Raw genomic sequence first — 51,889 nt, 5'->3', positions numbered from 1 at the left:
ACGGGGTGTGAGCGGGGGCGGGCGAGGGTCCGCGCCGGCGCCGCCGCCCGCGGCGCCTTTGCTGGTGGAGTCTGCGCAACCGAGCGGGAGCAAGCTCCCTCGCCACAACAGCCCGATCATGCCCGATCCTCTGTCAGCGTCCGCCCACCACCATATGCGTGAACGGCTCGACATACGCCTGCAACGTCACCAGCCCGCCCACCAGGATCGCCAAGACCACCGAGTGGAAAAACACGTAGCGCAGGATTTCGCCTTCGTGGCCGTACCAACGTGTCGCGGTGGAGGCGACCACGATCGACTGGGCGTCGACCATTTTGCCCATCACCCCACCAGAACTGTTGGCCGCGGCCATCAGCACCGGGCTAATGCCCAACTGTTCCGCCGTCACCCGTTGCAACCCGCCGAACAACACGTTGGACGCCGTGTCCGAACCGGTCAGCGCCACGCCGAGCCAGCCCAGCAGGGTGCCGAACATCGGATAGAAAATGCCCGTGGCGGCGAAAGCCAGGCCCATGGTCGCGTCCAGGCCTGAATAACGCGTGAGGAACCCCAGCGCCAACATCGCCACGATGGTGATCAGCGAGTAGCGCACCACCCACAGCGTGCGCAGGTAGTGGCGCACCAGTTGCGGGATGGAGTAGCCCATCAGCAAGCCACCGAGAATCGCCGCCAGGAAGATGCCGCTGCCCGTGGCGGTGAACCAGTTGAACTTGTAGACCGCTTCCTCGGTTTTCGGCTGCGGGACCACGGGCGGGACTTTTTCGATCTGCTGGTGGATGGTGCCGAAGGTCACCAGTGGCGAGAAGATCGGGTGGGCCTCGCGCATCGGCTTGCCTTGGGGGTCGAGCTTGGCCGATTGGGTTTGCGGGTCCAGTGCCGGGCGGGTGTCGAACAGATTCTTGAAGCCCTGGGTGCCCCAGGCGAAGACGAATACCGTGAGGATGATCCAGGGCATCCAGGCACGCAGCACGGCGGGGCGATTGTCACTGCCGAAAGCGCCGGTGGTGACCGGTTGCTGCTGCTCGCTCGCGTCGATCTTCGAGTCATCGTGGCGCCCCGTCAACGCCGCGGACGTATGCACCGTGGCTGGCTTCCAGACCTTGAGGAAACCGGTGAGGCAGGCCATGGAAATCAACGCGGCGATGACATCCACCAGCATCGGCCCGTGGTAGGTGGACACCAGGAACTGCGGGATGGCGAAGCTGACGCCGGCCACCAGGATCGCCGGCCAGACCTCCAGCATCTTGCGCCACCCGGCGAAGGCCCAGATCAACCAGAACGGCACCAGCACCGAGAAGAACGGCAACTGCCGCCCGACCATCATCGACAATTCCATGTCATCCAGCCCGGTGACTTTGGCCAGGGTGATGATGGGCGTGCCGAGGGCGCCGAACGCCACCGGCGCGGTGTTGGCGATCAGTGCCAGGCCCGAGGCGGCCAAGGGGGAAAACCCCAGCCCGATCAGGATCGCGCCGGTCACCGCCACCGGCGTGCCGAAGCCCGCCGCGCCTTCGAAGAACGCGCCAAAACAAAAGGCGATCAGCAGCAATTGCAGGCGCCGGTCGTCGGTGATGCGCGCGAGGGAGTCCTGCAGGACCTTGAACGAGCCGTTTTCGGTGGTCAGCCGGTGCAGGAAAATGATGTTGAGGACAATCCAGCCGATGGGCAGCAGGCCGTTGGCCGCGCCATACAACGCCGCCGAACCGGCCATGTCGGCGGGCATGCCGAAGGCGAAAATCGCGATCAGCAAGGCCGAGGCCAGGGCGTACAACGCCGCCAGGTGCGCCTTGACATGAAAGAACGCCAGGGACGCCAGCATCACCACCACCGGAACCGCCGCCAGGAGCGTCGACAGCACCGCATTACCGAAGGGATCGTAGACTTGTTGCCAGACCATGTTCCACCTCTGCTTTTTATTGTTGGAAGTGCAGGCCCCGGGGGGATTGGCAGAGAAGTATAGGCGGGGATTTGTTAAGCGATTGCCAGGCTAACCCCTGTGGCGAGGGAGCTTGCTCCCGCTGGGTGGCGAAGCCGCCCCAAGAATTTGTGCTGAAACAATGAACCTGGGCCTGCTGCGCAGTCCAGCGGGAGCAAGCTCCCTCGCCACAAAAGCGGGTTCGCGCTGGCCTCTGGGCGCTGTTCCTCAGAGGCCAGTTTCAAGGGGTGGATTGGCTAGCGTGCTTCGACGTTATCCAGCGCACGGTTCGCCAGCATTGCGCTCAGTTCGATCAATTGCTGGATACCCAGGGCAATGTGGCGTCTTGAGCCTTTCAGGTCGAAGGCCAGGTCACTGACCATGGCATTGGCCGAGGCCAGGTTTTCGCTGAGGTTGGCGAGCAGGGTTTCGGTGTCGATGCCGGGGGCAACGGTGAACAGCTGGCCGGGATCGGCTTCGGGTTTGCTGGGTTTGGGCTTGAGGTAGGAGTCGAGGATGCGGTCGGCGGCTTTGTCGAATGCTTTTGAATTGGATGGATCGGTGTCCGGTGGGTTGGGCGTTACTTTGAACATAGTTGAGGCTCATGTGGAAGTTTGACGGAGCCATCACCCTCGCTACCAAACGAAGGGTGGCGGCCATACGCAGGTTGGTAGACCGGTCCACATGAACACCGGCGCGCCCGAGGGCGCCCTACGCATGGCCACCATTGAATGCAAATGCTGAAACGCGCCTGCAAAAAAGTGAGCCGTGAGTCATGTAGAGGCCGGGCTACCAAACCCGATCGCTGATTTATCAGCGACGGGGAAACGATAAAGCCCGGCTCACAGGCGCACAAGCCGGCGGATTCTGGCGTAGTTGTAGGTAACGGCGCAAGACAACGTAGCCCGAACCCGAACGTTCCTACATCTGAATAAACGCAGGCTTGTTTGGAGCGGAAATAAGGCCAACAACACAACCCTTGTGGCGAGGGAGCTTGCTCCCGCTGGACGGCGCAGCAGGCCCACGTTTTTTTGCTCAATGCAGAAATTTTGGGGCGGCTTCGCCACCCAGCGCGAGCAAGCTCCCTCGCCACAAAAGCGCTGACTCAGGCCAACAGAGCGGTGTGCTCGTTAGCCCTTCGCCGCCATCGCCGTCACTTCCACCTTCATCCCCTCGACCGCCAACGATGCCACGCCCACGGCGGCGCGAACCGGCCAGGGTTTGGCGAAGAAGCGTTTGTAGACCTCGTTGAACGCGGCGCGATCGGCCATGTCGGTCAGGTAGATGGTCAGGTGCAACTCCCGGTCCATGGAACTGCCGGCACCCTCCAAGGCGGTCTTGAGGGCTTGCAGTGTGCATTCGCTCTGCAGCGTGATGTCGCCCAGTTCCAGGCTGCCGTCGGCGCGGGTGGGGATTTGCGTGGAAACCAGCAGGCCGCCGAAGCCGGCGACGTCGGAGGAAATCGAATCGGCATCCGGATCTGGAATAAACGTGATGTCTGGGTTGCTCATGCAAAGCCTCATGCAGGAAAGAAAAAGGACCGCCGCAGTTTACCGTCCATTGCCGCGCCGTTCCTGCATTCCTTTAGCCGTGCGTTTCCGGGCCATGGTTTTGCACCAGCGCCTGGATGTAGGCCTCCAGCGTCGTGGTGCCGTGCAGGGCCGCGTCGTCGCCCACCTCGAAGCCGCTGTCGAGGCTGACGGCGCTCATGCACGTATAGGATTGCGCCGCAACGGGGCTGAAGCCGAGGCTCCGGAAATGGCTTTCCCATTGGTCCCTGGGTATCACCTGTACCTCGACCGGCCGGCCGAGCGCCTGGGAAAACGCCTGTGCCACATCATTGGGCGAATACAGGCGAGGCCCTTGCACATGACGCACGCCAACGTCGTCAATCGGCGAAAGCAAGCGCGCGGCGGCGACCTCGCCCAAGTCCCGGGGCGCCACCATGGGAAACGCCAGGTCGGCGGGGAACAGCGTGGGCAGCTTGCCGGTCTCGCGGACGGTCTCGAGCAGGTTGTCCCAGTTACTCATGTAGTAAGCCCCGCGATTGATCGCCGCAGGGATCTGCTGGTTGCGCACGCCTTCTTCCAGTTCCCACAAGACGCTGAGATCGCCAATGCGCTCACCGGGCTGGGCGCCGGAGGTGGATTGCACGACGATTTTCTCCAGGCCCGAGCCGTCAAGGGCCGCGAGGAGGGTGGCGACCGTGCGCCGTTCCACCGCGTCGGTATCGGTACTGGGCGCGGCGGGCGGGTTGAGAATGAACGCCCTGCGCCCGAGCCGAAAGGCGGCACGCAATGACTCGACATTTTCAGCATCGGCTTCGACGATTTGAGCGCCCCTGGCGTGCCATTCAGCGGCGTGGCTGGCATCGCGGGTCATGACCATCACGGCATGCCCTGGCGCCAGCAAGGCCCGGGCCGTGGCCGATCCACCGTGGCCGGTGGCGCCCATGATCACGTACATGGCTTCATCTCCTGGAATCAAAGGCCGCCCTGGGCCGGACGTTGGATGGTTTGCCCCGGTTCAAGGGGCGGTTGCGTGCCGTTCAAGCGTGCGACCAGTTGTTGTGCCTGTTCCCATCCCAGATCGGGCTCCAGCCAGTCGAGAGCGTCGTCGGCGCTGAAGGCCAGGACTCGTTGTTGCTGGTTGGCGATGTCGCCATAGGTCACCAGGGCCAAGCCGTCACAACCAAACGAGGTCTCGCTGGCCTGGGCCAAGGCGGCCAGGAAGATCGGCGCCGATTGCCGAGTGGTCAGGTAGGCGAGGCGTGGCGCCTGTGACGGCGAGGCGGGTGCTTGCGACTCATACCAGCCCTCCACGGCGACCAGTACGCGGCCTTCATGCTTGATGGGATCGAAGACCTTGGAACGCATGACCAGGTGCAAGGGCAGGTGCGTCAGCGGGGGCATGGTTCCCACCGACCAGATCGGCGACCAGCCCCAGCGAACCTTAATGCATTCCAAGTGCCCGCCGCGACGGCGAATGGCGCTGACCTGCATATTGGGCTTGACCAGGCTGTGCCGCTCCTGAGCCTTGGGCGGCGTTGTCTCGTACTGGTCCAGGGGCGTGACGGATGTACCGAAACGGCTGCCGGAGGTGTCTCGCTGGGCGAAATACGCCAGGGAATCTTTTGAAGAAACGTGTTGAACCAGACCGTCACACATAGCGAAAACTCCGGCAGTGAAACGCAAAGAAGCCTTGATGTACCCGCCGTTCAAACCGTGGTTGCCGTGGCTTTCAGCGGTGTCATGTAGGTCCGAACCCGTGGCGAAATGCTTGGTTCGAAAATCCTCGCGGCGGGGAGACGAGCGGGCAATTGGGGTGGATGCACTGACGCCATCGCGAGCAAGCTCGCTCCCACAGTGGAGTTGTGGTGGGTCAGGATTTTCAGCTACACCGCCGAGCCCCTGTGGGAGCGAGCCTGCTCGCGATAGCGGTGGATCAGCTTGCATCAATGCTGAATGTGCTGGCGCCTTCGCGAGCAAGCTCGCTCCCACAATGGAGTTGTGGTGGGTCAGGATTCTCAGCTACACCGCCAAGCCCCTGTGGGAGCGAGCTTGCTCGCGATAGCGGTGTGTCAGCTTGCGGGGAGGTTGGCTGTGCTGGCGCCTTCGCGAGCAAGCTCGCTCCCACGGCGTTGTGCATGGATGAAGTCTATAAACGCCCTCAACGGCGAAGGCAAGTAGCGCCGCCCAGGGTAGTAGAGGAACGGCCCGGTAAAGCGCTGCCACCAGGGTTCGAGCACCGGTTCGAGGGCGCCGCTGTCCAGGTGGGGCCGTAGCCAGTCCTCGAACAGGTGGACAATGCCCAGCCCATCCACCGCCGCCTGCACCGCCAGGTCCATGGCGCCGCCGATGCGCACAATCAACGGGCCGCTCGGGTCGACGCTCACGGTTTCGCCGTCACGTTCGTATTCCCACAAGGGCAGGGCGCCGCTGGGAAACTTGCCCGTCAGGCAGGCGTGCCCCAGCAGGTCCCGTGGATGTTCGGGGCGGCCCCGGGCGTCGAGGTACGCCGGGGCCGCGGCCGTGGCGAAGCGCTGGAACCGTGGGCCGAGGGGGATGGCGATCATGTCTTGCTCCAGGCGTTCGTCGTAGCGAATCCCCGCGTCACAGCCAGCGGCCAGCATGTCGACGAAACTCTCTTCGGTGACCACTTCCAGGCGGATGTCGGGATAGCTTTTCAGGAACGGCGTGATAATCGCCGGCAACACCAGCCGGGCGGCGCTGACGGGCACGTTCAGCCTGAGGGTGCCCGATGGCCGGTCGCGAAAATCGTTGACCACGTCCATCGCCGCCTCGACTTCGCCCAGGGCCGGCACGATGCGTTCCATCAACCGGGCGCCGGCCTCGGTCGGCACCACGCTGCGGGTGGTGCGGTTGAGCAGGCGCACGCCGAGCCGGCTTTCCATCCGCCGTACGGCATCGCTGAGGCTCGACGCGGACTTGCCGCTCAACCGCGCGCCTTCACGAAAGCCCTTCGCATTGACCACCGCCACGAAGGCCAGCAAGTCTTGAATATCCGTCGCCATTGTTCTCTCCACCGTACAACCCGTGCTGATTGCACCTGATTATCACGGGAATGGTCAACGCCTATAGTCGGCCCACTCACATCGATCCGAGGGCTACGAGATGAACATTGCAGACAAGGCGGGCAACTTTTTATTGGGTGAGCGCACGGTCAATCGCATGGGCTATGGCGCGATGCAGTTGGCGGGGCCCCAGGTCTTCGGCCCGCCGAAAGATCCGGCCGCCGCCGTCGCCGTGCTGTGCGAAGCGTTGGCGAGTGGGGTCAACCACGTCGACACCGCCGATTTCTATGGGCCCCATGTCACCAACCGGTTGATCCGTGAAGCGCTGCACCCTTACGCCCAGGACTTGGTCATCGTGACCAAGGTCGGTGCCGTGCGCGGTAACGACGCGTCCTGGAACCCGGCCCACAGCCCCGCCGAATTGACCCGTGCGGTCCACGATAATCTGCGCAACCTCGACGTGGAGGTCCTGGACGTGGTCAACCTGCGGGTGTGGGGCGACCTGCATTCGCCCACCGAAGACTCCATCGAGGCATCCTTCACGGCACTGGCCGAGCTGCAGCGCCAAGGCCTGATCCGCCACTTGGGCCTGAGCAACGTCACAGCCGCACAGGTCAGGGAAGCCCAGGGCATTGCCGAGGTGGTCTGCGTGCAGAACCACTACAACCTGACCCATCGCGACGACGAACAACTCATCGCCGACCTGGGCCGGCAGGGCATCGCCTACGTGCCATTCTTCCCGCTGGGTGGGTTTACGCCACTGCAATCGGAAACCCTGTCCAGCGTGGCGGCGCGCTTGCAGGCGTCACCGCTGTGCGTGGCCCTGGCGTGGTTGCTGCAACGTGCGCCGAATATCCTGTTGATTCCCGGCACATCGTCCGTGGCGCACCTGCGGGAAAACCTCTCGGCGAGTGAGCTGACGATTCCTGCGCAACTGCTCGCCGAGCTGGATGCAATCTAGGCCGCCTGGAACACCAGCGTCTCGCCATCCTCCGGTATCAACAACCGGCTTGCGACACCGGCCAGTGCGGCGGCGTCGGCCAAGGCCTTGCGGGTCGTCGGGCAATGGCTGATCGCTTCCAGGTGATTGGCCACCACGGTCCCACGGCTCAGACGGATGAATTCCAGCGTCTCGTCGATGCCCATGATGATGTCGCCGCCGATATCGAACCGTGCCCCGCCTGCCGGCACCACGCTGACCTGCGGCTGGTGGCGCAAGACGAATTCGCGCACGGTGGGGGTGAGCACGGTGTCGCCGGTGAGGTAGACACTCGGTTCGCCGGGCAACTCGATCAGGTAGCCGACGCCGTGTTCCATCAACTTGCCCACCAGGCCCAGCCCATGGGTGCATCTCACGGAGCGAATGGTGCCGCCCAGGAAGGGGTTGGGGTGGTCATGTGCCTGGGCAAGTGGCTGGACGTTCAAGCCACGCTTGGCCAGGTACGGGGCGTCATGGGGTGTGCAGATGACCGGGATCTGTCTTTCCCTCAGCCAACGCTTGGCCGCGCGATCCAGATGATCGAAATGGCCTTTCTGGCAGTGGGTGATCAGGCAGTGCGTGACCGTCTCCAGGTCCTTCGCTGTTGATGCCGGAAGCGCTACCAGCGGATTGCGCTGGTTGGCACCAAACAGTCGAAGCGGTGGAAGCGTGCCCTTGTCCGCCAGCATCGGGTCGACGAGCACGCGATAGGGGCCGAATTCAAGAAGGATCGTGGCGTTACGGATCTGCTGGATGTTCATGAGGCGTTCCTATTGAGCGAGCGCTTCATGGTGCCGATCCGGCCCGGTGTGCATAATGGCCGGATCTGACATCTTTGATTCGTTTCATGCCATGACTCAAAAACTCCGAATCGGTCTGCTCCTGTTTCCCGGCTGCATGCCCGCCGGCCTGTTCGCCTTTGCCGATCTGCTGCACGCCGCCAACCGCAGGCGAGGGCGGGCGCTGTTCGAGGCACGCTACATCGCGTTGCAGGCCGGGCCGGTGCTGTGCGCCCATGGCGTGACCCTGCACGCGGAAGCGGCCCTGGAAAACGCCGGGCTGGATGCGGTCCTGGTTCCCGGTTTCTGGGCCGAATCGGCCGAGCAGGTGAATGCCGTCCTGACCGAGCAGACAGCCCTATTGAGCGCGTTGTCGAAGCAAGCCCGAGCACTGCAGCTCTGGGCCTATTGCACCGGAGTCTGCCTGCTAGCCGCCAGCGGCCGCTTGGACGGGCAGGGCGCGACGGTGACCTGGTGGCTGGCGCAAGCGATGCAACAGCAATACCGAAAGGTACATTGGCAAAGCGAGCAGAACTGCGTGTTCAACGCGCGCACGGCGACGGCGTCCGGGGTGAACGGCTACCTGCCCATCGCCGAACAACTCATCGAGCGCAGCGTCAGCAGTGATGTGCTGCGCGACATCACCCGGCTCATGGTGCTACCGCGCCCGGCCATTCCCCATGCGGCGTTCCAGGGCAGCACGCTGATCGAGCAACCCAGCGGATGGTTGCGGCAGTTGCATGGGTTGATCGAGCAGACGCCGGCCGAGGGGATTACCGTGCAGGCCCTGGCAAGCGCGCTGGCGGTGTCCGAGCGCACCTTGGCGCGCAAGGTCAGCCGTGAAACGGGGCAGGCTGTCGCGGCCTACGCCCGGCGTATCAAGTTGAACCAGGTCAGCGAACGCCTGACGTTGACCTCGCTGCCCCTGGCCAGCATCGGTGCCGAGCTGGGTTTCAGCAGCAGCTCCAACTTGCAGCGCATGTTCAAGGCGCTGACCGGGCTGACGCCGATGGCATACCGGCGCAAGTTCGGGCGTGTGTGACGTCGGTCAGCCCGGCGTCTTGTCGGTTTCGTTGCGATGGTGTTCCGGCCAGTTGTCCACGGGGTGGGCACGGTCTTCGTTGAACATCTCCGTGAGCAGCGCGTTGGCGCGGCGGTAGGCGTCATGTCGGAACTTGAGGTCGTCTTCCGGCTGGGCGACGATTTCCTCCAGCATCTTGAGGTTCAATCGGCGGAATTGATCCGCTCGCTCACGCGCTTCGTAAGCCCCGACGCCCATGCGCTCCAGCGCACTGCGACCTAAGGACAGCGCGCTCTCGAAGGGCGCCCGCTCGGCCGCCTCCACGCCCCTCTGCCGCAGGATGATGCGGTGGCCCATGTCCCGCGCCCGCACGATCACCTGCAATGCCGGGAAGTGCTCCTGGGCCAGTCGGGTCAGCGTCAGGTTGTCTTCCTGGTTGTCGATGGCGTTGATCATGACCGCCGCTTGGGCCGCGCCGGCTGCGTGCAGCAAGTCGAGGCGCGTGGCATCGCCATAAAAGACTTTCACGCCGAATATGCGCAGCGTCTCGATGTTGTCAGGGTCGTGATCCAGAACCACCACATCGACGCCACAGGACATCAACAGGCGTCCGGCGATCTGCCCGAAGCGGCCGAAGCCGGCAATGATCACGCGGGGATTCTGCTGGTCGACGAGGTCGGATTCGCGCTTGTTTTTCTGGGTGATGGACTCGAAGCGATCCAGCAGCAGGATCAGCAGAGGCGTCAGGCACATGGACAACGCCACCGCCAGGGTCAGGCTCTTGCCCCATTGGTCGGTCAGGATCCCGGCCAGTGTTGCGGCACCGAACACCACGAAGGCGAATTCGCTGCCCTGGCCCAGCAACACCGCTTGCCAGGAGCGCTGGCCGGCAGGGACATTCAAGAAGCGGCTGGTGGTCTTGATCACCAGCAATTTGATCAGGATGAAGCCCAGGGTCAGGGTGATGACTTTCAGCGGTGCGTTGATCAACGTGCCGAAATCGATCGACATGCCGACACCGATGAAAAACAGCCCCAGCAGCAGGCCCTTGAACGGCTCGATGTCGCTCTCCAGGGCATGGCGGTATTCGGAACTTGCCAGCAGCACGCCGGCGAGGAATGCGCCCATGGCCATCGACAAGCCGGCTTCCTCCAGCAGGAAGCCGAAGCCGAACACCAGGAAAAGTGCGCCGGCACTGAAAATCTCGCGCAAGCCTGAGCGTGCGGCGAAGCGCAGCAGCGGTCGCGTCACGTAGCGCCCCAGCAGCACGACGATGGCGATGGCGGCGACGATTTTGCCAATCGACAGCAACAATGCGGTGCCCGATGGCGTGTCGCCGTGGGCCGACAACAATGGAATCATCGCCACCAGGGGAATGGCCGCGATGTCCTGGAACAGCAGCACGGCAAAACTGCTGCGGCCGACGGCGGTGGCGGTCAGGTTGCGTTCGCTCATGGCCTGCATGGCGATGGCCGTGGAGGACAGGCTCAGGGTCAGGCCGACCAGCAGTGCCGCCGTCCAGTTCAGGCCCAGGGCCGCGCAGAACGTTGCGATCGCGCCGCCGCAGGCCAGCATCTGCAAGGCGCCGCCGCCGAAGACCATCCGGCGCAGGGCCCAGAGCCGCTTGGGATCGAGCTCAAGGCCGATGATGAACAGCATCAGCACCACGCCGATTTCAGCGAACTCCAGGATCGCCTTTACATCGGTAATCAGCTTCAGCCCCCACGGGCCGATGATGCACCCGGCCAGCAGGTAACCCAGCACCGGGCCCAGGCCGAACCGAACGGCAATCGGTACGATCAGCGTCGCCGAGGCCAGGTAGATCAGCATTTCAATCAGGCTGTGCGTCTCCATCTCAATCTTCCTTCCAGGCGGCCAGGCGTTCGCCGTAATGTTCGATTTGGGCGCGTTGGGCCTCGGAGTCGGCGGCATACGCACCATGCACCGCAACGGGTTCCAGCCAGCGCATGCCGCAATAAATGGCCGTGGCGTGGAGGGGTTGGGCCAACGCTGCAAAACCTGGGTAGGCGCCGATCTGGAAATGATCCTGTTCGCCACCCGTGGGCACGGCCCACAGCAACCGCTTGTCCTTGAGCGCCGTGGCGCCTTTGCCATAGGCCCAGCCGTGGGTGAAGACTTTGTCGATCCACAGTTTCAGCAGCGGCGGGGTGCTGTACCAGTACATCGGGTGCTGGAGGACGACCAGCTCCGCTTGCTCCACGGCATGTTGTTCCGCCTCAACGTCGATATCGAAGTTGGGATAAAGCGCATACAGCGAACGTATGACCACGTCCGGATTGCTGGATACCCGCTTGAGCATCTGCTGGTTGACCCGCGATTTGTCGGGGTAGGGGTGCGCATAAATGATAAGAATCATCGGTGAATTCCTTGGTTTGGCTCCGTCGATTCTTGTCTGTCGAGGAGGCTTGCTCCCGCTAGGGGTGCGCTGTAGGAGCTGCCGAGTGAAGCGAGGCTGCGATCTTTCCCCAGACACTTGAATCTCAAGCGAAAAATCAAAAGATCGCAGCCTCGCTTCGCTCGGCAGTTCCTACAGTGAGCGCGAGCCGAGCGAAACAAATACTGAGCTGAGCGGTACAAACAAGAGCGCCTTCCCAGGCAGGATCCAGGCCGGAAAGGCCCGACATCCTACCGAGGAAGGCGCTGATTGTTTAGCGCGGATCGATACATTGGGACACTTCAGCCAAGCGGCAGCGAGACCCTGGCCTCCAACCCGCCACCCTTGCGGTTCCTCAGGGTCAGCGTCCCGCCATGCTCCAGCACGGTCGCCCGGGCCGCCGACAGGCCCAGCCCGACGCCGCCGGTGTGCTTGTTGCGCGAGCCTTCGATGCGAAAGAACGGCGTGAAGACCTGCTCAAGGTGTCGGGCATCAATGCCCGGCCCACGGTCGAGGATGCGAATGTCCACCCGGTGGGCGTCGGCTTGGAGCCGAACCGTCGGCTCGCCGCCATACTTGATCGCGTTGTCGATCAGGTTGACCAAGGCGCGCTTGATGCCGATGGGCCGGCCGACGTACACGAAGCGCTGGGCGCCTTCGAATGCGACCTCGGTGCCGGCGTCCTTGAGGTCATCGACGATGGTGTGCAGCAGTTCGGCCAGGTCGAACGCGGTGGCATGTTCCAGCCGGGCATCGTCGCGGAAAAACTCCAGGGCGGAATTGACCATCGCCTGCATTTCATCCACGTCCCGGAACAGGCGCGATTGCTGCTCGGCATCCTCGATGAACTCCCCGCGCAGGCGCATGCGGGTCAACGGTGCGCGCAAGTCATGGGAGATGGCCGCGAGCATCTGCGTGCGGTCCTGCAGGAAGTGCTTGAGCTGGGCCTGCATGGCGTTGAACGCGAGGATCGCCTGGCGGATTTCGTGGGGGCCGATCACCGGAATCGGCGGCGCCTGGTGGTCGACGCCAAAGCGCCGCGCACCTTCGGCAAAGCGTTCCAGCCGTGCGGCCAAGTGCCGGGTGGCGATCAGCGCGACGATAAACGTCGAGAGCAGGATCAGCGCGATGATGATCAGGTTGCGCGCCCATTCTCCCAGCCCCCAACTGCGCGACGGCACGGAGAAAATCACCCAGGAATGGTCGGCCAGCTCGATGATCACCGCGTAGCGCGCATCCGCTTGGTGGGCCGGCCAGTCGGCCGGTTCGTAGGCTTCGATCCTGGCGTCCGGTCGGCCCAATTGCTGGCGCAGGAGCGCCGAACCTTCGCTGAATTCTGGGTCATCGATCAGCGGTAGCCGGGCCTCCTCATGGCGTTGTAGCCATTGCGTGTTGAATGCCGGGTTGCTCGCGGCCTTGGCAATCGCCGCCCGTTGTTCGGGGGCGACGGAGTCGATGCTGCGGGTGATGGTGGCGGCCCTGTCCATCAGGCCGGGTTCCATCAGGGGAGGGCGCGCCCAGGCACCGGCCAGCAGGCTGAACAGTTCGTTGAGGGCGAGCAGGGGCAGCATGGCGATCATGGTGGTCAGGGCGATCCACCGCGCCACCGTGTCCCTTGGTCGATGAATGCCCGGGCGCGAGCGCTTCATCGCTTCACCACATGGGGGCTGAACAGATAGCCGCTGTTGCGCACGGTGCGAATCATCGAGGCGCCGGGGATGTCGGTTTCCAACTTGCGTCGCAGGCGGCTGACCTGGACGTCGATGCTGCGATCGAACGCCTCGAAGGTTTCGCCACGAGCCAGGTCCAGCAACTGCTGGCGCGTCAGCACCCGGCGCGGGTGTTCGGCAAACACCAGCAGCAATTCGAACTCGCCGCTGGACAGCGGGATCATGACCTTGTCCGGTGAGCGCAATTCGCGGCGGGTGACGTCCAGCTGCCAGTTTTCGAATTCCAGGATTGGCCGGGATGAGTCGTTCAACGTGGCCCTGGCTTCACCGGTGCGCCGCAGCACGGCACGCACCCGGGCCAACAATTCCCGGGCGTCGAACGGCTTGGTCAGGTAATCGTCCGCTCCCAGCTCCAGGCCGACGACGCGGTCGCTCAATTCACCCATGGCGGTGAGCATGATGATGCCGACCGTGTGCTCGGCCCGCAGCCGTTGGCACAGCACCAGGCCGTTGTCCCCCGGCAACATGACGTCGAGGATGATCAGGTCCGGCACCTGGCGTTCCACCGCTTGCCACAGGGCATTGCCGTCGGCGGCCACGTCCACGCTATAGCCATGTTGTTCGAGGAATTTGCGCAAGAGGGCGAGGACTTCGAGGTCATCGTCCACCAGTAGTAAATGGCTCACGGTGGGCACGCAGGGTAATGAATACAGGGGGAATACTAGGGTCAATCCAGGGCCTGCGTCATATATTTCAACCCGGAAACAAAGTTGCCGGCGGGCAATATTGTGGAAATCTGCGGGCAAAAAAACGGCGGCAGGATGGCCCTGATGTCGGTCAGTTGAACAGCCAGCCAACGCCGTACCCGTGGCGAGGGAGCTTGCTCCCGCTTGAGTGCGAAGCGCTCACCGCTTTTTAGGGCCGCTTCGCGCCCCAGCGGGAGCATGCCCCCTCGCCACAGAGGGTGGTGTTTGGCTTTTTGACCGGCCTACGCAGCATCCCAATCCTCGCCGAGATCACCCCGTATGCCGATCACCCAGCCCGTTCCGTTGTTCGTTCGCTCCACCGTCGTGGTTGTAGTGGCGGCACTCGCCAGTGGTTGCTCCAGCACGCCGGCCGCAATACCAGGCTCGTGTGAAAGCGCGACCTACACCGTTTACGATCCCGCCGAACCCGTCAACCGTGGCATCTTCGCCTTCAACCGAACCGTGGATGACTACGCACTGGCACCGGTGGCCCGTGGTTATCGCAAGCTGCCGGAGATGTTCCAGGCCGGCGTGCACAACTTCGTGGCGAACTTCGGCGAGCCCAAGGTGTTCATCAACGACCTGCTGCAAGGCAACGCCCAGCGCTCGGTCAACACGCTTGGCCGTTTCGTCATCAACTCCACGGCGGGCATCGTCGGGCTGATCGACGTGTCGGGCAAGCTGGGCATCGAGCGCCACAAGGCCGATTTCGGCCAGACCTTCGGCGGCTGGAATCTCGCCCCGGGGCCCATCCTGGAACTGCCACTGCTGGGCAGCGCCAACCTGCGGGATGCGACGGGCAAAGTCCTGAGTTTTGCCGTCGACCCGTTCGGCGACAACAGCAGCACGGTCGAGACCCTGGGCACGATCAACACCGTCGGCGGCCTTGTCGATGGCCGTGCCGAGGCATTGCCAACCACCGATCAATTGCAGACCGAAGCGGACTACTACGCGGCCCTTCGCGATGCCACGGCGCAGCGGCGTGCCGATCTTGTCGCCCAGGGCAAGTTGGGGGCGGTGGTGGAGGACAATCCGCAATGCCAGGAGGGAGGGGCCGCTGATGAGTAACGAGGCGCTGGTCTTGCATCGGCGAATGCGTTTGCTCCAGCCGGATGCATTGCATTGCCGTGAGGTGGAACTGCGGTTGGCCGAAGACGGTAGCCACGTGCTGCTCAACCATTATGTCGAGCTGTATCGCCATCAACGGGTCGGTTGGTGCGCCCTGCGGCAGCATCGGGTGCCGTTGGCGGCGATAGTGCGCTGGATGATCGATAACGGCGAACAGATGAGGGGCTAGTGGCAATTTGCTGCTTAATACAGCGGCATTTTGGGGAGCAAATGCCGTGAAACATTTATACATAATTAAGGATTAATAATGGTTGTACGACGTCGTATCTAATATGTTCGACTGTGGCCGTTTCTCACAAAAAAAATAAACGGAGATCCACCCATGACGAGCATTCCTACCGCTGAGGGACAAGCTGCGGCGCCCGTGCAAGGCCGTTTCGTACGCCTGCTGAAGCTTCTCGGCCCCGGCATCATCGCCGTTCTTTCCTGGCTGGGCGCCGGCGATCTCATCACATCATCCGTTGCTGGCGCGAACTACGGCTACGCGATGATGTGGGTGCTGGCGGTCTCTCTGCTGCTGCGCTACCTGATCGTCAACATCATCGCGCGCTTCCAGCTCTGCAATAACCAGGGCATGACCATCCTGCAGGGGTATGCCCAGCTCAATCCGTTTTTCGCCTGGTTCCTGCTGGTGTATGCGCTGCTCATGGGGCATCTGATGAATGCCTACATGATCAAGGGGGCCGGTGAGGCCCTGGCCATGCTGCTCAAGATTGACTACCCGCTGCTGTGTTCGGTGGCGGTGGTATTGGCGGTGTGGATGCTCGTCGGGCGCAATATCTATTCGATGATCGAAGGCGTGATGAAAGGGCTGCTGGCGAGCATGACGCTGGCGTTCCTGGCGCTGGCGGTGATGTCCGGCCCGGATGTCGCCGGCATCGTCAAAGGCACTATCGGCTTCAGCATTCCGCCCGATGAAGGCGTGCATGGCGCGCTGTTGGTGGCCGTCTCGGTGATCGGCGCAGTGGCCGGTTCCATCGCTAACTTCGTTCATCCGTATGTGATGCGCCAGAAGGGCTGGGTAGGACCCGAACACAAGCGTATCCAGCGCAACGACCTGCTGTTTGCGGTGTTTGTCGGGATCATCATCAACCTGGCCATCTGGATCGTCGGCGCGGAAATCCTGCGACCCAACGGCATCGAGGTCAAAACCCTGGGCGACCTGGGCAAGGCCCTGGAAATATTCTTTGGTCCGATCGGTTGGTACGTATTCTTCGTGGGTGTGTTTGCCACGCTGTTCGCCAGCATTTCCGGCAAGACCACGGCGTTCCCGATGCTCCTCACCGACGCCTTCCAGCATGTGCGCCCCGAGCGCCGGGAGCGTTACGGCAAAGAGTTCCACCGTGACCCGATGCACAAATGGTTCATGCTGTTCATTCTGGTGACGCCACTGATCTGGTCGCTGCCGGGCATGCCGGATTTCGTCACGCTGACCATCGGCGTCAACGCGCTGAACATCATCGGCTTGCCAGTGATTTCTTTGGGCCTTTTGATTATGTCCAACCAGAAGTCCTTGCTGGGCAAGGAGTACCGCAACAACCTGTTCGAGAACATCGCGCTGCTCTTTGCCACAGGCCTGGCATTGTGGGTTGCGTTCCAGTTGGGGGTCGATCTGTTTACCTGAGGCCCGGCCATCTGCAACGTTCGGGGGGACTGCTAGACTTTATCGTCCAGTCCCTTTCGGAGAAGCGGAATGAACAATAAAAACAGGATCTGCCTCTGGTACGACGGCAACGCCGAGGAAGCTGCGCAGTTCTACGCAAAAACCTTTCCCGACAGCGCGGTGAACGCTGTCTACCATGCCCCAAGTGATTATCCATCGGGCAAGGAGGGCGATGTGATCACCGTCGATTTCACGGTGATCGGCATCCCCTGCATCGGTCTCAACGGCGGGCCGGTGTTCAAGCACAGCGAGGCCTTTTCATTCCAGATTGCCACGGAAGACCAGGCCGAAACGGACCGTTTGTGGAACGCCATCATCGACAACGGCGGCCAGGCAAGCGCCTGTGGCTGGTGCAAGGACAAATGGGGTTTGTCGTGGCAGATCAGCCCGCGGGTGTTGCTTGAGGCGGTCGGCAGTCCTGACAAAGCCGTGGCCAAGCGGGCCTTCGAAGCGATGATGACCATGACCAAGATCGACATTGCCGCGATTGAAGCGGCGGTGAAAGGCTAGCTGTCGAATCATCACCATTATTTTCTTGTGGGAGCGGGCTTGCTCGCGAAGGCGGTGGGTCAGTCAACCTCAATGCTGACTGGTCCGACGCCTTCGCGAGCAAGCCCGCTCCCACAGTTGTGTTGTGGTGTCTTCGATTTCTCGGCCTGCCCACATCCCCTGTGGGAGCGAGCCTGCTCGCGATGACGGCGGCACAGCCAACACCATGCAAGCTGACCTACAGGGTAGCCTCAGGCACCCTGGCAATCACCTTGATCTCAAACTGAAAACCATACAACCACGTCACCCCCACCGCCGTCAGTGTCGGATGCGGTGCATTGCCCCAGAATTCGGGCACGACGCTCCAGACCCGTTCGAAGATCGACTCGGGGTCGACCATGAACACTGTCACGTCCACCACATCGTCAAAGCTGCAATCGGCCGCGGCGAGGATCGCCTTCAGGTTGTTGAACGCCAGCCGGACCTGAGCCTCCAGGTCGGGCTCTGGCGAACCGTCGGCGGTGCTGCCGACTTGCCCGGAGACGAACAGGAAACCATTGGAACGAATCGCCGGCGAATAGCGATTGCGCTCATACAGTGCCTGGCGTCCAGGCGGAAAAACCACATCACGCTGTGTCATGAATACCTCCTTCAAAAAGTGGTTCCAAACGATGAACTCACTCTAGGGGCTTGTATCCGGGCGATAAACGAGCAACCTTGGTGTTCACTGTTTGTTAATCCCAAACAATCGAACCATGCCGGGGCAGAAATGGACCGTTTTGATGCGATGCAAGCGTTCGTGCGAGTCGTGGAGGCGGGCAGCTTTACCAAGGCGGCAGAAACCCTGCACATGAGCAAGACCACCGTGACCCAACTGGTGCAGCAGCTCGAGGCACGGTTGCGGGTCAAGCTGCTCAACCGCACCACACGCAAGGTCAATGTCACCGCCGACGGCGCGGCTTATTACGAGCGGGTGATCCGCTTGCTGGCCGACATGGATGATGCCGAGACCAGCGTGGCCGGCGCCCAGGCGTTACCTCGCGGGCGACTGCGGGTGGACGTGCCGAGTCCGCTGGCGGCGTTGATCCTGATACCAGCCTTGCCGGCGTTCTACGCGCGATACCCGGACATCCAGATCGACATGGGCGTCAGCGATCGCATCGTCGACATGCTTGATGAAAACGTCGATTGCGTGGTGCGCGGCGGTGAGTTGCGGGATCAGTCGCTGATCGCCCGACGCGTTGGCGACCTGGCCCTTGGCGTCTTCGCCGCCCCGAGTTACCTGGCACGGTTTGGCCCGCCCGCGCACCCGCGCGAACTGGAAGGTTCGCACCATCGCACCGTCGGTTTCCTGTGGGCTCGCACCGGCAAATCCTTGCCCTACGCCATGCGCCGCGACAGTGAGCTGCTTCACGTCAAAGGGCGCTATGCGTTGGCCATCGACGACGGCAACGCCTACCTCGCGGCCGGGCTGGCGGGGCTGGGCGTGCTCTGGCTGCCCGAGTACATGTCCCGCCGTCACCAGGCGCAAGGGGAATTGGTGCCGCTGTTCGAAGACTGGCAGCTGGACCCGATGCCGCTTTATCTGGCCTATCCCCCGAACCGGCATATCAGCGCCAAGTTGCGGGTGTTCATCGATTGGGTCGTGGAGCTGATGGCGCAGCATGCGCCTATTATTGATCGATCTGTTTCGTGAAATTTGGCTGTCCAGTTGTAGAGGAGATACACCATGGACCGATTCACCGGCGGTTGCCTGTGCGGCAATGTTCGACTTGAAGCCTTGGGGCGCCCGTATCGTGTCGGCCTTTGTCACTGCCTCGATTGCCGCAAGCATCACGGGGCACTGTTCTACGCGGCTGCGGTGTTTCCTCAGGACGCGGTGACGGTCGAGGGTGAAACGCGGGATTACGCCGGCCGATTTTTCTGTCCATGCTGTGGCTCGTCGCTGTTTGCCCGCTCGGGCGACGAGATCGAAGTGCACCTGGGGACCCTGGACGCACCCGATCAACTGATGCCCACCTACGAAAGCTGGACCGTGCGCCGTGAGTCCTGGTTGCCGGCGTTTGCGCTTACCCGATGTTATGAGCAGGATCGTGAGGGTACGGGGCGGTCTGAGGAATAGAGGCAATGTGTTCCACCGCTATCGCGAGCAAGCTCGCTCCCACAGTTTGGTCGGTGGTGTGCTCAATGCCGGATTCACAACCAAACCCCTGTGGGAGCGAGCTTGCTCGCGATAGCGGTAGGCCAGTCAACTTCAATGCTGACTGATCCGACGCCTTCGCGAGCAAGCCCGCCCCCACAAGGAATCTGCGCTTTTATTCCTTGAGGAACGTCAGCAGATCCTGGCTCAACCGGTCCTTGTGGGTTTCGGTCAAGCCGTGCGGTGCGCCAGGGTAGACGATCAGTCGAGCGCCTTTGATCAGCGCCGCCGAGGCCCGGCCTGCTGCGTCGATCGGCACGATCTGATCGTCATCGCCATGGATGACCAACGTCGGCACGTCGAACTTCTTCAAATCGCCGCGGAAATCTGTCGCCGAGAACGCCGCGATCGAGTCGTAGGTATTCTTGCTGCCACCCTGCATACCCTGCACCCAGAACGAGTGGATCAGCCCCTGGGACGGCTTGGCGCCCTTGCGGTTGTAGCCGTAGAACGGGCCCGAGGCGATGTCCAGGTACAGCTGCGAGCGGTGCTCCAAGGATGCCTTGCGCAGGCCGTCGAACACTTCGATAGGCAAGCCACCAGGGTTGGTTTCTGTCTTGAGCATCAGCGGTGGCACCGAAGAAACCAGCACGGCTTTTTTCACCCGGGCGGTACCGTGGCGACCGATATACCGCGCCACTTCACCGCCCCCCGTCGAGAAGCCCACCAGCGTCACGTTCTTGAGGTCCAGTGCTTCAATCACCGCCGCCAGGTCGTCGGCGTAGTGGTCCATGTCGTTGCCTTCCCAAGGCTGGCGGGAGCGACCGTGACCGCGACGGTCGTGGGCAATCACCCGATAGCCTTTCGAGGCGAGGAACATCATCTGGCCTTCCCAGCTGTCGGAGTCCAGCGGCCAGCCGTGGCTGAACGTCACGACCTGGCCATCACGCGGGCCCCAGGCCTTGTAGTACAGCTGCACGCCATCCTGGGTGGTGATGTAGCTGGCGGACTGGACCACGCTGCCGACAGCGGATGCGCTGGCAGCGGCCTGGACCGGCGACGCGGCTTCGGCGTTGAGGGTGGCCAAGGCCAGGGTCGCGACAGCCAGGGTGCGGTTGAAGGTGTTCATCGTGTCTCTCTCCATAAGGTCGGTTTGATCTGCGGCGATCGTCATCGATCGCGTTGGTGGGCAGATTAGAGAGAGAGGCCGATGACGAGAACGGCGTGGGCATCGATAGCAACTATGGGAAAATCGGATAGCTGCGGTGCGCTTCGGTTGCCGTGACTCGTTCGTGGCGAGGGAGCTTGCTCCCGCTGGGTGGCGCAGCCGCCCCAAACGGAGCGACGCGAGTCTTCCTGGTGTATTTCATTGGCCGATGTGCGACGGCTGCGCCGCCGAGCGGGAGCAAGCTCCCTCGCCACAATGTATTGTTCACGCGCCCTGAAATCGCCCTCAACCAAACGAAGGCATCGGCCCCAACGAATTAATGATCCACACGACCACCGCTACGGCCGCCAGCACCGCGACCACGATGCTGATAAGCACCCATTTAAGAATTTTCAGCCCTTTCGACGGAGCCCCCGGCGCGAGGGGCTCCACCGGGAACGTCATCTCCCCGGCGCATCGCGGGCAAACAGCGGTGTCGTCAAGGAGGAGGTACCCGCAGTGTTCGCAGTTTGTCATGTCGTCACTTCAAGGCTCAAAGGAGGGTAGCCCTCTATGGGCTTGTAAAAGCGGCCAAAAACACCGGGCGCCAGTCGCTTAATATTTGTAGACGATGCCCAGCCTGCCCATGATCTCCAGGGCAGTGACCAGGCCCAGGCCATTCATGGGCAGGCAGGCGAAGGCTTGGTATTCATCGAAGTGCGTGCCGATGGCCAGCAACTTCAAATCATGGGTTTCCAGCTGCCCATTGAAGTAGTGCAGGAGCGCGCGTTCCCAATCGTCGGCGCGGTTGACCGCCTCGATGGTTTTACGCTCGGGCGTCGGAATTTCAATGTCCAGCTGCCGCAATGGGGCCAAGGCATTGACCGCATCGTCGCCGCAGGACGACCATTCCTTCCATTCGAACCCGGCCAATTGATTGGTCTCGGTGAGCGCTGACTCGACTTGCGTCCAGGCCCAATCCCACTGCCCGGTAGGCGCCGGCAGGTTCTGAATAAGTGCTTGCGCGTGAGCCTCGTCGAACAGGCTATCGAACAGGTCAGCCAGGGTATCGGCCAGATCGGGCTGCGGCCCTTGCCCCTGGGTGTCCAGGTCGTGGCTCAAGCGCTGCCACAGGCTGCCCAGCTCGTCCCAATCCTCGTCATCCATGTCATCCTCGATCACCTGGGCCTTATGGCCGCGCAGGTAATTGTCCAGCCGCGTCTTGCGCACACGCACGCTGCCTTCGGCAAGATCGACATCATAGCTGCGGTAATCCAGGTAGTTGGTCTGGAACACGATGCGGTCTGGAAACACTTCATGGGCAAGGCTTTCCTCCACATCGAAATACGCCGCGCCTTCGAAATCGCCATGGGCGCTGATGATGCGTTGCAACGACAGGGGATCGATTGGGTTCATGTGGGCTGGGTCACAAGGAGGAGGGCGAAAGGGAGCCGCCGTGCACGTTGGCCGATATCCGGTTCGCGCTGATCCTACACCAAGCGCCAGTGGCTGCTAAGGGGCGGAATGTGGACTGCGTCAACTGCCGGGCAAGTGTTTGGGTCTATGCTTACCTTGCCTTCGTGAATCAGGCCCACCCATGCACGAACACCGAACGGTCCACAGGGAGTACGCGTGAGACATTCGATACCGGCTGCAGCGTTGTTTTGCCTATTGCTCGGCACGGTTGCCAGGGCTGAGCAGTATCAAATCGTCACCGAAGAATGGGCGCCGTACAACTACCAGGAAAACAACCGGCTCACCGGCATGACCACCGAAATCGTCCGGGCCATCATGGCGCTGACCGGAGATGATTTCGAGGTGCTGCTGCAGCCCAGCATGCGCACCAGCCAGATACTCAAGCACCGCCCCAAGACCATCATGTACTCCATGTTTCGCACGCCGGACCGCGAATCGCAGTTCAAATGGGTCGGGCCGATCGTGGAAGAGTCCATCCACCCTTATCAATTGGCCAATACACCGCCGCTGGACACCCTGGAACAACTCCTTAACGCCCCGCAGATCACCACGCGCCACGCCGGCCTGGTACCTCAGATGCTGCAGTCACTGGGCTTCAACAACCTGGACAAAAGCGCCACCGAAAGCAAGCTGCTCTACCGCATGCTGCTTGCCGGTCGCACCCAGATCATTGTCGGCGACACTGACGCCGGCGTGGCTTATTACAGTCGTCAACTGGATATCGCCCCGGGCACCCTGCGACGGATCCCTATCGAACTGTATCGCTCATCGCTGTACATCGCTTTCAGTCCCGACAGTGAGGATGAAGTGGTGGCGGCGTGGGCTAGAGCGCTGGAGCAGTTGCGGCGTTCGGGGGAGTTGGCGCGGATTCAGCGGCGGTATGAGGGGGCTGGAGGACAATGAACGCGCGGAACCGGCGAAAGCCGGTCCGCAAGCCTTCACTCATTCACGCTCTGCAGCAATCAGGCCGGCCAGCGCCGGTGAAACGACGATTGCCGACCTGTTGCGTTGCATGAGCCAGCAGCAACGACAGTGGGGTTAACGGAACGTCCAGTGGGTAGCTGGTTTACCTACGGGCTCTGGTCCAAAACGATTATCAGGCTTGATTTTTTTTTGAAAAATATCGTACATGTCACTCAGCATCGACTTACTTCCGTAATATGAGTGTCCTATGAAGCTGAAGCTCGTATCAGCATTGGAGGCATCGAGGGTGTCTACTCCCTTCAATAACGCGAGGTTTGCACCAGAGTCGCCTAGCCTGGGTGAAGCTATATCATGGTAAGCGCTCTATTTGCTGAATGTACATTCTACGAGCGTGTTAACAAATGCCGCTTTGTTTGCCACTTTCCTGGTTCGAATCGCGTCTTGATATAAAAGTGCGTCCTCGGTTGACAACCCCGTGCACCGCCCTAATAGATCGTCAGCCTGGATAGCTACCATGGACGTGTCTGAAGGAAGTGTCACTTTGCTTTCATCAAACCACATTGAAGCTAAGTTCAGGGTGGCAAGCTTTCTTTCCTGGGAGTCTGGCAGGCTGTCCTTGATTGTTTTAAGGGTGTGTACAGCGCGGCCGCGAATCTCGGTGCTTTCTAAACTATTCCTGATTTCCTGCATTTTTTCTGCAGTCAATTGATTGTTTAAAAGGCTTGGTCCAGTTGCCGCGATACTTGATTTCAGTGCGGAAAAAATTATCTGCTGAGCATCATTATTTACCGCGTTTTTTGCTTTGCTCACCTCAATGACCATATATGAGTTATCTGTATAGAAGCAATCGTCAGCAGGTTCGAGCATTAGAGCGCAGCGTGAGTTGACAACTCTTCCTGTGGCATCATTGTAAGCTAGGGATGACCAAGGGATTTGTTTGGTGCGATCTTCGCTTCTTATCAGAACATAATTTCCGGCCTCAATAGCGGCAGAGCTTGGGTTTGCGGTAGGTTTTTCATCGGTCGGGCTTTTCAAGTCAAATGAAAAAGTAAATATATTGTCATCTTGATCATCCTTGATAAAAACCTCAGCTAAAGATGAAAGGATCGCCGTGGCTGGATGTGCAGGAGGATAAAAAGTTTCGCCGAGCCCGGCAAGGTTTGCGGCCAGATTTCTTAATTGGGTGCCGTCGGTATCTAACTCTATTATATAGAAGTCAAGTTTCAGAGGGTTTCCGCCATAAGTTATTGGGCCGAAAACACCATGGAGATTTGATAAGTTGAGAAACTGCCCGCGACGCACGTCATTGCTATAAAAAATAACCTTGGAGTTTTTTATTCCGTCGCTTCCAAACTTTCTATTGCAAGGGTCCTCGCAGGTGCTGGAAACGATTGCAATGTCCCCGGTCGTTGGTTCGTTTCTAACTACCCGCAACAGGCTTCTATATTCTATAAAGTCTTTTATGAAAACTTGCTTCAATGAAACGGTGATCGGGTCGCCGGCGCTAATCAGATTCGCTGCGGCTTCAGAGCGAATGTATTTTGGGTTTAGACTTCCTTGGTGGGTGCCGGGTCTATTATATCGGTAATCAACAGCTCCCTGATTGCTGATGGCGCAAGCTGAGCAGAGTGTAATTAGCGATAATATCGTTGCGTTCGCGAATAGGCTGCGCATAATAATTGATCACTCCTTGTGTGCTTTTTTATTTTATTGTTTGCTTGTTGGGTGCAGCATAGTTTAGATTTTTTCGACGTAAAGCCGCTTTGTGTATTTTTTATCAAAAGGGGATTGGTGGCTTGAGGGGCTGCTACTGAAGTACGTTGTGAAGGGTGTGTTAAATAAAGAAGTGTTTCAAGAATGACTCAGATAACACATGTCTCACGCGGTTCGGAAAGAGGGCGGAATTAGCTTTTTTGCTTCGCCGCAGACCAGAGCAGGGAAAGAAGCGTACGCGAATCCATCAAACGCTCGTCGGCCTCCACCAGGCCTGGAAGCGCATGCCATGGATGGTTGGCGTTGCGATGATGATGCAAGTGCAGATTGATGTGATAAGGCCAAATGAAAAACCTGCCTGCACATCTCACTTTCCAGGCGTAAGTCCATTGCTGCCAGCCTGGGGTTACGCCAGGTCCACCACTGTGTTCGGCGATGCTACGGATTTTCTGTAGCAGCGTTCCCAAGGTGGCGAGTGGCAAAAACCATAACAGCACGATAAGCATCATGGTCTGGGCGCTGGTTTGCCAGGCGATGACAGATAAGAGGGCGAGCCAGATAGTGCCCGCAGCAGCAATGGGTCGTGTCATCTTCGGTGAAACCCCGCCCGCATCTCTGTAAGCGCGCAGGTTACGCAGCGTGTTAATAAGGAACAGATCCCCCAGCAATTGCCTGAGCAATAAGCTCCCGGACAGCGGTCGGAAATTCCATGGCTGGCGGTGATAAAGAAAGCGCCGCTCCGGATCTTTCGTTGATCCCGTGTGCTGATGATGCTCAAGGTGCAGTGGTCTATAAAATTCAATGGGCACCGTACCCGGGACACCGATGGCCACGTTGATCAAAAAGTCATTGATACCGCGATGACGCGTCAGGTGATAGTGAGTCGCGTCGTGGTACAGAATGAACAATGCATGTTGGCGCGCGGCAATAATGACAAAAGCCAGGCAATACATACGCCAGTCCGAAACATACAGCGCAATGCGCAACGTCACGATGATGCACAACCACTCAAGCAGGATGGCCCCCAAGGTGCGCAAATCCACCTTCAGGCGATTCAGCGCTATTGTCGTCAAACCCGCTGCTGCGCCAATGGCTGCCCCATAGACCACATCGAGCAGTACATGCTGGCCGGTCGTCAACACGGTGATTGCCAGCATCAGGCTCCATAGCGCGAAGATCCCTGCCTGGCGGACACGCAGATAACCCAGCACAACGCTGATGGCCACCGGTAATGCAACATGCCCGCTGGGTGACGCCGCCAGCGGTGAGTCAACGCTGTAGAACCACGCCAGCCACTGCGACGTGCTATCCGGACGCTCTATAACGGTGGGCCAGAACAGGTGGCTCACCAGGCAGGTTCCAGAGGCCAGGGCCGCCGCAAAAAAAGCCGGTAGCAGCCAGTCGCGGTGACGCCCTAGAAACACGAGCGCGGGCATGATCAATAAATAGCTAAGGTACAAGGGCAGTGTGTAAGGCAGTTGCGCAATGTGCGCATCGATAGCGCCGGGCTGAATAATCCGTACCGGCCCCATCGGGAAATGCGTGACGAGAAAATACAGGATGCCTGTCACAACGGTATAAACCAGCAGCCAACTGACGGGACGGGTCACCCTTGAGGCATTGACAGGACGGTGTTCGACAGTGGATGACATGATCAAGGCGCCTGGGTAAACGAGGAGGGCGAGTGGAAGTCTACGTTGCATTGGCCGATTGATCTGGCCAATATCCATCCCCCTTGCTTGCGATGCTGAAGGTCTCCATGAGTTTGAGTGCAACCTCCGTTGAATGCGCCCATCTGCATCTGAATGAAATTGATCGGATGTTCGAGATTTATTCTGCGTCCTACTCCGACACCTCGCGAGTAAGGTTCGATCAGGATTTCAAGGAAAAGACCCACTGCATCGTTTTACGGGATGCGGGTGAAATAATCGTCGGATTTACCACGCTCAAACTGTATGAAAAAACCTGGGCCGGCAAACCGATCAGGGTGATTTTTTCGGGCGATACAATCATTGATCGTGAACACTGGGGAAGCCAGCAATTGGCTTTCGCCTGGATGCGACTGGCGGGGGACATCTGGCAGGAGCAGTCTGAAATCCCCCTCTATTGGTTTCTGATCTGCAAGGGTCACCGGACCTACCGTTATTTGGGCGCCATGGCTTTGAACTATTCGCCCCGAGCCGGGACGATGACAAATCCTGGCGTTCAGGCACTGATGGATCACTTGGCAATCGATCGTTTTGGTGAGGCCTATGATCCGAAAACGGGCGTTCTGTCCTTCAAGGTTCCACAAGGTCGGCTGACCGCGGAATTGGCGCAGGTTCCAGCGGCTCACCTGCGTCTGGCAAACGTAGTGTATTTTCTGGAAAGAAACCCTCTTTACGCATCGGGCGATGAGTTGGTCTGTTTGTGCGAGCTGCACCCCAATAATTTTCGGCCGATGGTGCTGCGCTTGTTTGCTGGCGCTCAACCATCGCCATGCTGATTCGCCAGGCAAGCGCCGCGGACAACCTGAAATTACTCGACTTTCAGGCGCAGCGGGCGATGCAGGGTGGTTTGCCGATGCGGTTTGACCGTGGGCCGGACTATTTCGCGCTGCATCATTGTCACGCCACGGACCATCGAACCTGGATAGCCGAAAGCGAGGTGGGGGAACTCAAAGGCATCGCCAGCCTGGTGGTCCGCGACGGCTACCGTAATGGCGGTATCGAGCCTGTGGCCTATCTGGGGGATCTGCGGCTGGTGCCCGACAGACGCCTGTCGAAGTCGTGGATGGCTGAGGTCAAAGTGCGGCTCGAAGCGTTGGCCCGTGAAACCGGTGCTCTGCACGCTTATTGCTGTGTCATTCGCGGCAACAGGCTCGCAGTTCACTCGCTTCTGGGTGGGCGGCGAGCCAATCCGCTCATGCTTTCGCACTGGCGCGGCTATAGCAACGTCTCCGTATATGGTCAGCGGGGGTGGAGTCGCGCGCCAAGAACGCCGGAAAACGTCCGCATCGTTCGAGCCCAGCCGGCCCATACGGATGCACTGCGGGCATTTCTCGATCGCGAGTCGACAGGCCAGCCCTTTGGTTGCGTCTTCAGTGAAGCGCAGTTCTCGCGACGCCTGGATACCTGGCCGGACTTCGGAATCGAGTCATTTCTCCTGGCCTTGGACACCCGTAACAATGTGCTCGGTTGTGTCGCCCCTTGGGATGCCGGGCGTATCAAGCGGGTGGTGCTGGAAAAACTGCCCATGGCACACCAGGCACTTCGCCTGGCTTTCAACGCCTGCGCGCCAGTCTTGGGGCGCCCTGCCATTGCTGCACCTGGCGAGGCGCTGCGGGACATCTACCTGACGCATTTACAGGTGCGGCAGCGAAACCCGCACATTTTCGCTGCACTGCTGGATGCCGCGTGGGTGCGCGTTCGCGGTCAGTACGCGTTGATGCAGATGTGCTTGTATGACGATGATCCGCTTTGGGCCGCCATGAGCCGTTATCGTAGCGTCGCCATCCCCATGGACCTGTATACGGCGCCCTGCATCGGCGGTGCGTCAGCGTTGGCACCGATGGAGGCGGCGCGTATTCCGGGGTTTGAGATCTATCTCGTCTGATAGCCCAGGCCGGGCTTGGTCTCGTGCAGGACATTCAACAGCGCCAACCAAAAACGGGTTGTATCAAATCCACCACCGCCCAAGACAGGCTGGCCGTGATCGAGGTGCGGCAGGCAAATCTGCGGCATGCCATCGAGTCGTTGATGGTCGAGGTAAAACTGACCGTCATGCGCCCAGCCGGGTCGCAGCGCATTGAGGCGTGCGTGATGCGTGTCAAGAGCAGAGCAGGGCGCGCAGGTCCAACTGACGACATGCGCGCAATGCAGGTCAGCGGCCAGATGGTCGAGCAGGTGAGCAATGTGCGGGTCGCGCAGGCGGCTGATGTCTCGTGCGCCACCGGCCACCCAAGGCATTCTGGCAAACACTCGACGAATGCGATCCAAAGGATATCGTTGGGCCGGTTGGTGCGTGCTGCAACCCAGCACCTCATCCATCACCGCCGACGGGCCTGCCGGCGGTTGCACCAACGCAACGCCGTCACACGCCTCACTCAAGACGCTGTTCTGTGAGATTGCCGCAAGCGCATCGAGCCCCCCCTTGCTGTGAGCCAACACAACGAATCGCTGGCCTGGCTGGAGTTCGGCAGTCAGTACCTTGTCGATAGACGTTCCTTGAGCCATCACCCCACGGGAAGAGCGCACGGGCATGCGCAGGACCTGATAGTTCGAGCGCCGTAGCGTCTGGGCGCAATCTTGAAAGCAACGTGGCAACCATTCGGAAAACAGTCCGGCAACCAGTACTACCAACGTACTTCGAGGAAGACGTGGCGCGGGGTCATACCAGCACGCGATAAATTGCTCTGTCCAATCAAGGTGTGCAGCGGGTCTCGCCCATTGCGTGGCTGGAAAATGAAGCGGCCATTCGTCAAAGCCTTCTGGCACCCAGGTTTTTTTTCCCGACAAGGAGGGCCTCACGGCGTGGGCCCAGCGTATTCATCCAGCCTGAGACGAGCCGTTTCCAGGGCTGCACTGTTGTCGAGCTTATTGGGGTGAAAGCCAGGAATGAACCAGGCCAGCCAGCTCGAAAATGCCCGGGTCAGTGGGCCAGGATTCACAAACAGCCACCACTGCAAGCGCGCCCACCCTCGCCAGTTACGGCGTTGCCCATCAGTGCCTGCAAGTTGGTAGATGAAATACAGCAGATCGACTGCGAAGTACGCGGTCATTACCAGCATGATCCCGCACCGCATCAGGTATCGCCAAAGTGGACGACGCGCAACCAGACACAACACGTCGTAGGCGACGGCCTTGTGTTCGGTTTCTTCTATGGCATGCCAGCGCCATAGCATGGCCATCGTCGAATCGGCACCGTTGAGAACAGCGGGATTTCGCAAGAGTTGGTCGGAGAGAATGGCAGTGAAATGTTCCAGGCTGGCGGTCATGGCCAGGCGAGTCGCTGGCGACAATCGATTGCCAACTTCCTGTCGGCGCAGCAGCAGTTTTTCCAGCGCCTCAACCGGCGCGCCTTGTGCCGCGAGTCGCTGGTTATACAGCCTGTGCTCGCGAATATGCGAGGCCTCCTGATAAACAAACGCTTCAACCGCGTCGCAAAGCGAACCCTCTGTTTCTATCTCGGTACGAAAATGCGTGACGCTATCAATGAACAGCTTTTCGCCGAGTGGAAACATGATCGACAGGCCATCAAAAAAACGCGTGACGTGGGGCCAGTCACGGTACCAATAACGGGGAATACGCTCATCGAGAGCAAAGCGTACGTTGCGGCGGGAAATATTTGCGGCGGGGGCTTTTGCCGCCGGACGCCAGGATAAAAGGCCTTTGAGATACGACATCATCGACGGTGCGGCCCTGAAAAAACGACAGGCTATCTCTTTTGTCATTGATCGTGTAAATGGATATCCGACTTTCCATGGGGCCTCTTATGCGCAGTTCCGGCGATACTTCACCCTCTCGTCGTTACGACTTGGCCAATCTGTGTGTATTGATGCTGCAGACATTCGTTTGGGGGGCGACGCTGACGTGGTTGTCATCCACGGATGCGGGGTGGTTCAAGTGGCTTGTGCTGATTCCTTTTTGCCTGGTCATGCAAGGGGTCTTTTCGATGATGCACGAGGCCTTTCATGGGCTGGCCCATAGTAAGAGCAAGCTGAATTACTTCGTGATGTGGTGGGCTTCGACCCTGTTTGGCGCGTCGGCTACGCTCATCCATATCAACCATCTTGGGCACCACACGCGTAATCGCACCCGAGCGGAACTGGCTGATATTGCCAGCGTAGACGAGTCGTTGCTGCGCAAGCGAGTCGAATATTATTTCGCGATTCTGGGCGGTATCTGGCTCGCGGCATTTATTGGCAGTCTTTTGTTGCCGTTACTGCCGGCGCGTATCACTGGCCGGTGGTCGCAAACCGCCGAGGTCAAGACCTATGCGGCCGCTTTCAAGGACTTTTCCAAAAGCGATTTCAGCTGTATCCGGCTGGAGGTGATCGCCAGTGTCGCGCTGTGGTTATCGGTCGGGACAGTGTTGGGGTGGAAAGGGCATGTCGTCCTGTTGACCTACATCGCCTTTGCTTTTTCCTGGTCTTCGCTGCAGTGGGTCTACCACATGCGCACGCCCTTGGACGTGGTTGAGGGGGCCTACAACATGAGGGCGCCGCGCCTGGTCCGTTGGGCCTGTCTGAACTTTAACTACAACCTCACCCATCATCGACAATCACAACTGCATTGGCAGCAGATGCACCGGGCATCGAACCTGAAGGAAACCCGGCCATTGTGGTTTGGCTGGCTCCAGGTTTTCTTGCCCCCCCAGCGTCTACCGGATTACCTGACGCAACTCGCCAAGACCTACTTTTGATGAGTGCCGACAATGGCGTCAAGCGCACGCTGTGGGAGCGCTTTATAGAAAGCGCCCAACCCCTGCTTGATCAATGGCACGAGCAACTTGAGCAGCCAGAATTGGCGCAAGAGCGGCTATTGCAACGATTGCTGAAGGCCAACAGTGATTGTGCGTTCGGGCGTGCCCACAACTTTGCGGGTCTCGCTGATTCAGCGCAGTTTCGCGACAACGTCCCGATTCATGCCTACTCACAACTGCATCCCTGGATAGAGCGAGCTCAAACTGAATCGGAACCGATTCTGACTTCCCGGCCGCCGCTGTTCTTCGAGCGTACGAGCGGTAGCAGTGCGCTGCACAAAGCGATTCCTTATACCCGCGACTTCCTGTCTGAAATGCACAGTGCGCTAGGCGTCTGGCTTGCGGATATGTACCGTCAAGTCCCGGGGATCAGTCATGGCTCAGGCTACTGGTCAATGTCACCCCCCTTGCAAGTACCGGTGATGGGTCCTAATGGTATTCCCGTTGGTTCAGCCAGTGATCTGGAGTACTTGAAGGGCAGCAGCATTGCGGGACTGGCCGGAACGTTGTTGATTCCGGCGTTTGCCGGTGATCTGTCTAACTGGCGTAGGCAGACGCTCCTGGCGTTGGTGGCAGACGCTGATTTGAGTTTTATCAGTGTCTGGAGTCCTACGTTCTTGACCAGTTTGTTGCAGCCAGTGTTCGATGGTGGAACCGCTGAGCACGAGCAGACGTTTGCTTGGCTGGACGATGCGCTACCCGCCGCCCGCAGGTCTGCGTTGCGCCGTGCGCGAGCCCAAGGTGTCTGCACTGAGTTATGGCCACGGCTGGCAGCCGTCAGTTGCTGGATGGATGGCCCCAGCCGCAACTACTGCAAGCCATTGGCGGCGCGCTTCCCCCAGGCGCAATGGTTACCCAAAGGTCTGTTTGCCACCGAAGGAGTGGTCAGCGTGCCATTTGGTGACGCGCCGGGGTGTCCCTTGGCGATTGGCAGCCATTATCTTGAGTTTGTCTGCGAAGACGGTTCGCTGCGCAATGCCCACTCCCTGCGCCTGGGCGAAAGCGCGCAAGTCCTGCTGACAACCGGTGGCGGCTTGTATCGCTACGCATTGGGGGACCGAGTCCGAGTCGTCGGCATGCTGGGGGCTACTCCGCGTGTAGAGTTTGTGGGGCGTACGACGGTGACCAGTGATCTGGTCGGAGAAAAGCTTGATGAGCACATCGTGCAAAGCATTTTTGACCGTTGCATCACCACGGCAGGGGCTGCTTGCCTGATCCCCAACGCCTCGGCCATGCCACCGCATTACCTCGCGCTGGTTGCGACCTCTGACGACCTGGATGCAGGCGCATTGGCCCTGGCGGTCGAATCGGAACTGTCCAACGCCTTTCATTACAACCAGGCACGCCGACTTGGGCAGTTGGGGCCGCTTCGGGTTCGCTTGCTTAAAGGCAGCGCTGATGTGTTGGCCCAAGTACTTCAACAGGCGGCGGAGTTAAGCGGTATCCGCGCCGGTGACGTCAAACCTCGTCCATTGATCAATCGGCTTGAGACAGCCGAGGCCATTCTCGCGCTAACGGAAAGCTCATGTCGGCATCTTTGAATACCCATCTTGAAGCGCCTTGCGATGGAACCCTCGAACAATGGTATGTGGCTTGCGCCCAGAAAGAACTGCGCAAGAACAAACCTTACCGGGCAAGAATCCTCGGCCTGAACCTGGTGCTTTTTCGTCAGCGTGATGGGCAGGTAGCGGCGTTGCTGGACCAATGCGTGCATCGGGGAACCCGATTGTCCGCCGGCAAGGTTTCCGATGATTGCCTTGTCTGTCCCTACCATGGCTGGCGCTACGATGCCCAAGGGCAAGTGGTCCACATCCCCAGTCTCGGCGCTAAACAGTGTTCATCGACATCAGGCGAGTATCGCTATAAACAACGCCATTTTGCCGTGCAGGAACTCGATGGCTTGGTCTGGGTATACACCGGTGCGGGTGACCCACAGGCCAAGCCGCTATTCAGGCTGCCGGCTTACGCCGACAAGCGCTGGCAGACCTACTTCATGATCAATACCTTCGAGGCCGACGTCGGCAGCCTGGTACAGAACTTCATGGACGTGCCCCATACCGTATTCGTGCATGAGGGCATTTTCCGTTCCAGCACGGGTCGTCCGATGGACGCCACGCTCGCCTGTAAAGCGCGGAGCATTGAAGTGACCTATCACGACGACGGCGACAAGATTGGTGTGATGAACTGGCTGAGTAATCCCGACGGCGAGCCGCTGGTTCACACCGACCGTTTTTTTGCGCCCAACGTCACGCGCTGTGACTACCAGTGGGGCGAGCGCTCGGCTTTTTTGATCATCAGTCAAATTACCCCAATCGATTCACGTCAGTCGCGCGTCTATACCTACATCGCCTACCGCTTCCGACTGCCCCGCTGGGTCCTTCGGGGGTTGCGTCCGTTCATCCATCTGTACACCCGCATCGTCATTCGCCAAGACGTGAAGATCATTCAAGCACACCGACAAGGCCTTGATAACGCTCCGGATTTCAAACCATCCAATGTGCAAGCGGATGCCATACATGTCGGTGTCGAGCAGTTACTGGCGGCGGTCAGGCTAGGAGAGGATTTACCGCCGGCACAGCGTCGTGAGAGCCGGATACGGTTTGAGCTTTGATGGCGGCGACAAAATACGAGGCATAAACCTGAATCAGGACCAGCTAAATCCCCAGCCACTTGGCCGGGCCGGATCGCGAGACGATATTAACAGGCGTTTATCTTGGGCGATGCTACTGTTACATCGCTACCTGCGGCGGGAGGCGACCGCTGACGGAAGACCTATATCGGACGTGAATTCTTCATTGGCCAGGAGGCTAGCAACATGTCAGCACAATCCCTCACGCACCTGCTTATCGATACCGATGTCGATTTCGACGACTACATGGCCATCTCGTATTTGCTGAAGCATCCTGCGGTCAAGGTCGAAGGCATCACCGTGACAGGGGTGGGCGCTGTTCACTTGAGTCACGGCGTTCAAAACATCAGCAACTTTCTCACCGTGTTCGATGACCCGGAGATCGAGCGCATCCCCGTTGTCGCTGGCTTTCAGCGGCCCATGGTGTACAGCAATACCTTTCCCTTCGAAACACGCCAGGCAGCGGATCAACATTACGACGCCTCGTTTCCACGGACAAACCTGAACCCCACGCGGACCGATGCGGTCGCGTTCTTAAGGGATACATTGAAGAACGCCGATCATAAATTTACCGTATTGATGATCGGTGGCGGCACGACGTGGGGGCATTTGTTTCAGCAGGCTCAAACCGATCACGCATTACAAGACTTGTTGCGCAGCAAAATCGACCGCATCGTGATGATGGGAGGCAATTTGTTGCCGCAATACGTCCAGCCCGGCGCGGGCGGCAATATTATCGACACCCTGGGCGACGCTCCCTACTACACCAATAAGGTCGCAGAGTGGAACATCTTCCTGGACCCGCTTGCTACCCAATATGTTTTTGATGGCGGGGTTCCAGTGCAATTGGTTGCGCTGAATGCTTGTAACCAGATCCGCATCGATCGGGATTTCTTGCGAGCACTCTCCAGCATTCACAACCCGGTTGCTCAATTCCTCACAAACGTGCTGCAAAGCTCGACCATCGCCCCCGGTATCGGCGCGTATCTGTACTTTTGGGACCCGTTGGCGGCCATCGCGATAACCGACCCTGGGTTTCTTCAATTTATCCGATATGGCCTGCGGGTCGAGCAAGCGCTGAACGAAGAACAGGATACGAGCGGGCAGTTGATTCCGGATGACGCTGGCGCTCCGGTCGACATTGCCCTGGGAACGTCACCTGGGTTCGTCTTGTCGCTTTACCTGGGCACTATTGCCGGGAAGTCGGCCGAGGCCACGACATCGATAGCAGAGTAGTAGGCCGTCCAAGAATCTCCCTTCGTCTTGTAAAGTGGCAACCTGACTGAGCCGTGTCTATTGTCTCTGGCGACAGATAGCTATCGGAGGCATCGACATGACTCAGATCATTTCGCCCGCCGCTTCAGCTGTGCGGAACACGGGCATGGTCGCCACAACTTTATGGGGCTCGGACAAAATCGGCGGTATCGCGGTCGATCCGGACGGTACTCTCTGGCTTGGCGCTTATAGTCGCCTGGGGCTCGGCGGCGAAGAGGATTCAGGCTTCACCGGTAGCCTGGTTCGGTTCAATGCCGATGGTAGCCTGGACCGCAACTTCAGTGGAGATGGTAAATCCCTCCTCCCTGTGGCGCTCGATATCGAGGACGGCGGTAATGCCGCCGTGCAGCCGGGAGGGGGCTACCTGGTGACGCGCTACGTGAAAGTAGGCGACGCCTGGGTGTCGGGCATCAGTCGTCACTTGGCTGACGGCAGCCTCAATACGAGTTTCGGCAACGGCGGCACCGCGACAGTGCCTTTCTACTGGAATGAAGACCTAGGCCAGCAAGCGTCGTTCTCCGTGCAACGCGACGGCAGCTTTTTCGCAAGCGCTGGGTATCCCTCCGGGGAGATTTACATCGCCCGCTTCGACGCGACGGGGACCTTGCTCTCGTCTTTCGGCGAGGCTGGGGTCCTGCACTTGCCAGCGGCCGTTGGCATTCCCCCCAGCCGCACGCTCGACGTTTCGCTGCAGGCAGACGGGAAGGTTTTGGTCACGGGGCAAGCGACCCTGACCCGCCTCAACCCGGACGGCACCCTGGACAGCAGCTTTGCAAACGGCGGCAGCCTGGCCCTGGATGTTCACGCAACTGCCCTCGTCATCCAGGATGACGGCAAAATCCTGCTGGCGGGCGCCTCGGGCGGTGTAGCGACCGTCATTCGACTCAACGTCGACGGCTCCCTCGACACCGATTTCGGTGACCAGGGGCAGGTACGTTGGGGCTCGGAAAGCGCTCCTTTCGCCGTCGCCGACATGATCGTGCTGGCCGACGGCAAGCTATTGATCGGGGGAAGCCAAGGTACGAGCGCGGACGGTTATCTGGCCGCGTTGGTTCAGTTGAACCCCGACGGCAGCCTGGACCACAGCTTTGGCAATCCCGACGACGGTTATCACCACCTTGACGGTGGCCGCGATGACGACTACTTGCTAGGTACCGCCTCGTTCGACGATGCAATCTTTGGCGGGGCCGGTAACGATCTGCTCGATGGCCAGCAAGGTCGTGACCTGCTGACGGGCGGCGCCGGGGCCGATACGTTCCGTTATGAGTCAGTCACCGACAGTTACCGAACCGCAAGCGCGGCCCACAGCGACCGAATCACCGACTTCGACCCCAACACCGACACGATCGATCTCTCGTCCCTGGGCTTCCTCGGGCTGGGTAATGGACATGACGGAACGCTGGCAATACGCGTCAATGAAAGCGGGACGCGGACCTACCTGAAAAGTTTCGAGGTCAACGCGGATGGCGAACGTTTCGAATTGGTCTTCGACGGTAACCTGGGGCAAGCGCTGAATGAAGCCAACCTTCTGTTTCAGCAACCCAGGTTGACGGGCACCGAAGGGGCCGATCATCTACAAGGCAACGCCCGAGGCGAAATCATCGAAGGGCGCGCGGGCGATGATCGCCTGTATGGCGCGTTAGGGAATGATGTATTGGTGGGCGGAGAGGGCCGAGATCTATTGGCGGGCGGCGGTAATAACGATGTGTTTCGCTTCGACTTGCTGAGCGACAGCTACCGTACCGCCACCGAAAATCACACGGATCGCCTGATGGACTATACCGTGGGGGAAGACACGATCGATGTGTCCGCCTTGGGCTTTACTCGGTTGGGAAATGGTTACGACGGCACGTTGGACGTGGTTTTTAATGAAGCCAAGGACCTGACTTATTTGAAGAGCTACGAAGCTGACGCGGATGGGGCTCGGTTCGAGTTGAGCTTGGTGGGGGATTATTCCGGGTATCGTAATTTGGATGTCGTCTTTGCCGAGCCGTTGGGGGAGGAGGCCGTTCAATTGGTCGGAGTGGCTGATAACTTCTGGGTGTAAAACGCAAATCTGGAAAAGGGGAGCGGACTGTAATCCCCTATGATTTTCATGAAACTCGATGATAGAAGGTCCGCTTCTGCGGGCCTGTCCGGTTAAATGAACTTGATCAGCAACTTGGTGACGGTGGCCACCGTGCCGATCATGTCGGTGGCGATCGCGACTGGATACCAGAAAGTTTCGCGAGAGAGTGGGTCATCGATGGCTCGCAGGCGCGCTGGTCGTGTGTACCTTGGCCAGGCGCAGGCGCCAGTCGCCGCCATGCCGGAGGCGGCATTCTTCTTCGAAGTCGAAACTGACACAGCGGGCCATATGTACGCCGGCGTCGTTCAGGGCGACGGCGGTCAGCTCACGCCTGCGTTTGTCTGCCCCCGTTGAGAGGGCGTGTTCCTGGCTGGCGCGGCTGTCGAAAATCCAGATCACGCGCGGTGTGTCAGGCTAATTGAGTTGACGACATGGGTCTGCTGCGCAGCCCAGCGGGAGCAAGCTCCCTCGCCACAAAGGGACAGCGACCCACCGCTGGGGGTACACCACCGAGTCTTTCTTGTGGCAAGGTGCTTGCCTCATCGAATATTTAGGGACGGATGGAATGACGCTCAGGGTCATGGTGGTCGGTGGGTATGGAAATTTCGGCAGTATCGTTTCCAGGCATCTGGTGGTGATGCCAGGCGTGCAATTGGTTATTTCCGGGCGTGACGCCCAAAAACTGCAGCGCAAAGTCGATGAGTTGAACACTCAATCGAACTCGGTGTGTCAAAGTTGGTGCGGCGACGCCATGGGGCCGGGCTTCAAATCCGTCCTTGGCTCGATGAACATCCAATGGGTCATTCATACCGGCGGCCCCTTTCAAGGGCAATCCTATGCAGTCGCCGAGAGCTGCATCGACGCGGGCGAGAACTATTGTGACCTGTCCGATTCCAGAGCCTTTGTCACCGGCATTGGCGCACTCGACGCCCGGGCAAAACAGGCAGGCGTGGCGATCCTCAGTGGTTGCAGCTCAGTGCCGACGCTCTCGGCCGCCCTTATCGATCAGCAGCGGCATCGATTTAAACGCATCGACACCATCGAACATGGCATTTCCTCTTCGGCCAAGATGCCGGGGTTGTCCACCGTCGAAGGCGTCCTCGCCTATGCGGGCAAGCCGATCAAGCAACTCAGGAATGGCCGGGCGCATGAGGTCCTGGGATGGCAGGATCTGACGCTTCGCAGATTGCGGCACATGGGGACCCGGGTATTGGCCAATGTCGACGTGCCGGACATGGATATCTTCGCCAGCCGCTATGGTGCCCGGAACCTGAGCTTCAAGGCCGGCGCAGGCCTGAAGCTAGGCGGCATCGCCAACTACCTGCTGGCCCAGGCAATGCGGATGGGGCTGGTGCGTGATCATGTTACTTGGGCCGCCAGGCTACATCGGTGGGGGCTCTGGTTCGAACGATTTGGCGATGGCAAAAGTGCAATGTACATCGACGTCCATGGCATGGGGGTCAATGGCGAACCGTTGTCGATGAACGTGCAACTCACCGCCATGAACGACAAGGGCCCGGAGATTCCCAGCTGTGCAGCCGTTGCCTTGGCGGCAAAAGTCGCCCAAGGGTATCTGCCCGAACCCGGTGCCAGGGCCTGCGTGGGTGAAATCACCGTCGACGAATACATGGCCGCCATCAACGACCCCGAAAACTTGAGCCTGTCTGTACACTTCTCTGACGAGCAGGGCTGACAGATGCTCTATCTTTGCCTGAAGTACCTCCACATCATTGCTGCCATTTTTCTCTTCGGCTTCGGCATGGGGTCCTATCTCTACCTGATCGCTGCCAGCCGCACCGCCAACCCTCAGGTCATTGCCCACGTGGCCAGGACGGTCGTTCAGTTCGACACTTGGATTACCACGCCCGCGGGCTTTATTCAGATAGGGACGGGCTACCTGCTGCTGAGACTGGCCGGACTTCCCCTGACCACTGAATGGGTCATGACGTCGCTGATCATCTTTTTTTGCGTGGGCGCGCTCTGGCTTCCGGTACTGGTGCTCCAGAAGCGGCTACATGTGATGGCTTCGAGTGCGGTTGGGGACGGGCGGGCGCTCGATGATCGATACTCATCCGTGTATCAAAAGTGGTTCTGGATGGGTGTCTTTGGATTTCTGGGGATGTTTGTCATTGTGCTGATCATGGTGACGAAGATGACGCCACGTCAGTGGATTGAGCTATTGGCGGGCTAAGTACCGATCCGTTCCACCGGATTGCTCGCAGGCGTTGGCACCTTCAAGAAAGGTCGCTCATGATCCGGGCTCGGCAAAAGGCACCCGTCGTACTTGCCAAACAGCCGGTACCGATTCAGGGCAATGCGATCGTAGGCCCAATCCCGAAATACGCGGGGGACGTAACGCAGCAGGTGCACCGGACGCCAAACCCAGGGCAGTAGGGCAACCACTTCAAGAATCGCCTCCGAGCGCACCCAGTAATGTTGATCGCGAACCACGGCCATGGTGTCGAACTGCTGCAAGGGCAAGCCCGCCCAGGCCAGCAAGGCTTGTCCTTCGGGCGACTGGACGGAGGCCAACCGCACGCGTCGGGCGTGATCATGGCGGATCAGGAACTTCGCCCAGCCATTGCAAAGTTTACAAACACCGTCGAACAGGACCACTGTCTCGCCTGGCTTGAGCAAGGGCGCGGGTGAAGGGCGGGTCTGGGAGATGGGCATGATCGGGGGTCTACACGGCGCTTGGTTACCCGGATAATACGCCTGTTCCAGCGTCAAAGGGCGTCCCGAAGGGGCACTCGACCATGATGATTTCAAAGGCATGATCCGATCCATGAGCGATGACATCTACAACCTGTTCACCCGCTTCCAGACCCCCGATCCTGGCATCGGCCCACGGAAGCGGGCACCGATGCTGGCTCAGGAACTGGCCTGGGCGCGCGAGCGTGCGACGATGCATCGCGTCAGCTGGGTCGGGGTGCTGGTGCCGCCGTTGTGCCTGGGCCCGGGGTTGCCGGGTATCGTGTTTCTGCTGGGGCTGCTGGTCTATCAGGGGTTATCCGCCCCAGGCGTTGACCTTGACCGGATCATCGGGGCCTCCTTTGGCTGGCTTGTGTTCGTCACCTTGCTGTTCATGGCGGCGGGGATCGTGCACAACGTCTGGCGTGATACGCGCGACCCGACCAAGCGTTATTGGGCGTCGATGCCCGATCAAGGGCTGGTCGAGCTCGAACACCATACCCTGGTTTCCGGCCTCTGCCTGTGGTCCAACGACTATGACCCGGATTGCAACACCCTCATGCAATGGTCCGACGGCAAAGTGAAGTACATGCAGGACAGCGGTGTGTCGCAATGGATCCTGGCCCGGACCGCGGCGGGGCATTGGCTGGTGCTCAAGGAGGAGTTTTCGGGCAACTTCAGTTACGGACGGGTAGGGCAAATGCCGGCGCCGGACAAGCTGCTGCAACCCCGTCAGGAACTGGCGATCGCTTTCGCCCCCGGTACGAACCTGCCGCTGGGTCGGCGTTTCGACGGTGCGTTGATGCCTTTGATGAATACGCCGTACTGGCTGTCTGCCGATGAACTCAAGCGCCTGGACGAGGCCGCTCATCACTGGAATTTTTTACCGCCGAACCGCTATGGGGTGGTCAATGACCAGGATGCCGCATGGGTGCAACGGCTGGTGGACAGGACGCAAGCCAGTGTTGGGCCGCAGCCGGCAGGGGGCTACTGCGCAGCCCAGCGGGAGCAAGCTCCCTCGCCACAATGAATCGAGCACATTCCACGAAGGCCAGCCTGTCATTGGCCGGGCGCTAAAGCCACGTATCCACCACCCGCCGATCCAGTTCCTCCCAATCCGCCATGCCCAATACTCGCGTCGTGTTCTACCCGCGCAGATAACCGCGCAGTTGATGGGCCGTGGCCCGCTTGAGCTCCGGGTCGGCTTCTGTATTGCTCAACAGCACGCTTTCGTACTGGACCAGATAGTCCGCCACCCGCTCACGAAAGTCGGGCAATACCGCGTCGCGGATCAGATCAAACGATCTCATGGATAGACCTCATCAATCTTTCTCGGCTTGCAACTATTGCTAGGAGTAATAGTGACCATTACCAAATGCAAGTTCTGCTTTGCCGGCAATCATTGGAAAATCAGCGCCATCGAACACGCAGCCCCGTATTTTTATTTTCAGGACCCCAACCCATGCGCCGTTTATTTTTGCTTCCCCTGGCGTTCTCCCCGTTGTTGCTGGCCGGTTGTGCCTCGGCACCGAATGACCCGACGCTGACCTTGCAGACCAGCAAGACGCCGGCCCAATACGCCGAGTGCGTCGTACCGAAGTTGCAGGGCAATGCCTTGAACCCGATGGTCTCGCAGACCCAGCGCAGCTACCGCATCGTGGTGCCGAGCAAAGTGTCGGCGGACAACGTGCTGGAAGCCTACAAGGCCGGCAGCGGCGGCAAGGTGTTCATCTACGAGCGCCACCTGCTGGCTTCCAACCTCTTGCCTTCAAGTTTTGAACGCGCCGCACAGGAATGTATCTGACCGGCCCGTAAACGTTTTTCACCGTGCTCCTTTGGTTGGCCGCAACCAACCAATTCCCTTTGCCCCGCACCGTCCTCGGTCGCGGGGCTTTTTTTTGCCTGGCGGTTTCAGGTTAGCCAATCTTGCGCCCGGATGAATTCGATGAGCGCTTTCAGGGCCGGCGGCACATGGCGTCGGCTGGGGTAGTAGAGAAAAAACCGGCTTGGCGGCGCTTTCCATTGCGCAAGCAGTTCCGTGAGATGCCCGTTGCGCAGGTCATCGCGCGCCAGCTCCTCGTACACGTAGGCAATCCCGGCGCCATCTTTTGCCGCCTGGATCATCAGCGCATCGTCTTCAAGGATGAGTGGGCCGGTGACGGACAACCGGATCGGTTGCCCCTCGGCCTGATACTCCCAGGCGTAGAGCTTGCCGCTGGGAAAACGCCGGGCGATGCAGGCATGGTCGAGCAAGTCCCGTGGCGCCTGGACGATCCCCTTCGCGGCCAGATAGGTTGGCGCGGCTACAGTCACGAACGATTGAGGGGGCCCGACAGGAACGGCGATCATGTCGCCGGCCAGGCTTTCGCCAAAGCGCACACCAGCGTCAAACCCGCCGCTGACGATATCGGCCAGGCCATCATCGGTGACCAGGTCCAGTTGAATGCGCGGGTACCGGGCCACGACTGCCCCGAGCACCTTGGCAAAGACCGCGCGCGCCGCCGGACGCGCCACGTTGAGGCGAAGCTTGCCAGCGGGCACGTCCTGCAGCGAGGTCAACTGCGCCAGGGCATCGGCAACCTGCTGCAGGGTAGGGGTCAGCGTTGCCAACAGCTGGTGGCCGGCCTCGGTCGGGGTCACGCTGCGCGTGGTGCGGTTGAGCAGCCTGACACCCAGGCGTGCTTCCAGTGCACGCATCGCGTGACTCAATGCAGAAGCCGAAACGCCACGCTCGTCGGCGGCCTTGCGAAAGCTGCGATGGCGAGCAACGGCGGCGAAGGCATCCAGTTCGGACAGATCGGGGTGCTGACTCATGAATAATGTTCAGTAGTTCAAATACGATTACCCATCTTATCGTCATGAGATCCCTCGCGGATACTGGCCCACATCATCTGTGGAGAGCGCGCTATGCAAAAGAATCGTCTTGGATCATCGGATTTCATGATTTCCCCCATTGGCCTGGGAACCTGGGCCATCGCCGGCACCGGCTGGGCATACAGTTGGGGCGCGCAGGATGACGAGGACAGCCTCGGCGCCCTTGAATATGCCGTCGAGCGCGGGGTGAACTGGATCGACACGGCGGCGGTTTATGGCTTGGGCCATGCCGAGCAACTGGTCGGGCAGTTGTTGCGTCGGGTACCGGCTTCGCGGCGTCCGTTGGTGTTCACCAAGGGCAGCCTGGTGTGGGACCCGGTCACCCGGTTGATCTCACACTCGCTGACGCCTCAGTCATTGCTCGCCGAGGTCGAGGCAAGCTTGCGTCGACTGCAAGTCGAAACCATTGATCTTTATCAGATCCACTGGCCGGCCTTTCCTGCCGACGGCAGCAGTGAAGGGATCGAGGAAGCACTTTCGGCCTTGGCCACTGCCCGCGAACAGGGAAAGATTCGTGCTATCGGCGTCTCCAATTTCGATGTTGCGCAACTCAAGCGGGCCCAGGCGGTGACCCAGATCGTCTCACTCCAGCCGCCGTATTCGGCCTTGATGCGAGACATCGAGGGCGACGTCCTGCCATTTTGCGAGCAGGCGGGAATGGGGGTCCTGGGCTATTCCACCCTTCACTCGGGACTGCTTTCCGGCAGCATGACCCGCGAACGCATCGCCCAATTGCCCGACGACGATTGGCGCAAGGCGCGAAGCGCGGAGTTCCAGGAGCCTCGCTTGAGCGCGAATCTGGCGCTGGTGGAGGTCTTGGCTGGTATCGGCGAACGGCACGGCGTCAGTGCGGCGGCAGTCGCCATCGCCTGGGTGCTGCGCAAACCGGTGGTGACCGGCGCCATCGTCGGTGCCCGTCGTCCCGCGCAGGTCGATGGGTTGATTGCCGGTTCACAGCTGCGCCTCAGCGCCGAGGAAATCGACGAGATCAAACCTTTCCTGCCATTGGGCATGGGCACCAATGTCCCTGGGGGCGCTTGATATTTACCGCGTGAGCGCTCGGGTTTGACGCTTCGCCGCATAACCGGCACTATTTGCTCGTTTGTGATCATTAGTGCTCGTTTACGCAGGTTGTAATGTCATGACCACTCCTCACGAAGCGTTCCCCGGTGAACGCCAGCAATTGATCAGCCAGCGTCTCGCCCGGTATGGCCGGGTGATCGCGGCTGACTTGGCCAGCGAATTCAAGGTCTCCGAGCACTCGATCCGGCGTGACCTGGGCGCGTTGGCAGCGGCGGGGGTGTGCAAGCGCGTTTATGGTGGCGCGATCCTCGTGCCCGCGGCCGAAGGGTCGATGGAGGCGCGTGTGCGCAAAGACCCGGCGCGCAAGGGCAGCCTCGGCCAAGCCGCCGCTGCATTGTTGCGCGCGGGCCAGCACGTGTTCATCGACGCCGGGTCGACCAACCTGGCGATTGCCTGCGCCATCGATCCGCAGCTGCCATTGACCCTCACCACCAATTCGCCGTTGATTGCGGTCCAGTTGATGAAACTGCCCCGGGCCGAAGTCATCCTGCTGGGCGGCCGCTTGAACCCAGTCGCCGGTGGTGTGATTGGGTTGACGGCCGTCCAGCAATTGCGCCAGTTCAGTTTTGACCTGTGTTTCCTCGGCGCCTGTGCCATCGATCCCGATAATGGCGTTACGGCGTTCGGCCTGGATGACGCGGAGTTCAAGCGCGCGGTGGTTGTGGCCAGTGGGCAGGTGATCGCGGCGGTGACCAATGAAAAGCTGTCCAGCGTTGCCCACTACCAGGTGGCCGCCTGCGAAGAAGTCGCCGCCCTGGTGGTGGAGCACGACGCGCCGCGTGAGCGACTCGAACCCTTCTTCGGCCGGGTGACCAACGTCGTGACGGCGGACTGTGCACAGCGACGCGCCTGAAGTATTTGCCCAACTGGGCGGGGCATTCGAATAGATACTGCACGACCCCCATTGTCCGCCAGGCGAGTTGCGTCTAGTTTGCTGGCCGATCATAAGTACAAAAAATCAGGAGTCATCGATGCAACCGATTCGTCTCGGCCTGGTGGGCTACGGCAAGATTGCCCAGGATCAACACGTTCCAGCCATCCACGCCAACCCCGCGTTCCAACTGGTGGCGGTCGCCACGCAAGGACAGCCTTGCGCCGGGGTGGAGAATTTCCGCTCCCTGGGCGAGCTGCTGGAAAACGGTCCGCAGGTCGATGCGATTGCGTTCTGCACGCCGCCGCAAGGTCGATTCGCCCTGGTGCAACAGGCGCTGGCGGCTGGCAAGCACGTCCTGGTGGAAAAGCCGCCGTGCGCCACGTTGGGTGAAGCCATGGCCTTGGTGGAGCAGGTTCGCGAGCAAGGCGTCAGCGGCCTGTTCGCCTGGCATTCCCGTTATGCACCAGGCATCGAAGCCGCGCGTGACTGGCTGGCCAACCGCACCTTGCAGAGCGTGCAGATCGATTGGAAGGAAGACGTGCGCAAGTGGCACCCGGGCCAGGCGTGGATCTGGCAACCCGGCGGCCTGGGCGTGGTCGCTCCGGGCATCAATGCCTTGTCGATCGCGACCCATCTGCTGGCACTGCCGTTGTTCGTGGAATCGGCCGAGTTGCGCGTGCCGGACAACTGCCAGTCGCCAATTGCCGCCAGCATCAAGATGGCCGACGCGCGTCACCTCGATATCCGTGCGGAGTTCGACTTCGACCATGGTCATGACGAGCTCTGGAGCATCGAGATTCGCTGCGCCGAAGGCGTGTTGCGCCTGGACAACGGCGGTGCCCTGTTGAGCATCGACGGCGTGCCCCAGGCGGTATCCGAGGAGGGCGAGTACGCGGCGGTGTACCGGCATTTTCAACAACTGATCAACGACAAAGCCATCGACATGGACCTGCAGCCACTGCGCTTGGTCGCCGACAGCTTCTTTGTCGGCAGTCGGACGGCGGTCGAGCCGTTCTACGATTAACCCAGGGAATTGCAGTTGAACGAACACACATTGTCCATGCGCCTGGAGCGCGTGGCGGCGCACATGCCGGCGGGCGCGCACCTGGCCGATATCGGCTCGGATCACGCTTACCTGCCGGTGGCCTTGCTGCGCCGTGGCGTCATCGCGACGGCGGTGGCCGGTGAGGTGGCAACAACGCCATTGCGCGCCGCCGAACGCACGGTGGTCGAAAATGGCCTGGAGCAGCGGATCAGCGTGCGCCTGGCCAACGGCCTGGCGGCAATCGAGCCGGAGGACGGAATTACGGCGATCAGCCTCTGCGGCATGGGTGGCGAGACGATCCGCGACATCCTGGACAGTGGCAAAGCGCGGTTGAGCGGTCGGGAGCGCCTGATCCTGCAACCCAACGGCGGCGAACAACCGCTGCGCCAATGGCTGATGGAAAACGGCTACCGCATCCTCTGCGAGGAATTGCTGCGGGAAAACCGCTTCTACTACGAGATCATCGTGGCCGAGCGCGCCGGGCCGGTGGCGTACACCGCCGAGGAGCTGTATTTCGGCCCGCTGCAGTTGCACACCCGACCCCCGGTCTTCCTGGCCAAGTGGCAGCGCCTGCTGCGCCAGAAGCACAAGACCCTGGCCAGTTTCGCCAAGGCACGGCAGGCTGTGCCTGAAGAGAAGCAGCAGGACATTGCGCGGCAGGTTCGGTGGATCACTGAGCTGTTGGCCTGAGCCTTGGGGTTGGATGTGCCTACGTCATCGCGAGCAAGCTCGCTCCCACAAAGGTGAATCGGGATGCTGTGAACATCCACACCCCCTGTGGGAGCGAGCTTGCTCGCGATGAGGCATCAGTCATTTCACCGAATTGAACAAAGCCCCGGTCGCCGCCCGCCCGCTTATCGACCCACCACCGGGTAATGTTTGATACGACACGCATACGAGTTGCCGTCGCCTTTACAGACACCATCCAGGTAGCGGTAGTCCACCCGTACCGACTGCCCTTTCCCGGGCCATTGGCGGCGGGGGAGCGTAGCTTGGTAGTCCGGGGTTTCCGGGGTGAAGGTGAGCAACGAGCCTGGCTGCGGGCACTCCACCGAGTTGGATTTCGGCCTGACGTTCACCACCTGCGCCTGAAGCTGCGGATAGGGTCGTTTCAGCACCTCGACGACACGCAGCTCCATCTCACAGATCTGCCATGTCGAGGCCTGGACGGGCTCGCACAGCAAGGGAAGCGTCAAGGCAAGCAGTCCGAGGCATGTTGCGTGAGTGTTCATCGTTGCCCTTGTTTGAAATGCTGGTGTTCGCAAAATCATAGCGTGGCATGGCGCCTTCGCCTGACTCAACCGTAAAGCCCCATCAACGAGAACGACTTGTCCGTGGTCAGCGCCACAATCTCGGCCAACGAATGCAGGAGCACCGGCACCAGCAGGCCACCACTGGCGACTCTGGCGACGGCGAACACGCCGCCACAGGCGAAGATCAGCACGACCGTCAGCCAGTTTCCGTATTGGATGTGCATGCCGGCGAAGATGGCCGACGTCACGATGATCGCGACCCATGTCCAGGCACGGCTGTTCTCGTAGGGAAACAGCCGGAGCATGTAGTGGCGGAAGAATAATTCTTCGGCGATGGGCGGCAGCACGATCAGCGAGGCGATCTTGATCGTGGCCTGCCAATTGTTGAGCCCATCCAGAAGCTCGGCCATGAACACTTCACGCGGCAACCCGAGTACGAGGACGGCGACCCCGAAAAGCAGGTAGGCCCCGATGGTGCCCATCGCTCCCCATTGCAGGGGTTTGCGGATGGAGCGACCGCGCCACTGTGAACGTAAATCGGCGCGATATTGCAAGGCGAAAAGGGCGAAGAGAAGGAGCGCGGTGATACCGGAGGTGGTCGTGAACGTCAGATAGGCCTGCATGTCTGCGGGGACGAAAAGGACCTCGGGCATCGCCGCCAGGAAGACGATCACGGTGGCCAGCACAAACATCCCGAGCCGGGGAAAGAAGCGGTAAGGCGATAGAGTGGAGGCAGGTGCAAACGCAGGGGCGGCACTTAGATTCGTCACAGTCACTCCATGAGTGCAAGGAAAAACGCATGATGCCAGTGTTTTGATCGGCTGGGATGAGTTCCTATTGGCTTTGTGGAGAGGTCGGCAATTGGATCTGCAACTGGGTGCTTGCCCGGAAGGCTTTACCAGTGGCGACAAAAATGGTTTAGGGTCATCGACGGCTGCAATGGAACATCTCGACTAAAGGACGCGACACTTATGGAAACTCCCTTTTCTTCTCTCAACGAGCGTTTGCACAATCGCCGGTTTACGGTGGCGGACAACGCCCAAGGACTCTCCGGGACAGGCACGGTATTCCATTACCATGTCCAGGAGGGTGCCATTTCCAGCACCTACCAAGGCGGCCGAATTCGCCTGGGCAATCAAGTCGGACGCGTGACGGGCCCCGATACCATTGAGCTTCTCTTCCAATGCTTGACTACGGAGGGTGAGATTCTTTCTGGCTGGTCTCGTGGGACGGTGGGTGTCGATCACGAAGGGCGTACTACCTTGAGTTTCGTATGGGGTTGGTTGTCGGGCGCGACTGGAGGTGGGGAATCCCGCTACGTCGAGCTTGTGGTGTGAGGCGCGGGCATCCATGTAACGGAACCACCGCCTTCGCGAGCAGGCTCGCTCCCACACTGGATCTTCAGCAGACACAAACTCATGTACACCGTAAAACATGTGGGAGCGAGCCTGCTCGCGAAGAGGCCAGCACATCCAACATCGTCATCGACTGTGACACCGCCTTCGCGAGCAGCTCGCTCCCACACTGGATCTTCAGCAGACACGAAACTCATGTACAACACAGAACCACTGTGGGAGCGAGCCTGCTCGCGAGAGGCCAGCACATCCAACATCACTGCAAACTGACACACCGCCTTCGCGAGCAAGCCCGCTCCCACTGGAGGAGCGCGGTCTAAGCCGCCGTTACCCCATGACGGTTTTACACACCGACCCCAAGCACTCAGACCTGCTTCGCCCCCCCACCAATCTGCCAGACATACGGCGGTTCCGTACCATTGATTTCCCAATCCCCAATAATCCGCTCCTTGTAGATCAACGGATTGTGCGAAGCGGCGGTACGGGCGTTGCGCCAGTGGCGGTCGAGGGCCTTGCTGGTGCTGGTGGCCGAAGCGCCGAGGGCATTGAACAGGTCGCTGGTGGCGCGTAGCACCAGGTCGGAGATCACCACCTGGGCCTGGGCGGACTCCAACTCGGCGGCAATGTTGGCGGTGCGTTCGGTCTCGGCGTTCTGGCTGAAGCGGCTTTCATAGGCGCGTTGGGAAGCGCTCGCGGCCCGTAGGGCAGTGGCTTCGGCGGCATAGACCTGGGCCGAGGCCCGGCCGACCACTTGCTGCACCTGCACGTCCTGGCTCACTTCGCTGGCATTGCCGGTGCTGAAGACCCGGGTGCGTTTGCGCACTTGCTCGGTGATGTCATGGACCGCGGCACGGCCGGCGCCGGTCAGCACGGCGAGCAAGACCAGTTGATAAAACGCGGTCTGGTATTTGAAGCGGGTGGAGAAGTCGATGAGGTTTTCCGCCTCCACCAATGCGTTCTCGAACAGCGATGTTCCGCTACCGGTGGTGCGTTGGCCGAAGCCGTCCCAGTCATCGCTTTGCTTGACGCCCGGCTGGTGCACGCGCACGGCGGCAATCACGTCGGCACCGTTGTCGTCACGCTGGGCATACACGTCGATCCAGTCGGCGAAAATACTGCCGGTGCTGTAGTACTTGGCGCCATTGACCACCCATTGATCACCCTGGCGGGAAACCCGGGTGACGCCTTCGCCGATTTTCACCGCGCCGATCTCCGTCCAGGCGTTGCCCACCAACTCACCCTCGACGAAGCGCTTGAACCAAATGTCCTGTGGGCTGCTGGCATGGGCATTGAGGCGGTCCTCGACAAATGCAAAGTGCCCGCGCAGGGCCTGGGGCAGATTGGAATCGGCTTCGGCCAGTTCGATCAGCAGTTGCAACAGTTGCGGTAACGAGGCCCCGGCACCGCCATATTCGAGCGGTACGCGGATGGCGCCAAAGCCGGCTTCCTTCAGCCATTTCACCTGTTCAAAGGGCAGGCTGCGGGTCTGCTCGCGCTCCAGGGCGCCGGCCTGGATGCGCGCAAAGATCGGCCGGAAACGCTCGGCCAAGGGCTCGTAGTCGGTGCCGGTGGAAAGGATTGGCGGCAGGTGTTGTTGCTGTGCGGTCATGTTGATGTTCCTTCTTGATGGCGAGTAGGCGGGCAGGGGAAACCTGCCGGTGCCAACAGTCATTGCACGGTCCATGCCCGACCCGCGACGCCCATGAATGCGGGTCTGTACGACGCTCGTCGGTGATAGGGCTGTCCTGGCTGCGGACAATCTGTTGCGCAACTGTATGCCCGGCAACAGTTGTCGTGACAGGCATCGAAACGCAGGTGTTCACCAGGCAACAGTGGAACAACAGCTTGTCCGTCGAGCGACAGCAAAGTGATTAGGCTGTACTTCTAACGTATTGATTATTAAAGGTATATGAACGTGGCACGGTTGCTGCTCTACACCCTGTGCAGACGCTGAGGTGGCGTCTCCAGGCATGGGGTAACTGATGAGCAAGCAATTCAAAGTGGTGGCGGTGTCAGGCAGCGTGCAACACCCGTCACGCACGCTGGTCCTGCTCCAGGCGATAGTGGACAGGCTCGCACAGCAACTGCCGGTCGAGGTGCGCTTGATCGAACTGGCCAAGGTCGGTCCGCAGTTTGCCGGGGTGTTACGTCGCGAGGCATTGCCGGCCGCGGTACAGGACGACCTGCACGCCATCGAGTCGGCCGATCTGCTGATCGCCGCCAGCCCGGTCTATCGAGCCTCGTACACCGGCTTGTTCAAGCACCTGTTCGATTTTGTCCATCACGAAGCCCTCAAGAACGTACCGGTGCTGCTCGCCGCGACAGGGGGCTCGGATCGCCATGCCTTGATCATCGATCACCAGTTGCGGCCGCTGTTCGGTTTCTTCCAAGCCCTCAGCTTGCCGGTGGGCGTCTATGCCAGCGAAACCGATTTCAGCCAATACCGCATTTCCAGCCCACAGGTGCTGGACCGTATCGAGCGCGCCGTCGAATCGGCGCTGCTGAGCCTGGTCCCGAGCGTCCGACGCAACGCCAGTGCCGCCTGATCCCTTTTTCCTTTCAAAACGAGCCGTGGAGTACATGCAATGAGCCAGGACACGATCAAATTTGCCTACTGGGTGCCCAACGTCAGCGGCGGACTGGTGGTCAGCAAAATCGAACAACGCACCGACTGGGGCATCGACTACAACCGCAAGCTGGCCCAGATCGCTGAAGCGGCCGGCTTCGACTACGCCTTGTCCCAGGTACGCTTTACCGCCGGCTACGGCGCCGAATACCAGCACGAGTCCGTGGCGTTCAGCCATGCCTTGCTGGCCGCCACCACGCGCCTGAAAGTCATCGCCGCGGTGTTGCCGGGGCCGTGGACGCCGTCTGTGTTGGCCAAGCAGATCGCAACCATCGATCACCTGACGGGTGGCCGAGTGGCGGTCAACGTCGTGTCGGGCTGGTTCAAGGGCGAGTTCACGGCCATTGGCGAGCCGTGGCTGGAGCACGACGAGCGTTATCGCCGCTCCGAAGAATTCATCACCGCCCTCAAGGGCATCTGGACCACTGATAACTTCACGCTGCGCGGTGACTTCTACCGCTTCCACGACTACACCCTCAAGCCAAAACCCCTGCAGCAGCACCCGGAAATTTTCCAGGGCGGCAGCTCACGTGCGGCTCGGGACATGGCCGCCCGGGTATCGGACTGGTACTTCACCAACGGCAATACCGTGGAAGGCGTCAAGGCGCAGATCGATGATCTCCAGGCAAAAGCCGCGGCCAACCACCACAAGGTCAAGGTCGGCGTGAATGCCTTTGTCATTGCCCGTGACACGGAAGAAGAGGCGCGGGCGGTCCTTGCCCAAATCATCGACCAGGCCGATCCCGAGGCCGTCAATGCCTTTGGCGACGCGGCGAAACAGGCCGGCAAGTCCAGCCCGGAGGGCGAAGGCAACTGGGCCAAGTCCAGTTTCGAAGACCTGGTGCAGTACAACGATGGCTTCAAGACCAACTTGATCGGTACCCCTCAGCAGATCGCCGAACGCATCGTCGCGCTAAAGGCCGTGGGTGTGGAGC

General features: G+C 60.3%; 52 protein-coding genes and 1 pseudogene. 27 read left to right on the top strand and 26 right to left on the bottom strand.

Annotated elements, in window-relative coordinates; translation table 11 throughout:
* Positions 1–133: 133 nt before the first annotated feature.
* The 6 genes from HGO40_RS20255 to HGO40_RS20230 form a co-directional block, all read right to left on the bottom strand.
* Positions 134–1,897, bottom strand: coding sequence for an L-lactate permease (locus HGO40_RS20255; RefSeq protein ID WP_250964481.1), 1,764 nt, complete (start codon positions 1,895–1,897; stop codon positions 134–136).
* A gap of 275 nt (positions 1,898–2,172) precedes the next feature.
* Complete coding sequence (locus HGO40_RS20250) at positions 2,173–2,508, bottom strand: DUF6124 family protein (protein ID WP_250964480.1); 336 nt, start codon at positions 2,506–2,508, stop codon at positions 2,173–2,175.
* A gap of 537 nt (positions 2,509–3,045) precedes the next feature.
* Positions 3,046–3,426 (bottom strand): RidA family protein, encoded by a 381-nt coding sequence (locus HGO40_RS20245; protein ID WP_250964479.1) that lies wholly within the window; start codon positions 3,424–3,426, stop codon positions 3,046–3,048.
* A 73-nt stretch (positions 3,427–3,499) separates the two neighbouring features.
* The gene (locus HGO40_RS20240) at positions 3,500–4,381 is read right to left on the bottom strand and encodes an NmrA family NAD(P)-binding protein (RefSeq protein WP_250964478.1); all 882 of its coding nucleotides are present in this window, start codon (positions 4,379–4,381) and stop codon (positions 3,500–3,502) included.
* A gap of 17 nt (positions 4,382–4,398) precedes the next feature.
* Positions 4,399–5,082: an SOS response-associated peptidase family protein gene (locus tag HGO40_RS20235; RefSeq protein WP_250964477.1), complete on the bottom strand. Its 684-nt coding sequence runs from the start codon at positions 5,080–5,082 to the stop codon at positions 4,399–4,401.
* A 413-nt stretch (positions 5,083–5,495) separates the two neighbouring features.
* Positions 5,496–6,449, bottom strand: coding sequence for a LysR family transcriptional regulator (locus tag HGO40_RS20230; RefSeq protein ID WP_250964476.1), 954 nt, complete (start codon positions 6,447–6,449; stop codon positions 5,496–5,498).
* A gap of 100 nt (positions 6,450–6,549) precedes the next feature.
* Here HGO40_RS20230 and HGO40_RS20225 point away from each other — a divergent pair, with 100 nt between their 5' ends.
* Positions 6,550–7,410 carry an aldo/keto reductase family oxidoreductase gene (locus HGO40_RS20225; protein WP_250964475.1) on the top strand — a complete coding sequence of 287 codons (861 nt, stop codon included), beginning with the start codon at positions 6,550–6,552 and terminating at the stop codon, positions 7,408–7,410.
* On the opposite strand, the gene HGO40_RS20220 is transcribed toward HGO40_RS20225, so the two are convergent.
* A complete protein-coding gene (locus HGO40_RS20220) occupies positions 7,407–8,189 on the bottom strand; it encodes an MBL fold metallo-hydrolase (protein WP_250964474.1) in 783 nt (260 codons plus the stop codon). The two genes, HGO40_RS20225 and HGO40_RS20220, sit on opposite strands and share 4 nt — an antisense overlap.
* Positions 8,190–8,280: 91 nt before the next feature.
* On the opposite strand from HGO40_RS20220, the gene HGO40_RS20215 reads away from it, so the two are divergent.
* Complete coding sequence (locus HGO40_RS20215) at positions 8,281–9,249, top strand: GlxA family transcriptional regulator (protein ID WP_250964473.1); 969 nt, start codon at positions 8,281–8,283, stop codon at positions 9,247–9,249.
* Positions 9,250–9,255: 6 nt separating this feature from the next.
* Here HGO40_RS20215 and kefC read toward each other — a convergent pair whose 3' ends face one another.
* The 5 genes from kefC to HGO40_RS20190 form a co-directional block, all read right to left on the bottom strand.
* Positions 9,256–11,082: a glutathione-regulated potassium-efflux system protein KefC gene (gene kefC / locus HGO40_RS20210; protein WP_250964472.1), complete on the bottom strand. Its 1,827-nt coding sequence runs from the start codon at positions 11,080–11,082 to the stop codon at positions 9,256–9,258.
* Position 11,083: 1 nt separating this feature from the next.
* Complete coding sequence (gene kefF, locus HGO40_RS20205; protein WP_250964471.1) at positions 11,084–11,605, bottom strand: glutathione-regulated potassium-efflux system oxidoreductase KefF; 522 nt, start codon at positions 11,603–11,605, stop codon at positions 11,084–11,086.
* Between the two features lie 320 nt (positions 11,606–11,925).
* Positions 11,926–13,272, bottom strand: a complete 1,347-nt coding sequence (locus HGO40_RS20200) for a sensor histidine kinase (protein WP_250964470.1) — start codon at positions 13,270–13,272, stop codon at positions 11,926–11,928.
* A complete protein-coding gene (locus HGO40_RS20195; protein WP_186729669.1) occupies positions 13,269–13,979 on the bottom strand; it encodes a response regulator in 711 nt (236 codons plus the stop codon). The genes HGO40_RS20200 and HGO40_RS20195 overlap by 4 nt, the downstream gene beginning before the upstream one ends.
* 41 nt (positions 13,980–14,020) lie before the next feature.
* Complete coding sequence (locus HGO40_RS20190; protein WP_250964469.1) at positions 14,021–14,239, bottom strand: hypothetical protein; 219 nt, start codon at positions 14,237–14,239, stop codon at positions 14,021–14,023.
* Positions 14,240–14,318: 79 nt separating this feature from the next.
* Between HGO40_RS20190 and HGO40_RS20185 the strand changes: the two genes are divergently transcribed.
* From HGO40_RS20185 to HGO40_RS20170, 4 genes are all read left to right on the top strand, one after another.
* Positions 14,319–15,107 (top strand): MlaA family lipoprotein, encoded by a 789-nt coding sequence (locus HGO40_RS20185; RefSeq protein WP_250964468.1) that lies wholly within the window; start codon positions 14,319–14,321, stop codon positions 15,105–15,107.
* Positions 15,100–15,336 (top strand): hypothetical protein, encoded by a 237-nt coding sequence (locus tag HGO40_RS20180; protein WP_250964467.1) that lies wholly within the window; start codon positions 15,100–15,102, stop codon positions 15,334–15,336. Before HGO40_RS20185 ends, HGO40_RS20180 begins: the two co-directional genes overlap by 8 nt.
* Before the next feature lie 153 nt (positions 15,337–15,489).
* Positions 15,490–16,791, top strand: a complete 1,302-nt coding sequence (locus HGO40_RS20175; protein ID WP_250964466.1) for an Nramp family divalent metal transporter — start codon at positions 15,490–15,492, stop codon at positions 16,789–16,791.
* Between the two features lie 69 nt (positions 16,792–16,860).
* Positions 16,861–17,340 (top strand): VOC family protein, encoded by a 480-nt coding sequence (locus tag HGO40_RS20170; protein ID WP_250964465.1) that lies wholly within the window; start codon positions 16,861–16,863, stop codon positions 17,338–17,340.
* A 217-nt stretch (positions 17,341–17,557) separates the two neighbouring features.
* Here the strand turns inward: HGO40_RS20170 and HGO40_RS20165 are convergent, their stop codons facing one another.
* Complete coding sequence (locus HGO40_RS20165; protein WP_207961599.1) at positions 17,558–17,959, bottom strand: RidA family protein; 402 nt, start codon at positions 17,957–17,959, stop codon at positions 17,558–17,560.
* Between the two features lie 129 nt (positions 17,960–18,088).
* Here HGO40_RS20165 and HGO40_RS20160 point away from each other — a divergent pair, with 129 nt between their 5' ends.
* Both HGO40_RS20160 and HGO40_RS20155 read left to right on the top strand, forming a co-directional pair.
* Positions 18,089–19,015 (top strand): LysR family transcriptional regulator, encoded by a 927-nt coding sequence (locus HGO40_RS20160; RefSeq protein WP_250964464.1) that lies wholly within the window; start codon positions 18,089–18,091, stop codon positions 19,013–19,015.
* Between the two features lie 33 nt (positions 19,016–19,048).
* Positions 19,049–19,441: a GFA family protein gene (locus HGO40_RS20155; RefSeq protein ID WP_250964463.1), complete on the top strand. Its 393-nt coding sequence runs from the start codon at positions 19,049–19,051 to the stop codon at positions 19,439–19,441.
* A 193-nt stretch (positions 19,442–19,634) separates the two neighbouring features.
* Here the strand turns inward: HGO40_RS20155 and HGO40_RS20150 are convergent, their stop codons facing one another.
* On the bottom strand, positions 19,635–20,588 hold the full coding sequence (locus tag HGO40_RS20150; RefSeq protein ID WP_250964462.1) for an alpha/beta fold hydrolase: 954 nt from the start codon (positions 20,586–20,588) through the stop codon (positions 19,635–19,637).
* Between the two features lie 633 nt (positions 20,589–21,221).
* Positions 21,222–22,022 (bottom strand): hypothetical protein, encoded by an 801-nt coding sequence (locus HGO40_RS20145; RefSeq protein WP_250964461.1) that lies wholly within the window; start codon positions 22,020–22,022, stop codon positions 21,222–21,224.
* Between the two features lie 216 nt (positions 22,023–22,238).
* On the opposite strand from HGO40_RS20145, the gene HGO40_RS20140 reads away from it, so the two are divergent.
* Complete coding sequence (locus tag HGO40_RS20140; protein ID WP_250964460.1) at positions 22,239–22,985, top strand: substrate-binding periplasmic protein; 747 nt, start codon at positions 22,239–22,241, stop codon at positions 22,983–22,985.
* A gap of 384 nt (positions 22,986–23,369) precedes the next feature.
* Here HGO40_RS20140 and HGO40_RS20135 read toward each other — a convergent pair whose 3' ends face one another.
* Positions 23,370–24,680 (bottom strand): hypothetical protein, encoded by a 1,311-nt coding sequence (locus tag HGO40_RS20135; protein ID WP_250964459.1) that lies wholly within the window; start codon positions 24,678–24,680, stop codon positions 23,370–23,372.
* Positions 24,681–24,910: 230 nt separating this feature from the next.
* On the bottom strand, positions 24,911–26,371 hold the full coding sequence (locus HGO40_RS20130) for a fatty acid desaturase (RefSeq protein WP_250964458.1): 1,461 nt from the start codon (positions 26,369–26,371) through the stop codon (positions 24,911–24,913).
* Positions 26,372–26,478: 107 nt separating this feature from the next.
* On the opposite strand from HGO40_RS20130, the gene HGO40_RS20125 reads away from it, so the two are divergent.
* Positions 26,479–27,204, top strand: coding sequence for a hypothetical protein (locus tag HGO40_RS20125; protein ID WP_446533455.1), 726 nt, complete (start codon positions 26,479–26,481; stop codon positions 27,202–27,204).
* Positions 27,198–28,313 carry a hypothetical protein gene (locus HGO40_RS20120; RefSeq protein WP_250964457.1) on the top strand — a complete coding sequence of 372 codons (1,116 nt, stop codon included), beginning with the start codon at positions 27,198–27,200 and terminating at the stop codon, positions 28,311–28,313. The genes HGO40_RS20125 and HGO40_RS20120 overlap by 7 nt, the downstream gene beginning before the upstream one ends.
* Here HGO40_RS20120 and HGO40_RS20115 read toward each other — a convergent pair.
* Together HGO40_RS20115 and HGO40_RS20110 are read right to left on the bottom strand one after the other, a co-directional pair.
* Positions 28,301–29,215, bottom strand: a complete 915-nt coding sequence (locus HGO40_RS20115; protein WP_250964456.1) for a lipase family protein — start codon at positions 29,213–29,215, stop codon at positions 28,301–28,303. The two genes, HGO40_RS20120 and HGO40_RS20115, sit on opposite strands and share 13 nt — an antisense overlap.
* Positions 29,216–29,223: 8 nt before the next feature.
* Positions 29,224–30,150, bottom strand: coding sequence for a metal-dependent hydrolase (locus HGO40_RS20110; protein ID WP_353050732.1), 927 nt, complete (start codon positions 30,148–30,150; stop codon positions 29,224–29,226).
* A gap of 41 nt (positions 30,151–30,191) precedes the next feature.
* On the opposite strand from HGO40_RS20110, the gene HGO40_RS20105 reads away from it, so the two are divergent.
* The 5 genes from HGO40_RS20105 (at position 30,192) to HGO40_RS20085 (ending at position 37,132) form a co-directional block, all read left to right on the top strand.
* Positions 30,192–31,121 (top strand): fatty acid desaturase family protein, encoded by a 930-nt coding sequence (locus HGO40_RS20105; protein ID WP_250964455.1) that lies wholly within the window; start codon positions 30,192–30,194, stop codon positions 31,119–31,121.
* Complete coding sequence (locus tag HGO40_RS20100; RefSeq protein WP_250964454.1) at positions 31,121–32,722, top strand: GH3 family acyl-acid amido synthetase; 1,602 nt, start codon at positions 31,121–31,123, stop codon at positions 32,720–32,722. The genes HGO40_RS20105 and HGO40_RS20100 overlap by 1 nt, the downstream gene beginning before the upstream one ends.
* The gene (locus HGO40_RS20095) at positions 32,707–33,792 is read left to right on the top strand and encodes an aromatic ring-hydroxylating dioxygenase subunit alpha (RefSeq protein WP_250964453.1); all 1,086 of its coding nucleotides are present in this window, start codon (positions 32,707–32,709) and stop codon (positions 33,790–33,792) included. The genes HGO40_RS20100 and HGO40_RS20095 overlap by 16 nt, the downstream gene beginning before the upstream one ends.
* 204 nt (positions 33,793–33,996) lie before the next feature.
* A complete protein-coding gene (locus HGO40_RS20090) occupies positions 33,997–35,046 on the top strand; it encodes a nucleoside hydrolase (RefSeq protein ID WP_250964452.1) in 1,050 nt (349 codons plus the stop codon).
* 97 nt (positions 35,047–35,143) lie between these two features.
* Positions 35,144–37,132 carry a M10 family metallopeptidase C-terminal domain-containing protein gene (locus tag HGO40_RS20085; RefSeq protein ID WP_250964451.1) on the top strand — a complete coding sequence of 663 codons (1,989 nt, stop codon included), beginning with the start codon at positions 35,144–35,146 and terminating at the stop codon, positions 37,130–37,132.
* A gap of 192 nt (positions 37,133–37,324) precedes the next feature.
* Here the strand turns inward: HGO40_RS20085 and HGO40_RS20080 are convergent, their stop codons facing one another.
* The gene (locus HGO40_RS20080; protein WP_225917594.1) at positions 37,325–37,552 is read right to left on the bottom strand and encodes a hypothetical protein; all 228 of its coding nucleotides are present in this window, start codon (positions 37,550–37,552) and stop codon (positions 37,325–37,327) included.
* Between the two features lie 166 nt (positions 37,553–37,718).
* Between HGO40_RS20080 and HGO40_RS20075 the strand changes: the two genes are divergently transcribed.
* Both HGO40_RS20075 and HGO40_RS20070 read left to right on the top strand, forming a co-directional pair.
* Positions 37,719–38,846, top strand: coding sequence for a saccharopine dehydrogenase family protein (locus HGO40_RS20075; protein ID WP_250964450.1), 1,128 nt, complete (start codon positions 37,719–37,721; stop codon positions 38,844–38,846).
* A 3-nt stretch (positions 38,847–38,849) separates the two neighbouring features.
* On the top strand, positions 38,850–39,344 hold the full coding sequence (locus HGO40_RS20070; protein ID WP_250964449.1) for a DUF2269 family protein: 495 nt from the start codon (positions 38,850–38,852) through the stop codon (positions 39,342–39,344).
* Here HGO40_RS20070 and HGO40_RS20065 read toward each other — a convergent pair.
* Positions 39,341–39,826 carry a thiol-disulfide oxidoreductase DCC family protein gene (locus HGO40_RS20065; protein WP_250964448.1) on the bottom strand — a complete coding sequence of 162 codons (486 nt, stop codon included), beginning with the start codon at positions 39,824–39,826 and terminating at the stop codon, positions 39,341–39,343. The two genes, HGO40_RS20070 and HGO40_RS20065, sit on opposite strands and share 4 nt — an antisense overlap.
* Positions 39,827–39,938: 112 nt before the next feature.
* Between HGO40_RS20065 and HGO40_RS20060 the strand changes: the two genes are divergently transcribed.
* On the top strand, positions 39,939–40,874 hold the full coding sequence (locus tag HGO40_RS20060) for a hypothetical protein (RefSeq protein WP_250964447.1): 936 nt from the start codon (positions 39,939–39,941) through the stop codon (positions 40,872–40,874).
* A gap of 43 nt (positions 40,875–40,917) precedes the next feature.
* On the opposite strand, the pseudogene HGO40_RS20055 reads toward HGO40_RS20060, so the two are convergent.
* Positions 40,918–41,154, bottom strand: a pseudogene (locus HGO40_RS20055) (hypothetical protein).
* A 152-nt stretch (positions 41,155–41,306) separates the two neighbouring features.
* On the opposite strand from HGO40_RS20055, the gene HGO40_RS20050 reads away from it, so the two are divergent.
* On the top strand, positions 41,307–41,648 hold the full coding sequence (locus HGO40_RS20050) for a hypothetical protein (protein WP_077506487.1): 342 nt from the start codon (positions 41,307–41,309) through the stop codon (positions 41,646–41,648).
* Positions 41,649–41,755: 107 nt separating this feature from the next.
* Here the strand turns inward: HGO40_RS20050 and HGO40_RS20045 are convergent, their stop codons facing one another.
* A complete protein-coding gene (locus HGO40_RS20045; RefSeq protein WP_250964446.1) occupies positions 41,756–42,658 on the bottom strand; it encodes a LysR family transcriptional regulator in 903 nt (300 codons plus the stop codon).
* 93 nt (positions 42,659–42,751) lie between these two features.
* Between HGO40_RS20045 and HGO40_RS20040 the strand changes: the two genes are divergently transcribed.
* The 4 genes from HGO40_RS20040 (at position 42,752) to HGO40_RS20025 (ending at position 46,410) form a co-directional block, all read left to right on the top strand.
* The gene (locus tag HGO40_RS20040; RefSeq protein ID WP_250964445.1) at positions 42,752–43,759 is read left to right on the top strand and encodes an aldo/keto reductase; all 1,008 of its coding nucleotides are present in this window, start codon (positions 42,752–42,754) and stop codon (positions 43,757–43,759) included.
* A 100-nt stretch (positions 43,760–43,859) separates the two neighbouring features.
* Positions 43,860–44,654, top strand: coding sequence for a DeoR/GlpR family DNA-binding transcription regulator (locus tag HGO40_RS20035; protein ID WP_250964444.1), 795 nt, complete (start codon positions 43,860–43,862; stop codon positions 44,652–44,654).
* Between the two features lie 118 nt (positions 44,655–44,772).
* Entirely contained in the window at positions 44,773–45,699 is a 927-nt protein-coding gene (locus HGO40_RS20030; protein ID WP_250964443.1) for a Gfo/Idh/MocA family protein, read from the top strand.
* A 15-nt stretch (positions 45,700–45,714) separates the two neighbouring features.
* Entirely contained in the window at positions 45,715–46,410 is a 696-nt protein-coding gene (locus tag HGO40_RS20025) for a tRNA (adenine(22)-N(1))-methyltransferase (RefSeq protein WP_250964442.1), read from the top strand.
* 164 nt (positions 46,411–46,574) lie between these two features.
* Here HGO40_RS20025 and HGO40_RS20020 read toward each other — a convergent pair whose 3' ends face one another.
* Positions 46,575–46,952, bottom strand: a complete 378-nt coding sequence (locus HGO40_RS20020; protein WP_250964441.1) for a hypothetical protein — start codon at positions 46,950–46,952, stop codon at positions 46,575–46,577.
* A 65-nt stretch (positions 46,953–47,017) separates the two neighbouring features.
* Positions 47,018–47,743 (bottom strand): CPBP family intramembrane glutamic endopeptidase, encoded by a 726-nt coding sequence (locus tag HGO40_RS20015; protein ID WP_250964440.1) that lies wholly within the window; start codon positions 47,741–47,743, stop codon positions 47,018–47,020.
* 201 nt (positions 47,744–47,944) lie between these two features.
* Between HGO40_RS20015 and HGO40_RS20010 the strand changes: the two genes are divergently transcribed.
* Positions 47,945–48,310, top strand: coding sequence for an avidin-fold protein (locus HGO40_RS20010; protein ID WP_250964439.1), 366 nt, complete (start codon positions 47,945–47,947; stop codon positions 48,308–48,310).
* A gap of 382 nt (positions 48,311–48,692) precedes the next feature.
* On the opposite strand, the gene HGO40_RS20005 is transcribed toward HGO40_RS20010, so the two are convergent.
* Entirely contained in the window at positions 48,693–49,937 is a 1,245-nt protein-coding gene (locus HGO40_RS20005; protein WP_250964438.1) for an acyl-CoA dehydrogenase family protein, read from the bottom strand.
* A 373-nt stretch (positions 49,938–50,310) separates the two neighbouring features.
* Here HGO40_RS20005 and msuE point away from each other — a divergent pair, with 373 nt between their 5' ends.
* Both msuE and sfnG read left to right on the top strand, forming a co-directional pair.
* Positions 50,311–50,874 carry an FMN reductase gene (gene msuE, locus HGO40_RS20000; RefSeq protein WP_250964437.1) on the top strand — a complete coding sequence of 188 codons (564 nt, stop codon included), beginning with the start codon at positions 50,311–50,313 and terminating at the stop codon, positions 50,872–50,874.
* A 39-nt stretch (positions 50,875–50,913) separates the two neighbouring features.
* Positions 50,914–51,889 (top strand): dimethylsulfone monooxygenase SfnG (gene sfnG / locus HGO40_RS19995; protein WP_250964436.1); only part of this gene is annotated, 976 nt, incomplete at its 3' end.

Source organism: Pseudomonas sp. CG7, assembly GCF_023701885.1.
Classification (GTDB): Bacteria; Pseudomonadota; Gammaproteobacteria; order Pseudomonadales; family Pseudomonadaceae; genus Aquipseudomonas; species Aquipseudomonas zanjanensis.
The sequence above is the reverse complement of the archived record's forward strand: the minus strand, read 5'-3'. Positions and strand labels throughout refer to the sequence as shown.

Excerpts from the sequence above, each read along its gene's own strand:
- HGO40_RS20170 (WP_250964465.1), top strand. The coding sequence starts at position 16,861 with ATGAACAATAAAAACAGGATCTGCCTCTGGTACGACGGCAACGCCGAG.
- HGO40_RS20005 (WP_250964438.1), bottom strand. The coding sequence starts at position 49,937 with ATGACCGCACAGCAACAACACCTGCCGCCAATCCTTTCCACCGGCACC.
- HGO40_RS20185 (WP_250964468.1), top strand. The coding sequence starts at position 14,319 with ATGCCGATCACCCAGCCCGTTCCGTTGTTCGTTCGCTCCACCGTCGTG.
- HGO40_RS20135 (WP_250964459.1), bottom strand. The coding sequence starts at position 24,680 with ATGCGCAGCCTATTCGCGAACGCAACGATATTATCGCTAATTACACTC.
- HGO40_RS20230 (WP_250964476.1), bottom strand. The coding sequence starts at position 6,449 with ATGGCGACGGATATTCAAGACTTGCTGGCCTTCGTGGCGGTGGTCAAT.
- HGO40_RS20030 (WP_250964443.1), top strand. The coding sequence starts at position 44,773 with ATGCAACCGATTCGTCTCGGCCTGGTGGGCTACGGCAAGATTGCCCAG.
- HGO40_RS20215 (WP_250964473.1), top strand. The coding sequence starts at position 8,281 with ATGACTCAAAAACTCCGAATCGGTCTGCTCCTGTTTCCCGGCTGCATG.
- HGO40_RS20250 (WP_250964480.1), bottom strand. The coding sequence starts at position 2,508 with ATGTTCAAAGTAACGCCCAACCCACCGGACACCGATCCATCCAATTCA.
- HGO40_RS20220 (WP_250964474.1), bottom strand. The coding sequence starts at position 8,189 with ATGAACATCCAGCAGATCCGTAACGCCACGATCCTTCTTGAATTCGGC.
- HGO40_RS20095 (WP_250964453.1), top strand. The coding sequence starts at position 32,707 with ATGTCGGCATCTTTGAATACCCATCTTGAAGCGCCTTGCGATGGAACC.
- HGO40_RS20255 (WP_250964481.1), bottom strand. The coding sequence starts at position 1,897 with ATGGTCTGGCAACAAGTCTACGATCCCTTCGGTAATGCGGTGCTGTCG.
- HGO40_RS20020 (WP_250964441.1), bottom strand. The coding sequence starts at position 46,952 with ATGAACACTCACGCAACATGCCTCGGACTGCTTGCCTTGACGCTTCCC.
- HGO40_RS20200 (WP_250964470.1), bottom strand. The coding sequence starts at position 13,272 with ATGAAGCGCTCGCGCCCGGGCATTCATCGACCAAGGGACACGGTGGCG.
- HGO40_RS20235 (WP_250964477.1), bottom strand. The coding sequence starts at position 5,082 with ATGTGTGACGGTCTGGTTCAACACGTTTCTTCAAAAGATTCCCTGGCG.
- HGO40_RS20105 (WP_250964455.1), top strand. The coding sequence starts at position 30,192 with ATGCGCAGTTCCGGCGATACTTCACCCTCTCGTCGTTACGACTTGGCC.
- HGO40_RS20130 (WP_250964458.1), bottom strand. The coding sequence starts at position 26,371 with ATGTCATCCACTGTCGAACACCGTCCTGTCAATGCCTCAAGGGTGACC.
- HGO40_RS20100 (WP_250964454.1), top strand. The coding sequence starts at position 31,121 with ATGAGTGCCGACAATGGCGTCAAGCGCACGCTGTGGGAGCGCTTTATA.
- HGO40_RS20190 (WP_250964469.1), bottom strand. The coding sequence starts at position 14,239 with ATGCTCCCGCTGGGGCGCGAAGCGGCCCTAAAAAGCGGTGAGCGCTTC.
- HGO40_RS20245 (WP_250964479.1), bottom strand. The coding sequence starts at position 3,426 with ATGAGCAACCCAGACATCACGTTTATTCCAGATCCGGATGCCGATTCG.
- HGO40_RS20060 (WP_250964447.1), top strand. The coding sequence starts at position 39,939 with ATGAGCGATGACATCTACAACCTGTTCACCCGCTTCCAGACCCCCGAT.
- HGO40_RS20090 (WP_250964452.1), top strand. The coding sequence starts at position 33,997 with ATGTCAGCACAATCCCTCACGCACCTGCTTATCGATACCGATGTCGAT.
- HGO40_RS20165 (WP_207961599.1), bottom strand. The coding sequence starts at position 17,959 with ATGACACAGCGTGATGTGGTTTTTCCGCCTGGACGCCAGGCACTGTAT.
- kefC (WP_250964472.1), bottom strand. The coding sequence starts at position 11,082 with ATGGAGACGCACAGCCTGATTGAAATGCTGATCTACCTGGCCTCGGCG.
- HGO40_RS20160 (WP_250964464.1), top strand. The coding sequence starts at position 18,089 with ATGGACCGTTTTGATGCGATGCAAGCGTTCGTGCGAGTCGTGGAGGCG.
- HGO40_RS20110 (WP_353050732.1), bottom strand. The coding sequence starts at position 30,150 with ATGACAAAAGAGATAGCCTGTCGTTTTTTCAGGGCCGCACCGTCGATG.
- HGO40_RS20045 (WP_250964446.1), bottom strand. The coding sequence starts at position 42,658 with ATGAGTCAGCACCCCGATCTGTCCGAACTGGATGCCTTCGCCGCCGTT.
- HGO40_RS20070 (WP_250964449.1), top strand. The coding sequence starts at position 38,850 with ATGCTCTATCTTTGCCTGAAGTACCTCCACATCATTGCTGCCATTTTT.
- HGO40_RS20075 (WP_250964450.1), top strand. The coding sequence starts at position 37,719 with ATGACGCTCAGGGTCATGGTGGTCGGTGGGTATGGAAATTTCGGCAGT.
- HGO40_RS20240 (WP_250964478.1), bottom strand. The coding sequence starts at position 4,381 with ATGTACGTGATCATGGGCGCCACCGGCCACGGTGGATCGGCCACGGCC.
- HGO40_RS20175 (WP_250964466.1), top strand. The coding sequence starts at position 15,490 with ATGACGAGCATTCCTACCGCTGAGGGACAAGCTGCGGCGCCCGTGCAA.
- HGO40_RS20010 (WP_250964439.1), top strand. The coding sequence starts at position 47,945 with ATGGAAACTCCCTTTTCTTCTCTCAACGAGCGTTTGCACAATCGCCGG.
- HGO40_RS20180 (WP_250964467.1), top strand. The coding sequence starts at position 15,100 with ATGAGTAACGAGGCGCTGGTCTTGCATCGGCGAATGCGTTTGCTCCAG.
- kefF (WP_250964471.1), bottom strand. The coding sequence starts at position 11,605 with ATGATTCTTATCATTTATGCGCACCCCTACCCCGACAAATCGCGGGTC.
- HGO40_RS20035 (WP_250964444.1), top strand. The coding sequence starts at position 43,860 with ATGACCACTCCTCACGAAGCGTTCCCCGGTGAACGCCAGCAATTGATC.
- HGO40_RS20065 (WP_250964448.1), bottom strand. The coding sequence starts at position 39,826 with ATGCCCATCTCCCAGACCCGCCCTTCACCCGCGCCCTTGCTCAAGCCA.
- HGO40_RS20125 (WP_446533455.1), top strand. The coding sequence starts at position 26,479 with ATGAGTTTGAGTGCAACCTCCGTTGAATGCGCCCATCTGCATCTGAAT.
- HGO40_RS20150 (WP_250964462.1), bottom strand. The coding sequence starts at position 20,588 with ATGAACACCTTCAACCGCACCCTGGCTGTCGCGACCCTGGCCTTGGCC.
- HGO40_RS20120 (WP_250964457.1), top strand. The coding sequence starts at position 27,198 with ATGCTGATTCGCCAGGCAAGCGCCGCGGACAACCTGAAATTACTCGAC.
- HGO40_RS20145 (WP_250964461.1), bottom strand. The coding sequence starts at position 22,022 with ATGAACCCAATCGATCCCCTGTCGTTGCAACGCATCATCAGCGCCCAT.
- HGO40_RS20225 (WP_250964475.1), top strand. The coding sequence starts at position 6,550 with ATGAACATTGCAGACAAGGCGGGCAACTTTTTATTGGGTGAGCGCACG.
- msuE (WP_250964437.1), top strand. The coding sequence starts at position 50,311 with ATGAGCAAGCAATTCAAAGTGGTGGCGGTGTCAGGCAGCGTGCAACAC.
- HGO40_RS20085 (WP_250964451.1), top strand. The coding sequence starts at position 35,144 with ATGACTCAGATCATTTCGCCCGCCGCTTCAGCTGTGCGGAACACGGGC.
- HGO40_RS20155 (WP_250964463.1), top strand. The coding sequence starts at position 19,049 with ATGGACCGATTCACCGGCGGTTGCCTGTGCGGCAATGTTCGACTTGAA.
- HGO40_RS20050 (WP_077506487.1), top strand. The coding sequence starts at position 41,307 with ATGCGCCGTTTATTTTTGCTTCCCCTGGCGTTCTCCCCGTTGTTGCTG.
- HGO40_RS20040 (WP_250964445.1), top strand. The coding sequence starts at position 42,752 with ATGCAAAAGAATCGTCTTGGATCATCGGATTTCATGATTTCCCCCATT.